Here is a 57,671-nt window from a genome sequence, read left to right as displayed (position 1 = left end):
CTCACATGTATAGTATGTGCATTCGGTTTTGGCTTAGTCGCATTATGGGTGAGTGACCATCAAGTTCGACATTTTGACCAGGAAATTATTTCGGCTATTGGACAACTGGAGTCGCCCGCCATGACTCGTCTAATGAAATTTTTTACCATGATCGGCAGCGGTATTCCAGTTGTGATCATCATTTTAATTGCCATGTTCGTGCTCTATAGAGTATTGGGACACCGCAGAGAGCTGCTTTTTTTGGCGGCTGGTATATTGGGATCGGTAATGCTGAATACGATACTAAAATTGCTTTTTCAGCGTGCGAGACCGGAGATTAACCGTATTATTGAAGAGAATGGATACAGCTTTCCGAGCGGACATTCCATGACAGCTTTCAGCATGTACGCGGCGCTGACATTTTTAGTGTGGAAGCATGTTCCTTCTAGGCTGGGGCGTATCCTTCTTATTGTACTCAGCAGCCTACTGATTGTAGCAATCGGGACGAGCCGCATTTATTTGGGTGTACATTATCCGAGCGACGTTGTGGGTGGTTATTTTATGAGTGGCTGCTGGATGGCGGCTTGTATTTGGTTTTATCAGCGGTACGAAGAACGACGAATGCTGCCACTTCGCTCCAAATCGACAGCATAACGGGTAGCATAAATAATAAAGCTTATAAAAAAGCAGACGCTTTAGCGTCTGCTTTTCATTTGGACAGAGGAAGTGTGTTCAGTCATCTTAGTTCTGGCCTGTTCACCAGGCTTGAGCCCCAGCTTCTGCTCCCATTTTTCATAAAATAAAATAGCCGCCTGCATGAAGATGCCAGGAAGCTTCCGGCTTCGAATGAATTGATGAACGCCGACGGCACAACCTGCACCAATAAGCGCACCTGCCAAAATATCCGAGGGATAATGCACTCCGGTCCACACGCGGGATACTGCGATGAGTACAGCCAAGATAACCCAGAGGACACGAAATTTTTGATGATGAAGCCATAAAATGGCAGCCAAAGCAAACGATCCAAGGGCATGGTTACTCGGAAATGAAGCATTAGGATCATGATGAATAAGCTGAATGACTGAATGTCCGACAAAAGGCCGATCTCTGTAAAACAAATGTCCAAGGCCCCAACTAATCACAAAGCCGATACAAACCGTTATGACGGCTTCTAAAACCATCATCCGATGCGGCATTTTAAAAGTGAACCAGTAAATCAGCAAAGCCACTCCGAATAAATACGGTGCATATTGCGCTAAGAAAAGCATGGTTCCATTCAAAAAGGCGAGGGAATTAGCCAGTTCATTGATCCAGTGAAATAAAGCATAGTCTACATTAATTAACATGAATAAATTACTCCTTAACATCAAAGAATTGAATATCAAAGTTATATTATAGAGCGACTACACGGATAAAAGCTTAAAATCAAATAAAAAATGAATGTCATTTCCATTACTCATTTGTTTTTTCTATAGAAAATAGGTGGAATTGCGATGGAAAAGTCGGTGCTGGTTATTGATGATGAAGAGAAGATATCCAGATTGCTTCAGTTGGAGTTATCCCATGAAGGATATGCAGTTGAAATCGCACAGACGGGCAGAGAAGGATTGGAAAAAGCTCTAGCTGGTAAATGGGATATCATCATTCTGGATGTAATGCTGCCGGAGATGAACGGGGTCGAGGTGCTAAAGCAGATTCGAAAAGTGGACAATCATACACCAGTAATTATGGTCACTGCACGTAACACGACTCCTGATAAGGTTTCAGGTCTGGATGAAGGTGCCAATGATTACATTACGAAGCCTTTTGAGATCGAGGAGTTATTAGCGCGGATGCGGGCCAGTATGAGGCATCAAATGGAGCCAACAGCTACCGCTTTACAGGAAGAGGATAAGCCGCCGCCTAGGCTCCAAGTGGACAGCTTGGTGTTGGAACGCAAGACACGGTTAGTGGTGCGGGAAGGCAATCGAATCGAACTGACGCCAAAAGAATATGATCTGCTTCTTTATCTGATGGAGCACAAAAATCAGGTATTGCAGCGGGATCAAATGATTCAGGACGTGTGGGGATTTGATTTTGTCGGTGATACGAATGTCGTAGATGTGTATATCCGGTATGTTCGCAAAAAAATTGATCATGGATACAAAAAGAAATTGATAAAAACCGTGCGCGGCGTTGGGTACTGCATCCGGGAGGAAGACTAGTGAAGCTTCGGACCAAAATAACCCTGCTCAGTTCTATTTTAGTGATGTCGATACTCCTGTTTGTGGATGTTACAGTTCACCTATTGTTCGTCAAAATCGCTACGCGAAATGAAAGAGAAGTGCTGCAAAATAAATGGACTGAAATCATTGCCGAAACAGGACCCACGATGATTCTAAAGAATGCATGGGGCCCCAAACTGAAAGATGAGCTTTCTGGAGACACCACTCTGAGAGTGTTTGATCAGCAATCCCGACTTCTGTATGAAGTAAGTCGCCAGTCCCGCTTTAAGCTGGGCGATATACGTTTTAACACTTCACAAAGTTCTCAACTGACAGATGTACAGGGTCATAAAATTCTGGTAATCCATCTCCCTGTGCTTTCTCCAGAGGGTAATCAGAAGGGGACCCTGGAGATTGTAGAAAAATGGGATGCACTCGAAACCAATCTCGATATTTTAAATACGATTCTCATCACATCCACTATAGGGGCTATGTTGCTAAGTTTGGTAGGGAGCACGATTTTGGCGAATGCGATATTGCTGCCGATTTCAAGTAGCATTCAAACGATGCAGGAAATTGAAAGAAGCTTGAAATTCAAAAAAATCCCCGTTGATGGTCACAATCAAGATGAATTGTCCCAAATGACCGCTACTTTTAACCGAATGATGGAGAGATTAGAAGAAAGCTTTCAGAGCCAGCAGCAGTTTGTTTCAGATGCCTCACATGAGCTGAACACCACACTTATGATTATTGAGGGCTACGCCAACATGCTGCGGCGGTGGGGTACGCGTGATGAGGAGATTCGTAAGGAATCCATTGAGTCGATCTATGAAGAAACTCAGCGAATGCGTACGATGACACAGCAGTTGCTGACTCTTGCCTCCTCACAGCAGAAAGACCCTGAGCCGCATGAGCGGATCGAAATGATCGGTTGTTGTCAACAGGTAGTAGCGCATCTCAAGCCTGTACATGATCGTCAAATTTCTGTTTTAACAGAAGAGAAAGAAATTTGGCTAGATGCCAACCTGACGAAAATGAAGCAGTTGCTAGTGATCCTGCTGGATAATGCATTAAAATACAGCTCGGATGAGATCGAAATAGGGTTATCTACAGATGAAAAGCATGTCTATATCCAGGTTAAGGATTATGGGATCGGAATACCTGAGGGCGAGATCAAGCGGGTCTTTGAACGATTTTATCGGGTAGATAGCTCCAGACATCGTAAAACCGGAGGAACCGGGCTGGGGTTGCCAATTGCCAAGGCAATTACAGATGCCCATCAGGGTACGATAAGCATGGAGAGCGTAGAAGGAGAAGGAACGGTAGTCATCGTCACGCTGCCCCAAAGACAACAGGAAAGGCTGTCCCTCCAGTAGAAATATCTACTCGCGGAACAGCCCTTTTTATTGTTACTTGTTAGTTAAGCATTCGGTGGATGGAAATCATCTAAAATTTATGCTAAAGGACACGACGTGCTGTTGTGTAATTGCGACTCCACCATCCCGAATTTAGATCTGTAACCGTTACGCCGCCTTTACCATACGTATGCAGAATTTTGCCGTTCCCCATGTAAATGGCTACATGATGAATTGGCGCATAGAAAAAGACCAAATCGCCTTTTTTCAGCTGACTACGCGGTACGAAAGTGCCGACAGTTGATTGCTGTCTGGAAGAACGCGGAAGCTTGATACCATTTTGTGCAAATACATATTGAGTGAATGAAGAGCAGTCAAAAGAGCTTGTACTGCCAGCTGGGGCTCCATGTTGATAACGCACGCCCATAAACTGGGAGCCTTTAGAAATAATCCGATCAGCTTTACTTGCCGAAGCGGCATGAGTGGTGGCGGGTCCAACGACGAAGCTCCCTGCGCTCAATGCCAAAGTCATAGTAAAGCAAATACCCATCCACAATTTTTTAGAAGTACGTTTCATATATAAATTCCTCCGTTATTCGTATTGTGTTGATGTCCTGAAATGACAATAACACAAATAAAATGTCCGGAATTTACCACTCATGGTTACAAACCTGTTACCCCAACGCTTTGTCCTCATTTATTAGAAAACGATGAGAATTTTCTCCTTAATTTTGGCTTGACAAATTGTATAGACTCCACTTATAGATAGGCTCGTATGACAATAAGCGACTTGCAGACGATTGGCACAAGCAATCACGCAAAATATACATACCTATATACTACAATTTATAACCTGTACGGGAGTATGCTCTGATTCCCGTTGACATCGTAAGGATCACACCGTATTTCCGGTCAGGAAGGGGAATTCGTATGGCTTCAAAGCAGAATAAAGCATTCAAAAAACCGCGTCTAACCATTGTTCAGGTCATTTCCAACTATCCCGATGCACAGCCGGTACCCTCCAACAAGGGCGGAACGGAAAAGGTCGTGTATGAATTAACTGAGGAATTGGTGAGACGAGGGCATCATGTATCTCTTTTTGCCGCCCGTGGGAGCAGGAGCAGTGCGCGGTTGATTCCCTATCCCAAGGGTTTGAAACAAAGTCAGATCCCCCAATATGTACTCCGGCATATGCCTTCCGACACACATATCATTCATGATCATACCTTTCGTTCTGCTGTGGGGCGTAGGAAGCTGCCTTGTCCATCAGTATGCACCGTTCATCTTCCAGTGAAGAGACACGGAAAAAACCCGGTGTATGTCAGTAAACGAGCACGTCAGCTGATGGGCAGGGGCAAAGGTTTTTATATCTATAACGGTATCAACACACATGAATACGAGTTCAGTAGTGAGAAGCGCGGCTATTTGCTATTCATGGGCAGAATCATACGGGATAAAGGTGTATTGCAGGCCATTCAGGTTGCAGAACGAACAGGAAAAAAACTGCTTATTGCAGGTCCTATCAAAGCTCCAGAATTTTTCCGGAAAGAGATTCAGAAACGAATTCAGCGCAATCCGAATATACGCTATCTGGGGGCAGTTGGAGGCGATCAGAAACAGAAGTTGCTGAAACATGCAGAGTGTCTGTTGTTTCCGACACTGTGGGAAGAGCCATTTGGACTCGTTATGGTTGAGGCCATGGCTTGTGGAACACCGGTGCTGGCATTAAAAAATGGCTCCGTCCCCGAGGTACTATCGGGTTTTCCGCAGTTGATTTGCAAATCGGTTAGCCAAATGGCACGAAAAGCACAGCAAAAGAACTACCCTTCACCAGCGAAGCTGCGTTTGTATGTGACTCAAAGATTTACCAACAAACAGATGACCAGTAACTACTTAAGACTATACCGTGAAATCATCCGTCGGCGAGAACAGAAGAGAGGACAACGGCAGCCTATACGGAGGTGAAGAGGATGCAGGTCAAACGATATATGCTCGGAAAGGGCTCTTGGGCAACTCCTTATTATATAGCTACAGGGGGACAAAAAGGTCCGTGTGTGATGGTGGTGGCGGGGATACATGGTAAAGAAATAGCAAGCATACGAGCTGCTGAGAAACTGGTAAAGCTTTTGAATCAGCAAAAACTGCGATTTAGCCATGGTAAGCTTATAATTGTACCGATTGTAAATCAAGAGGCTTACCGCAAACGGATTAGAGGAATACCTGATCTTAATCGAACCTTTCCGCGCAAAAAAAAGCAGCTGGCAACACAACCACTCTCCGCTGCTCTATTCAAATTAACACAAAAGCATCAACCTAAATGGTATCTCGACTTGCATGAGGCCAACGGATTGTCACAAAAGGATGCCAAGGTGCTTGGTCAAACGCTAATCTCCAATAAGGCCAATCCGGTGGTTCCTACGGTTCGTCGGATTATTAAGCGAATGAATCGCTCCATCCAGGTGAGCGACCGACATTTCAACATTCGGTTGCATGAGCTTCCAGGTTCCTCCCGCACTGCTGCAGCCCGTATTTTAGGTGCACGCGCGGTTACCGTGGAAACGGGTTGGAGCCTGCCCAAGAAAGTACGCATACACTATCAGTTGGAGATCGTAAAGCATTTTTTAAAAGAAGCCGGAATAGTCAAAGGTAACGAAGTATATTTATCTGCCAAGGTTAGAACTGTTACCTCAAGAAAATATGGCATCACAAAATAAAATCGCTTCTGGAGCAAGGATTTTTGCACCTTGCTCAGGAGCGATTTTTTATGTGCGACCTTCGTTTAGAATCCGTGGCGTGCTGATATTATATCTATGTGTTGTCAGGCTTCGGATTTATAGAAGGCGTTCACTAAGCTGTTCCCCAGACGTACCTCAATTAGTTCCAGTGATGTATCCAGATCGGCACGGATCGTGTGATACGTATCGACCGGAATGCTAAATACAGAACCGCTTGCCGCAGCAAAACGTTCTCCGTTCAGCATGACCTCTCCCCGGCCGGACACGATCGTCCATACTTTAAGTCCACTGCCGTGAATACGGCCATTCAAGCGGTGATCTGGCAGTACCGTCAGCCGTATGGCCAGTATATCGTTCAGACTCCGATGATCAAATTCGTCCAGTACCCGGTAACTACCCCAAGAGGTTTCGCCATGCTTGGGGTGAAGTTGAAGTTTGCCTAGCTGGTCCTTGATGGCGTGAGCATGGCTCTTGGAGGCGATGAGAATGCCGTCGGGGCTCGCAGCTGCAATAATATCTTCCACACCAATGACATGAAGTGGATAGGGCAACTCATTGACGATGTGCGTGCCAAGAGTTTGGCCACTGATCTGTCCACGCCCGATCACTTGGCTATTTAGCTGCTCTGTTAGAGCCTGCCAGTTGCCGATGTCGTGCCATTCGCCATCGTAGGGCAGGACGATGGCATGTTCGGCACGCTCTGCAATCTCCTCGTCGAAACTGCGAACCGGGAGGCCATCATACATTGCGCATAATGCTTTATCGTTCAGCGGCAAATAACTTCGCTCCATACAGGAGAGCATATACCGTAATGTAAAAGCGTAAATACCACAGTTCCACAGCGCACCCTGATGAATAAGCTGCTGTGCCCCGGAATGATCCGGCTTTTCTGTGAAGCGAGCAACTTGCGCATAAGAAGGTTTCCCTTCCCGTATCATTTGCAGACCCGGAACGACATAGCCGTATTGGTCGGAGGGATGAGTGGGCCTTGTCCCAAGCATAGCCAAATCGGCTCCGCTCTCAAGCAATAAGCCGGAGAGCGCTGCTATGCTATGGAAGAAATCCTCCCCTGCAAACATGTCCGCTGGAGCAATGCAGAGAACTTCATCCAGCCCCATGCCTCTGGTGTGAAAATATGCAGCCGCCAGTGCAGCAGCGGTGAAGGTTCCCCGTTTGGCAGGCTCGCCCAAAACGGGCAGACGACCTTCTGTATGGCGAAAGGCTAGATTTACCTGGCTTCGATGAGCCAGAAGCAGGGCAGAGGAATCCAGCCCGGCTAAGGTAAGCTGACGGTACACCCGGCCGAGCATAGATTCCTTTCGCCCGTCAGGGGCGGGCAACAACTGGAGAAACAGCTTCGACCGGATTTCGTTGGATAGTGGCCATAGCCGTTTTCCAGCACCACCGCATAACAATACGATGCGCACGGATGTTTCCTCCTTCAATGCAGATCCATTTGGATTGCATCATTTTGCAGGATTTTAAGAACTATTTTAGCGATGATTCAATCTTTGTTTTTGGAGCAAGCTGGTACACCTTGCGTTGATGAAAAGATAAGGAACGATAGCTCTTGGCCAAGACATCCAATTGTTTTTGCGACAGGGAAGAAGCCCGACTATGAAGCGCTTTATTCAATGACTTGCGCAAAATCATCTGAGAAGGCTTATTGCTGTATAAATAGTTGGCATACGTTTCATATTCGGAAAACCCAAACTGTTTTGTCCGGTTTATACTTTGGATAATCGCGTTGTACCAAGGTTTTCCATGTCGGGCCTCGATAACTTGCTTGAGCTGGCTGAGCCGCGCTTTTTCAAAAAGCATATAGTGAGTGACAAAGGATTTTGGTGAGGGTGCTTTAACGCCCATCAGCTTGTGGTAGGTGCGAAAATACTCAGGCTGGCTCCAGCTGCGGTAGTAAAAAATCGTTTTTCCGTCTTTACGGAACGTATGTGGACGAATCAAAATCGTGTCCGCGTCAATGACGAGAAAAAAAGAGGCTTTACTGATTTTGTCGCCATTCATTTTGAGTAATTGTTGATACAGCCAGCCTGAGCGGTCCCAGCGCGTTGTCCCGTAATGAATATGTTTTTTGGTGATGGGCAGCACCGTTTTTTCGTCAATAAATGTACATTTCTTGTTTGCGCACAGACGGCGAATCCCGGTGCTTTGCGGTGAGACGATATAAATAGTTCCAATTCGGTGCTGCACGTGACGGCGCAGACTGTCAATCACCAGCGGTAGTGTGGCAAGATCTTTATCAATTGCTGGAATCAGAACATCGATTGTAAGGGAACCCTTCCGTGGCCCATCCGATTGCGCTGACATGTTATTCACTCCCTATATGTGCAAATATACGCTCCCAGCGTCTCTCCATATCGTATGCTTGGACAGGCGCTTTCGACCGGGCAAGGTCAAACGTCCATTTCTATGCAGGACAGGGCTGATGAAGCTTCGAATGGGGAGTTAGCGCATACGATAGATTGATCTTTTTTAACAGGAGCGTTCTACCTGAGAGTAGAGAGGAGAGGGGCAAGTGAATTCTTCACAAGCGCAGGCGTTGCGCAGCAAATGGCATAAAACCCAATTGTTGCTCCAGCATGGCAGCATCAAGCCGTATGTACCTGAAACTCGCAAATATAATAAAGCAAATTTGAAATCAATGCTGGAGAAGTATGGTATGGTCTATGTAAAACCCGAGCGAGGTACCTTTGGTAAAGGTGTAATGAGAGTAGAGCAGGAGGCCGGCCAGCGTTTCGCCTATCAATATGAGGAAACGCGCCAAGAATTCAAACATTTGGATGCACTATATATCAGCCTATCGAAACATACGGGGAAGAAAAGTTATCTCATTCAAAAGGGAATCCATTTACTACGCCATCAAATGCGTTATTTTGATATTCGGGTCATGGTGCAGCGTAATGAAAAAGGGCTATGGGAGTCTACCGGAATTATTGGACGTCTTGGTCATCCCCGTAAAATCGTGACCAACTATCATAGTGGTGGTAAGCCGATGGCCTTGGAGCAGTTACTAAAATCCCATTTATCGCAAAGCAAGCAGGCGGAGCTGGTTAAGAAACTAAATGAATTGGGTCTTACTATCGCCAAACAACTGCAAAAAACATATCCGAAATTCCGGCAAATTGGTGTGGACATTGGACTGGATCATCGCTTTATCCCGTGGATTATTGAGGTGAATACGAAGCCGGACCCATATATTTTTAACCAATTAACAGATAAGTCCATGTACCGTAAAGTGTTAAGCTATTGGCGACTGGCTAATGAAAAAAGGAAGGTCACCGTCCCAAGCAAAGATACAAATAAAGATAAAAATAAAGACAAGAATAAAGGTAAAAATAAAGATAAGAATGTAATTAAAGATTCTAAAAAACAAAAAATATCTTGACCAGTAGATTGCTTCATTGCCAGCAGGTAATACAGAAAAAAGGATGAATTTTTCATAATTCATCCTTTTTATTTAGGATTACATTTTAAACTCGCCAAGTCCCCAATTGTTTGCGTATAAGTACGATTTGTCCGCTATGATATGCATCGTGCAGCGTCCACCGCGATAATTCAGCACCGAGAGTGTCGGAGCCGAGAGGCTTATCCAGATCAGCATCATTCAGAGCAGTAATGGCGACAAGCAGTTGGTTTACAAGAGCTTCCGCTTCTTTCAGCGTCTCCTGCCATCCTTCATGGTCTTCAGCATCCCCTGGCGGACCGAACGTCTCATCATTGCTTATTCCAGTTGAACTTATAGGGCGGTCAGTTAAACGTCTCAAAATACGCTCATTGTAATAATTAATGTGACGAACTGTTTGCCAAATCGTGTTTCCTCCACCTGGTGGTGTCCAAGTGGCTTCCTGTGTATTCACACCGTGAAGTGCGGCGGCAAGAGGAACAATCCATTCTTCCTTATCCCATGAATTTTCTCTTTGCAATACCAGCATATTTACTCGATCTCGGCTCACCTAACCCAACTCCTTTTGTAGGGATGTAACTAGCTAAACATAGGATAAATCGTTACAATTAACAATGTAGCATGACAAATTAAGATTTGCAACCAGTTAAAATGATTTTAGTGGTTACAGACGGTGGAGGAACTCTTTTGAATACACTTTGGACTGATTTTGTAAACAGCGAATGGCACGATTGGAGAGGGAGCGGACGTTCAGAAGATCGTTTGTTGAAGCCCGAATGGCAAAATGAATTTCTTATGCGGTGGCAATTTACCGCTTCGGTCCCAGCCAGTGCGGAAGATATCGAAGAAATGCAAATTCTCCGGAGGGAATTACGTAGCTTCGCTGAGCACCTGACTTCTGGCGGACAAATGACAACTGATCTGGTGGATATGATTAACCGAAAGATGATGGAAGGGGGGCCGGTCACTCGCTTATTAAAGCAACAGGATGAGCATTTCAGCATTGTGCTGGAACCCGTGGCAAATGGTTGGAAAAAAGTACTGGCAGAGGTTGTAGCCGATTTTGCCCAGGCACTTGTCAATAGCGGCGGCTCCAGAATTCGTATTTGCGATAATATCGATTGCCGATGGGTATTTTACGATGATACCCGAAATCGGTCAAAGCGGTTTTGCGACGATAAGATGTGTGGTAATTTGATGAAGGTACGCCGTTTTCGCGAGCGTAAGAAAAATTAAATGGAGCAAGAGAATTTACATGAGCAGTACATGTTGAGCCCACTCCTATATGAACAATGGAGTGGGTTATTTAAAATTGAACAACCTGTGACCCTGTGCTATGCTTACATAAAAGAGGAGCTAGCCGTACTAACGATGATCTTTACTATGCGTATAAACATCTGATGATACGACGAATAGAAAGGGTGTACAGCCATGAATTCTGTCATTGAACTTAACAATGTAAGCTGGAAGAGAGATAACCGTACCATACTGGACCAAATCAATTGGCAGGTAGCTGAGGGGGAGCACTGGGCTGTACTCGGCTTGAATGGATCAGGTAAAACAACGATGCTCAATATGATTAACGGTTACATATGGCCAACCACAGGTAGTGTCGGTGTATTGGGGCATACCTTTGGAGATGTGGATCTGAGGGAGCTGCGCAAATCTATTGGTTGGGTCAGCTCCTCTTTACAGGAAAGAATTAATGGGAGCCAGCGTACGCAGGATGTTGTCATTAGCGGCAAATTTGCCTCCATTGGACTTTATGACCAGACGACGGATACAGAGTATGAACAGGCCGTTCAGCTTATGACGCAACTGGGGTGTGCTCATCTCGTGGATCGGTTGTATCAGGGATGCTCACAGGGAGAAAAGCAAAAAGTGCTTATCGCCCGCGCATTAATGGCCTCGCCCAAGCTACTGATTTTGGACGAGGCGTGTAATGGTTTGGACTTTTTCTCCCGGGAAGCATTGCTGGATAGCATTCGCCAGTTATCGGAGTCGCAGGCTTCGCCGAATTTACTGTATGTTACACATCATATCGAAGAAATTCTACCGATGTACACGCATACGATTCTAATCCGCCGGGGCACGGTATTTGCCAAAGGTAAAACGACTGATATTCTGAGTAGTGACACACTTAGTGCTTTTTTTGAAACGCTTGTACAAGTAGAATGGAGACAGGATCGTGCATGGCTCTCTATGGTGTAGAGAGTCTTTTTTTCTCGCTAACCTGCTACCAACATAATCAGAATAGGCAATATCAGGAATGAGGCAAGCGTGCTCCACAGGATGCAGGTGGAAACCAGTTTTGGCGATGCATTAAATTTTTCTGCTAAAATGACAGCATTCACAGCAACCGGCATCGAGGCCAAAATGAAGAGAACGGAGAACAAAAGGCCTGAAATTCCCAGTATCAGCATAGCAAGACAAGCCGCAAGCGGAGAGAGCAAAAGGCGAATTGTTAGTCCGGCGTAGCTGGCTTTTTTAATAGACAACTCCAGCTTGAATATTTTCACATAAGCCATCTGGGTACCGAGGATCGCCAGCACGACTGGAGAATAGGCGGCAGCAATCATCGAGACGCCCGACTGAATGCCAGAGGGAAGATGCCAGTCCAGCAGCCGCAGTCCCATGGCGAGTAGAGCTGCATAGATCGCAGGAAGTGAAAATACCGACTTAACAGCACTTTGAACAGAAAATTCAGAGCGGGCTGCAAAGTAAACGCCAATGGTATTGACCATAATCATCTGGATGACGACATACACGGAGGCTTTATCCAGACCGAGCTGCCCAAAGGCAAGTAAAATAAGGGGCAGGCCATAATTTGCACTATTGGTCAGCGTGGAGATTAAGGTAAGTCCAGCCGTTTCCGGAGTGCTCAGTCTAAAGATTTTCCCCGCTAATTGTGCAATTCCCCACAACAGCAGCAGGTTCAGTATTGAAAAAGCGGCAGTCTGCGCTACATCATGCCAAGAAAGCTGTGCTTTGAGTAGCGTGTCCAGAATCATGGCGGGGCTTAAAAAATATAAATACAAAGTCGAGAGCGGTTTCGTTTCCAGCTTCATGAATTTTCCGAGTAAAAATCCGGCGATCACTGGAATGGACAGCGGAACGATAACGGATAATAGAGTTGATAGTACGATTTGTATCATGAATTCCACCCATCCTTTCTGTAATGACATTTTCCATTATAAGGCGCTACTTTCGAGCCCGTCCAAGATGAAAACACAATCAAGGTCATAGGTATATACTATGAAGCCTTCGACACTTATTGTGAAAACAATAAAAGGGATGCCCTATTAGCCGTTTATCATGGCTGTGGGCATCCCTTTTATTATAATGAACCAATGATACTGCCGATTTATGCAGTAGCGACCGTTTCCGCTTTGGTTCGGCAATCATCAGAGCAATAGTGCTGATGCTGTTCTTCGCAATCGGGACATACGATATGCTGGAGATTGCACACCGGGCAGTTGATATAATGATCGCTTGGCGTTTCACAATGGAAGCACTTACCGACAATGACGTCTTCATCCGTATGATTGATCGGAATGGAGATTCGTTCGTCAAATACGTAGCATTTACCGTCAAACAAACGTCCTTGTACTTCCGGGTCCTTGCTGTAAGTCACAATGCCGCCATCCAACTGGCCTACATCGTTAAACCCTTCTTTGATCAGAAGACCGGACAACTTTTCGCAACGGATACCTCCGGTGCAGTACGTCAGGATTTTTTTGTCTTTGAACTGAGTCATATTGTCGCGAATCCATTGTGGAAATTCACGGAACGATTCGACTTCAGGGCGAATAGCCCCGCGGAAATGACCGATGTCATATTCATAATCATTACGTCCGTCCAGAACAACTACATCTTCAGCTTGAAGCTGTTCATAAAACTCCTTTGGTGACAGCCGCTTACCGCTAATTACATTAGGGTCCAGTTCATCCTCATGACGCAGCGTAACTAGCTCCTGACGATGGCGTACAAATATTTTCTTGAACGCATGACCGTCAGACTCATCTATTTTAATAACAATATCGTGGAATTTCGGATTGGCGCGCAAATCACGCATATATTGCTCCGTTTGCTCTACTGTACCAGACAGTGTTCCGTTGATTCCTTCTGCAGCAATCAAGATTCTTCCCTTGACACCCAGCTCCTTGCAGTAAGCCAGATGCTCTGCCGTAAAGGTGGCAGGGTCTTCTATGTTGACATATTTGTAAAACAACAAAATTCGATAAGCATGTTCACACACGTAAAATCACCCTCTGATTCAAGTCAAAGTTTTTTAACAAGCAATTTTAAATGTACCACATTCTTTAAGTTAGTCAACTTAAATGTATAAAAAGTGGAAATGGAAAAGATGACGAGCGACAAAAGTAAGGGTTTACATTATAATAGTAACGTAGTAATGAGGGGATTTCTGGTAGCAGGATGAGTTTTACTAGGTGAAAGGATGAATGAAATGAAACATCATTTGACAGCGCATACACCACCTATGGGGTGGAATAGCTGGGATTGCTACGGTGCAGCAGTACGGGAAGAGGAAGTACGGGGAAATGCTCAATATATGGCGGAGCACCTGAAGGAATATGGTTGGGAATATGTCGTGGTGGATATTCAGTGGTATGAGTCAGGAGCAGTTTCTTCACAGTATCGCCCGTTCGTCCCATTGGAAATGGATTCATTTTCACGTCTTATTCCAGCGGTGAATCGTTTTCCTTCGGCAGCAGATGGACGAGGCTTCCAAGCTCTTGCGGAATATGTACACAGTCTGGGATTGAAATTTGGTATACATATTATGAGAGGCATCTCCCGTCAGGCGGTGCACCAGGATACCCCAATTTTGGGAACCACATCCACGGCGAGACAAATTGCGCATCCCAACTCTATTTGTCCCTGGAACACAGATATGTATGGGGTAGATGCATCCAAGGAAGGCGCACAGGAGTACTATAATTCGTTGTTTGACCTGTATGCGGAATGGGGTGTGGATTTTGTCAAAGTAGATGACATTGCTGCATCACGTCTCTATGGTATTCATTTGGCGGAAATTGAATTGATTAGGCGGGCTATCGCCCAATGCGGACGTCCGATGGTGCTGAGTCTATCACCTGGTCCTGCACCGCTGGAGCATGCATCTGATTTAATTGCAAACGCGAATATGTGGCGTATGACGGATGACTTCTGGGATGTATGGCCTTTACTGTATGGTATGTTTGAGCGCTGCGAGAAGTGGGCGGAACATGTAGGTCCGGGTCACTGGCCGGATTGCGACATGCTGCCACTAGGTCATCTGGGTATTCGTTCGGTAGATTCGGTGGATTCCGGCAGCCATGACCGATGGACACGCTTTACGAAGGATGAGCAGCTAACGATGATGACCTTGTGGAGCATTTTCCGATCTCCACTGATGTTCGGGGGAGAACTGCAGGATAATGATGCATGGACCCTTTCCTTGCTAACGAATGAAGAAGTGTTAAATGCTCATCGCAACGGTTTGAATGCGCGGCAGGTGTACAGAAAGGATGAACATATCGTTTGGACTTCACATAACGGGGAAGGTCATGTATACGCAGCTTTGTTTAATGCTGGAGATGAAGCTTCAAAGGTGCGTGTATCCTTAAAAGACCTTGGTATTGAAGGACAGGCAAATGCCAGAGATTTGTGGAACCATGTGAATTTAGGTGTTTTAACACAAGAACTGTCCGCAGATTTACCTCCTCACGGAGCAGCTCTATTTATTTTGAAATAATGTAAGGAAGAACTATGCGCAGTTCCAACCCAATCACCCTATCGTACAAGTGGAAGGTAAACTTTACAATAGGGTGATTTTTTTGCATGTGTAACTTTAGGATATTTTAACGAACTCGACATTATTCTTGGGAATATGACATTTGGAACGTGTTAATTTTATATAGTGCCTATTTCTGTACAAATTTAAATCATTCTAACGAATAGACTCGAGAAAGGAGTCAAATGATGAAATTAAAAAAAATCCACAAAAATGAACAGGACGAGCCTTGGCCCTCTAGCAAACCAATACTATGTATCGGGGGGGCCAATCTGGATCGTAAAATCATGATTAAAGGTACATTTCAGCTTCATACCTCCAATCCGAGCAGTACAAGGCTGCAATCTTGCGGTGGGGTAGCACGAAATGTAGCCGAAAATTTAGGGAGGTTGAGCCAACGGGTCAGCCTGCTAACTGCGGTTGGGGACGATGCGGAAGGTGAATTTATTATCGAGCAGTCCAGCCGTTACATGCACGTGGTTCCTCTGCAAGTCAAAGGTGAACCGTCAACTGGGGTTTATACTGCCTTGCTGAACGAGCGTGGTGAACTGATTGTAGCGACAGCAGAAATGGAGATTTATGATCAGATTCGTCCTTCAGTAATTTATGAAAATACTCCTTTAATCGCCTCGTCCCGACTCGTTCTGCTGGACACTAATTTCTCTATGAACGTAATTGCTGCCACCATACATGTCTGCCATGAACATCGGGTTCCGATTGTCGTTTCTTCGGTATCGGCCTCCAAGATGAGAAAGCTTCCCCGGAATTTGCATGGAGTGGAATGGCTGGTATGTAAACCGGTGGAGGCTGAAGCTTATTTGGGGCTAGAACTTACAGATGATCAGCATATGTTGGATGCCACCCGGATTTTTCACAAACTTGGGGTTCAAAATGTCATTTTTATCTGCGGTGCTGATCGAGTTTTGTACGCCTCTCAGGATGGAACTCATGGACAAATTCCTATGCATCCCGTTCAAGAGGTCATTGATGTCACAGGCGCAGATGATGCTTTTATTGCCGGGATGATTTATGGAATCACCCAAGGTTATCCTATGGAGCAAGTGTGCCAATTTGGAATTAGCTGTGTCGACTTGACCCTGCAAACGGATCGGACGGTTTCAGAGACCCTTTCTATGAATAAACTCCATTCTAGGTTTCAGGAGCTATATGGCACACATTCGCAAAATTTTGTGTTTTTCAAGGGTGTGTATTTTAAAAAGGAAGATACATAAGTAATTAAGAGAACTCTACCCTACAACAGCGCGTACTGGGAGCTTCACGTACGTAATGGCCTCAATCAATTAATTGGTAAAAGGAGCATGTTGTCTGATGGACAGCGTGAAATACGTAATTGTTTTTCTGCCACAGTGCCTCCTTTATTTGCTTTTAAAGGGAGGTTCTTTGGTAGTGTCCGCTTTGTTCTGGGTTTTCGCAGGTGTATCCGTTCTAAAGTCTGGCCACTCATTATGCAATAGGATAACCAACGGAATTTAATTATCTTGAAAATTAAATATCGTTCATGTCCCTGGCTGATCTCAGATAGACGATTATCTCCTTGACTAGAAATTACATTTCGTGTAAAGTGGTGAAAATTGTAATATATAGGAATAGTATAGACCAAGGATCAAAGGTTCAATACCCGCTGTACAGAGAAGAAACTCATGGGCTGAAAGGTTTCTCGCCGCGAATGAACGTTTCCCTGCCTTGCGAGCTGTAGCGGTTTGTAAGATAAACCGTTACCGGCTAGACGCCGTTATCTGATGAAGGACCGTTCCGTGTATGGCTACGGTCAAATTAAGGGTGGTACCACGACACATTCGTCCCTGACGGATGTGTCTTTTTGCGTACATTTTATCGTCCATACAAGGAGGTAGCTACACATGCGCCAAAGCCAATTATTACTGACAACCTTGCGTGAAGCACCCGCAGAGGCCGAAGTGATCAGTCATCAGCTTATGCTGCGAGGAGGATTTATCCGCCAACTGGCGGCTGGAATGTACACCTACATGCCATTGGGCAGACGGGTGCTCAGAAAAGTAGAGCAAATCATACGAGATGAAATGGATCGCGCCGGAGCTGGGGAGCTGCTGATGCCTGTATTGCAGCCAATGGAGCTATGGCAAGAATCAGGGAGATACGATGTTTACGGTCCTGAGCTGATGCGTCTGCAAGATCGACATGATCGAGAGTTTGCATTGGGGCCTACACATGAAGAGGTCATTACGTCTTTAATACGAAATGAAGTGAATTCTTATCGCAAATTGCCTGTAACCCTGTATCAAATTCAAACCAAATTTCGGGATGAACGACGTCCTCGATTTGGTCTGCTTCGCAGCAGAGAATTCTTGATGAAGGATGCCTATTCGTTTGATGCACATTGGGAAGGACTAGATCATACCTATTGGACTATGTTCCAGGCATATCAGCGTATTTTCACCCGCTGCGGTCTGTATTTTCGTGCAGTAGAAGCAGATGCGGGTGCCATTGGTGGCGAAGGTGAAACCCATGAATTTATGGCTCTAGCTGATATTGGAGAGGACACCATTGTAGCATGCACCTGCTGTGAATATGCAGCTAATCTTGAAAAAGCCGTGGCGCGGTCGACGGAGAAAATAGAAATAGCTCAAGTCGCAGATGAAAATGAACTTGTCAGCTATCCTTCTTTTGATACAGCTAAAATGGAAAAATTCCATACTCCAGGCCTACGTACAATAGATCAACTGGTTGAATCGCTTCACATAGAACCTGAAGAAATCATCAAAACACTGATTTATATGGCTGACGATCAACCTGTTGCTGTAGTTGTCAGGGGTGATCATGAGGTTAACGAAGTGAAAGTTAAACATATTTTAGGTAGTGAAAAATTCGAAATAGAAAGTACAGACACCGTGTCAAAGGCGACTGGAACCCCCTCGGGGTTCATAGGCCCATGCGGATTGACGATCCCTGTGTGGGTAGATTACGCCGTTGTCCAAATGTCCAGCGGTATCGCAGGCGCGAATGAGCTGGATTATCATTATCGACATGTGAATCCAAGGCGCGATATAGATCTTCGGCATGTGGCTGACTTGCGGAATGTAATAGAAGGGGATAGATGTCCTCGATGTGACGAAGGGGAATTGAAACTTTATCGTGGGATTGAGATCGGACACGTGTTTAAGCTGGGCACCAAATATAGTGAGAAGCTGGGTGCGACTTTTCTGGATGCATCTGGAACGGAGCAAGCGATGATTATGGGCTGCTACGGTATTGGGGTTTCCCGAATCCTTTCTGCCATTGTAGAGCAAAATCATGATCAGAACGGAATGATATGGCCTCATGCGCTGGCCCCGTTTCAAGTTCATATCATTCCGATTTCTGTGAAAGACAGGCTTCAGATGCAATTAGCCGAGAAATTATACAACCAACTGCAGGATCACGGTGTGGAGGTGCTGCTGGACGATCGGGAGGAACGGCCCGGGGTTAAATTCAAAGACTCTGATTTAGTAGGTATTCCCGTGCGCATCGTCGTTGGTAAAGATGCCGAGCACGGGAAAGTAGAGTTAGTGGAACGAAAAAGCTGCAACAAAGAGACGATTCATATCGAAGATGTAGAGAGACGGATATTGGAACTACGCTAAGCATCTGTATCCCCTAGAATATGGCCTTCTCCAAGTGTAATCTCATGAAAGTCCGCCATATGACGTGCCTGAAACCGGATTGGCTTGTCCCGACCTACCATAATGATATTTTGAATGTCGGCAGCGCCATCCGAGGGGAGCGAGAAAGTTGTGACATAGGCGAATTCTTCACGCAACGTTGTGTGAATGGCATTGATCAGATGGTCGTGTTCACTTTTGCCCATTAAATTCATGATCAGGGAGCCTTCGGAATCCAGCTTTTCTTTGGCCATCTTGAAAAATTCCCAGGATACTAAATGCAAGGGTGTACCCTGCTCTGTGAAGGCGTCCAGAATAATATAGTCATAAGCATCAGGCGCTTCCTTCTCCAGAATGCGTCGTCCATCGCCAACAGTTACATTATCTTGATCGTATCCAAAGAATGTTCGGCTGAACTCTACGACTTGTGCATCCAGTTCGGCAATCTTAAAGCGTTTATCTATAAAATGACCCGCTATTGTACCTATACCGTGCCCAATAACAAACACGTCTTCAAATGTCGGATCGTTCAGTTCCATGAGATGGATGATTGCTCTCGGATATTCGAACAGAATGCGTTGCGGATGATTCAAGTCCAGCGCGCCTTGGATGGCTGTATTTGAAAACTGCATCACCCGAAATAATCCCTTTTCACCGTACAGCTCGGTGGTTTCGTATACTGTGATTTCATGATTATGGCTCAACTTTTTGTACAAGACATCCAATTAAATGATCTCCTTCAAGTCAGACTTCCTCCTCATCTTAGACATGGATAGGGGGATTGTCCATAGATGAGGAGAATTGAAAGTTCATATTTCCAAGCATTCCTAATTAGGTAGAATTGTTTATTTTTCCATAACGGAGTTGTTTGAACTTGTTCGTATGTCCTTTAGGAGATATAATATACAAGGATATAATGAAGTTCGTTGTGTATATTCATACAGGAAGAGAGCGGGATATTATGGGACGTAAGTGGAATAACATTAAAGAAAAGAAGGCATCCAAGGATGCTAATACGAGTCGTATATATGCTAAATTTGGCGTGGAAATTTATGTGGCAGCCAAACAGGGCGAACCTGATCCTGAATCCAATCGGGTATTAAGAGTCGTTTTAGAACGTGCAAAAACGTACAATGTACCCAAAGCAATCATTGACCGTGCTATTGAAAAAGCAAAAGGTGCTGGCGATGAAAACTACGTAGAGCTTCGTTATGAAGGTTTCGGACCGAACGGTTCCATGGTCATTGTAGATGCACTGACCAATAACGTTAATCGTACAGCATCGGATGTGCGTTCTGCTTTTACTAAAAATGGCGGTAGCCTAGGCGTGAGCGGATCTGTAGCCTATATGTTTGATTCAACAGCAGTTATTGGTCTGGTGGGTAAAACCGCAGATGAAGTGCTGGAGCTGCTAATGGAGGCAGATGTAGAGGTGCGTGACATCATTGAAGAAGATGAAGCCGTCATCGTATATGCAGAGCCTGATCAATTCCATGCTGTGCAGGAAGCTTTCAAACAAGCAGGAGTGACTGAGTTTACCGTTGCGGAGCTCACCATGCTTGCTCAAAATGATATTTCTCTTCCAGAAGATGCACAAGTTCAATTCGATAAATTGATTGATGCATTAGAAGATTTGGAGGATGTTCAGCAGGTTTACCACAATGTAGACTCTGACGAATAGTCGGATTGCATCATTTACATCTGAGCGTTTGTATAAAATAAACATTCCTAAACCATCGTATTTCGGTACGATGTTTTTTTTGTAAATAAACTTATAAAAAATCAATTTTATTTTCTTGACTGATCAGTCTGTAAAAATTATAATCATAGGCAAGGAGGTGAACATAAGGTTTGGGAAGAGCAAAAGAATTTGATACTGAAAGTGTTCTACGAAAAGCTATGGCTGTATTTGGAGAGCATGGCTATGAGGGAACTTCTCTGACAATTTTACTGGATCAGCTGGGTATAGCGCGGCAGAGTCTTTATGATACCTACGGAACGAAATATGATTTGTTTTTTTCGGCTATTCAGCTTTATATACGTGACAAGACCGAAGCCGTAGTTCATCTGCTCAGTCAACCTGGGAGCATTAAGGATGCAATAGCGATGATTTTTAATGAATCTGTTAGAGTGTTGACGGATAAGAGGCTGTCCAAGGAATGCTTTATTATGAACAGTGCTATTGAACAGGCTCCGCATCATCATGAGATCAAAGCTTTTATTTCTGAAAACACTGAAAAGCTTGAACTTGCTTTTTACGACGCCCTAGTCCGCGCCCAAAAAGAGGGGGAGATTCATGCTACGGAATCTGAGCTATTGTCAATCGCCAGATTTCTAAATCATGCCCGACTATCGTTGACATTTACCGCCAAGACAGGCGCGAGCACTGAGGTGCTTAGAGATATTGTGCGTACAACGCTGTCGATTTTAGATTGATCTTTATGAACGCTTAATAGCGTTTATTTTTTGAACATTCCAGACTGATTGGTCAAATTTTTTTGAGTATTATAGACTGTTCAATCTAGAATGCTTATGTTTATTTTAGCGTCTTGAATTCGTTTTTTAAGCAGTAACTAAAAATATATTTGCGAGGTGTCTACCATGACAATCAATCCGAATACTGACGAAGTAAAACAGCAAGCGCAAGCAGTCATGCATAAATTTACGAGCAACCTGTTAGAAGAAAATATGGAGCAATGGATTTCATTATTTGATGATAACGCTGTTTTCGAGTTCCCTTATGCACCTAAGCATTTTGCACAAATGCTTCAGGGCAAAGCAGCAATTTACGAGTACATTAAGGAGTTTCCTAATATACTTCGGATTCAGCATTTCTCTTCACCAATTATCCATACGACAACGGACCCGGATTTATTCGTGGCCGAGTTCGCCTGTGAGGCGCAGGCTGTGAGCACAGGTAAACCGTATAATCAAACCTACATTTCTGTTATTAAGCTGAAGAACGGAAAAATTATTCACTACAAAGATTACTGGAACCCTTTAGTAGCTCTTGAAGCCCTGGAATCATGAATGAAAGAGTTCAAGCCTCATGGGGATAAGGATATCTAGGCGAAAACAAAAAATTTAAATAGGAGTTGAATTTCATGAAAGACAGAAATATAGCGTTGATTACAGGAGCAAACGGCAAAACAGGTAGCCGTGTAGCCGCCAGACTTACGCAACTTCAGCATCCTGTACGTTTGGCAGGACGTGCTCATCCTGCCGAATGGGAAGGGAAAGATTATGTATATTTTGATTGGTATGATGAATCAACACATGCACAGGCGCTGATGAATGTAGATAAAATTTATTTGGTAGTACCTGTGCTGGATGTCAATCCCGCCAAAGTGATGATTCCTTTTATTGAGAGGGCCTTGAGAGAAGGAGTGCAAAGGTTTGTGCTGTTAGGGAGCGCATCTGTGCCTGAGGACGGACCAGTATTTGGACCTGTACATCAAGCACTACGTAGATTAGCTCCAGAGTGGGCTGTATTGCAGCCATCCTACTTTATGGAGAATTTTACAGAAGGTCAGCATGTAAGTACCATCAAAAACACCAGCACGATTTATAGTGCGACAGGAGATGGGAGAGTAGGTTTTGTCAGTGCAGATGACATTGCAGAAGTGGGAGTACGAGCTCTGATTGACGATAAACCACATAACACAGCTCATGTCATCACTGGACCTCAGTCACTAACCTATGGCGAAGTCGGTAAGATTATTGGGAAGTTAACAGGCCAAGCGATCCAGCATATCTCGTTGCCTGATGAAGAGCTAAAAGAGGGCATGGTTCGAGCTGGAATGCCTGAAGAATATGCAGATATGCTGGCGGGATTGGATAGAAGGATACGTGAAAATGGAAGTGAAGATCAAGTTACTCATACCGTAGAGCGTGTCACTGGGCGCCGTCCGATATCATTCGAGCAGTTTGTGCAAACACACGTAGACATCTGGAAGTAATCATGAAAGGGGCAAATGAATAACCCATCATATTCAAGAAGAGGATTCATTGATCTAGTGGCGAGCGTGATACCGTTCCCGGTTACTTCTTTTTAGGGTCATAAGAATAACCAGGATATTTGACGACGGGCCATTTTACCTTTCGTAAATTAGAGATTACATCAACACCTACATGTAAATTACTCTGAATCAGTTCTGTGGGGGTAAGAGCCATCCATTGATTTAGTGAAACATCCGCAAAACGGTCACTCTTAAACATTTCAAGAAACCATAATGAGCTAGAGCCAGTATTTTGAATGTAATGACCGTAAGCAAAAGGCACATATCCGACATCTCCGGCTCTAAAATCAAATGTGCGGGCAGCGCCATTACCACCAAAGACAGTCATCCGTCCTTGCCCTGTAAGATAGTATTGCCATTCGTCGTTATTGGGATGCCAGTGCATTTCTCGCATGGCTCCGGGCTCAATCTCAACAAGGGCAGCAGCGATGGTTTTGGATATCGGAAAATTGGAGGAGTCAACGATTCGTACGCTTCCGCCCGGTGTTTTGATTGGGGGCTGGGCTAGTAATTCATGCTTGAAGGATTGGGGCAACGTCCCGTAAGGAGAGGGAACCGCTTGGCTTTGAATTGAACCGGGAATTGAATCCTGATAGATGTATACTTGGTCTTGAGGAATTGCTGCAAAATCAGCTTCTGGTACACCAAAATTTGCAGAAAGTACGTCTTTGGGAGTATGTGCGAACCAATCCGAGATGGATAGGGTGTTCAGATCGGAGAAACTGCCATCATCAAAAACCAGCAGAAATTCACAGCCATCCTCAAGCCCCTGTATAGAGTGCGGAATGCCAGGAGGAAAATACCAGAGATCCCCGGGACCCACATCAGCAATAAAATTACGTCCATTTTGGTCAACTGCCGTAATGCGAGCACTTCCCAACAGCATATATGACCATTCCGCCTGCTGATGCCAGTGAAGCTCACGTACACCACCCGGTGTCAAACTCATATTCACCCCGGCAAGGGTTGTAGCAATAGGTAATTCTCTTACCGTAACTTCTCTTGACCACCCACCATGATTAAGCTGCATATGGGCATCAGAAAAAGAAAATCTCATATTTGGAATGAGACCATTGTCCGTTACGGGGGGAACCAGCATATCGGGATTCTGTAGATCCCTCATCACATCACGTGGACCCTTGTCGATGCCCCCAGCACCATCACTTCTGATGGGTTGGGGGATTCTTACATTTTTCGGGCAATCATTATGCATCATTAGATCTTCCTCTCCAGGTTGAAGCTTGATGAAGTATGGGATAAGAGAAAATACGCATAAAGATTTTATGATCATGTGGTGAGTTTTATGCTGTATGCGTCAGATCTGTAAATTGAGCCTGAATGATTTGAGCTAAATCGTGTGGACTCAACTCCAGTTGGGTCCCAATTTTCCCACCGCTCACAACGATGGCTTCCAGTTCCGATGCAGGCTGGTCGATAAAAGTGGGGTAGAGCTTTTTCATTCCTATGGGGGAGCAGCCACCGCGAATATATCCCGTAAACTTTTGCAAATCCTTAACTGGAAGCATTTCAATTTTTTTCTCTCCCGCGGATTTGGCTGCTTTTTTGAGATCAAGCTCTTTATGTACAGGGATTACAAAAACAAACAGATTTTGTTTGCTGTGTGCAACCAAAGTTTTGAAAACCATTTCCGGGGCTCTCTCGATTTTCTCAGCCACATTCATCCCGTCTATTTTTCCATCTTGATGATCATAACTCAAAATATTGTATTGTATATGTTGCCTGTCCAATATGCGCATGGCGTTTGTTTTGCTGGCACTCATCTTATTTCTTCCTTTCTTTAGAGTTTTTCCAATTGATCGACATAATCCTTTGCATCCTTAAGGGAAAGATCCTTAGCGGTTCTCAGCTCTTTTATGGCTTGAATCTTTTTTCCTTCCCTAATTAGCAGGAGCAACCTTTCATTGATATCTTCTGAAGCTCCTGCATCTAGAACATGTGAAGGAGTGGCGGCAATAGTACCTGACAGCGATGTTCCTTGTATTCCTGAACGATTTTCAAGACGCTCCACGTCGGATTTCAGGTCATTAAGACGCGATTGAAGGCTATAGACCTTAATTAAAAGTATGACGGAGAGGAGCAACGCGATTATTGCTGTATACTCAATAGCTGACAACAGAATCCCCCCAATTTCACTTCGTTTTATCGCAAAGATGCCGCACTAAAAATTTGTTTCTTATTTCTAGTATAGCATGTTGATCAAATAGAAGAGGAAGACGCGTTCAAATTGACTTTTTGCAGGCAGAGCGGTATATTACAACTTATTATAAACCTTTTAATAAATACTGGAAAAGGAGTGTATTCAAATACAACCAGTCTCCAATAATACCATTCGGGTTAAACAAATTAATGTAGAGTTAGTTAAAAACACACTGAAATCCAAGGAATATGCAACCAAGTCATCCATAGCCAGTATCACAGGTCTTAGTGTGGCAACCTGCGGAAATATTCTGAATGAGCTTCTTCAAACCGGGGAAGTATTAGAGACGGAATTGGAAGAATCGAACGGCGGACGTCCGGCTAGACGGTACAAATATAACGCTGATTATTCATATATTATCTGTTTAAATGTGAAAACGGAAGGCGGTATACATTCTCTTACTTATGCTGTTGCCAATTTGCTTGGTGATATCATCATCGAGAATACTTCCATAGTGCCCCATATTGATTATGAGGTCATAGAAACCCAAATTGGAGAGCTGATTAATAACTATGGAAACGTCAAAGCTATTGGGATTGGCATCCCTGGGGTTGTTCATCAAGGGATTATCGATGTTTGTGATCTCGACCTGCTCATAGGAGTCCCTGTAGGTCCACGTCTTCAAGATAAATACGGATTAGAAGTTACCATTGAAAATGATATGCATTTGACAGTCTACGGATTTTATAACATGCAGAATTATGATGAGGATAAAACCTTTGCTATTGTTACGTTTCCCAAAGACAATTTCCCCGGAGCGGGTTTTATTGTCGACGGACATTTGTTAAAAGGAAATACCAAGTTTGCGGGGGAGGTTTCCTTCTTACCCTTTGATTTAACAAGAGAGGAACAGCTTAAACAGTTAAATAGCACAGAGGGATTTGTTCCTCTGGCGATCCAAACGATAACTTCCATTATTGCGATTATAGACCCTGTATCTATCGCTTTGACTGGAGAGTTATCCAAGCCGACTCTGTTGGACGATATTTATAACGGCTGTCTAAAAGATGTACCCAAAGAACATATGCCTGAGATTTTTGTGAAAAACGATACGCATGATGAATACATGTATGGCTTGATTTCGGTGACCCTTGAAAGTCTGACGTACAATTTGCAATTGGTGGAGAAAAGGAAATAGGACATCGTTCAATAAAGCATGAGAGGATGAGATTAATGACTCAAAAATCGATTGCATGGACTACAGGGACATGGACTAATCACCCTGTATCATCCATAGAAGAAGACCAGTTTCTTAAAGTTGAAACCAGAGAAGGAAGCGACTACTGGGAAAAAACTTTGTATGGATTTGAACGCAGTAGCGGACATTCCCTGCTTACAGACTGGGAAGAAGGCTCTGCCATCGAAGTCACGTTTCAATTAGGCTCATTTACGGAGCTTTACGACCAAGCCGGTATTATGTTGTATCAAGGACAGCAAAAGTGGATTAAAGCTGGGATTGAATTAAATGACGGAATTCCTCAATTAGCTGTCGTAGTCACAGATGGCTATTCCGATTGGTCATTAGCTCCTGTACCTGATTGGGTAGGGAAAAATGTGACGATTCGTGCTTCACAGTTACAGGATGCAGTTATCATTAGAGCTCGAACCGAAAATCAAAGCTGGCGCACCGTACGTGTAGCACGTTTTCCTTATGAAACGGGACAACAGGCGGGTCCTTTTGCCTGCGCGCCGACTCGAGCCGGCTTTCAGGTTATCTTTACACGTTGGGTAAGCACGGAACCAGATAGAGATATTCATGTAGATCCGCCAATTAAAGAATAGTCATTTTACTCAATAATAGAAGAGTTATAAATATGGGAGTACTTATTGGAGATAATACAGTTATAAGCTCTAGAAGTTTTTAAAATAATACTTGACATGAAACGCGTTACAAACCTTAAGATTCATTTAGAAGTACTTATAACACATTAGCATAGAGGTAACGTATTTCTATCTAGTTAATGAAAAACATCAGCAAAGGCGGAGAAAATATGAGTACACAGTTTCCAAAAGATTTCCTGTGGGGCGGAGCAGTTGCTGCTAATCAGCTCGAAGGCGCTTATCAAGAAGATGGAAAAGGCTGGTCCATTCAGGATGTAACTCCTCGTGGTGGCTGGGGGCCCGTTACGGATGTACCAACAGAAGATAACATGAAGTTGATCGGTATTGATTTTTATCATCATTATAAAGAAGATATCAAACTTTTTGCGGAAATGGGTTTCAAAGTATTCCGTACTTCTATTGCATGGTCACGTATCTTTCCTAAAGGTGACGAACTGGAGCCTAACGAAAAAGGCTTGCAATTTTATGATGATTTGTTTGATGAACTTCACAAATATGGAATTGAGCCACTCGTTACATTATCTCACTATGAAACACCTTTACATTTGTCCAGAGAATACGATGGTTGGGTAAACCGTAAGCTTGTTGATTTTTATGAGCGCTATGCTACAACTGTATTTAATCGCTACAAAGATAAAGTTAAATACTGGTTGACTTTCAATGAAATCAACTCCATTCTTGAAGCACCATTCATGAGTGGAGGAATTAGCACACCAAAAGATCAACTTAGTGAGCAAGATCTTTATCAAGCTATTCACCATGAGCTTGTAGCGAGTGCAAGAGCGGTAAAAATCGGTCATCAGATCAACCCTGATTTCAAAATTGGCTGTATGGTGCTGAGTATGCCTACTTATCCGCTGACACCTAATCCAGACGATGTGATTGCTGCGATGGAATTTGATCACAGAAACACGGCATTTGCCGATATTCACGCAAGAGGTCAATACCCAGGTTACATGAAACGATTCTTTAAAGAAAACGGAATTTCTATTCACTTTGAACCAGGTGATGCCGAAGATTTGAAGCATACCGTTGATTTTATCTCGTTCAGCTATTATATGAGTACTTGTGAGACAGCTGACGAAGCTAAAAAAGTCAAAGGTGAGGGTAACATCCTTGGTGGTGTCATCAATCCGCATCTCGAGGCAAGTGAGTGGGGCTGGCAAATTGATCCGCAAGGTCTGCGTTATGTCCTGAATACGTTCTATGATCGCTTCCAAAAACCATTGTTCATCGTTGAAAATGGCCTGGGCGCCGTTGATGAACTGATCACGAATGAAAAAGGCGAAAAAACGGTTGAGGATGACTACCGAATCAACTACCTGAATGATCATTTGGTTCAAGTTGGAGAAGCTATTGAGGACGGAGTAGAGGTTTTGGGCTATACGTCTTGGGGATGTATTGACCTTGTCAGCGCATCGACCGCTCAGCTTAAAAAACGTTATGGCTACATTTACGTAGACCGTCATGATGATGGCAGCGGTACACTTGAAAGATTTCCGAAGAAATCGTTCCATTGGTACAAAGAAGTTATTGCTACGAACGGTGAAAGCTTGAAACGTTAATTTATAAATAAACCAGTGATTAAGTATTAAAGGCTTATAGATAGCGACCGCTTCTTCTCTTTTACGAAGCGGTCGCTAATTTTTTAGGGGTATTAGCAACCGAATTACAAGCTGAAGACGAAAGAGCTTTCATGAATGATTCGTAAGCGTTATTTATTGATAATTGATGATAAATAGATTGGACAAAAATGAAGTACTGAGATATATTAATACTTATTAAAACATTAATAATAACTAAAATAAAAAATTGAGTCCAGTATAAATTAATGATTTTTTAATGATGAGGGCTGCAGAAGGAGGAAAATAATGAAGATTGAACATGTAGCGATCTGGGTGAGAGACTTAGAAAAGATGAAAAGCTTTTACGAGCAATATTTTGATGGAAAATCTAACGATAAATATTATAACGCTACAAAAGGATTTGAGTCCTATTTTATCACCTTTGAGGATGGAGCAAGGTTAGAGGTTATGCGTAAAACGGGAGTAGATCATTTACCACAGATAAATATTACGGGCTGGGCTCATGTGGCATTTTCCGTTGGAAGTAAAGAACTGGTGAATGAAAAGACAGAGCAGCTCATGCATGCAGGATATGAAGTAGTGGGCCAGCCAAGATTGACAGGTGACGGCTATTATGAAAGCGTAATTAAAGATCCAGAAGGTAATTTGGTGGAAATTTCAATGTGAGTAGCTTTCCAGTTCTGAAGAGTTGATTGAAGAACGTTTATACGCCAAAAGTCTCTGCCACGAATATAATCAGCTTCATCCTAGAAATATCGAAGAACGAGAAACACTCATCAAAACTTTACTTGGGAAGACAACTGATAGATTCTTGATTGAGCAACCTTTCGTGTGTGACTATGGCTATAACATTGAAATAGGTGAAAATTTCTATAGTAACCATAATACGATCATGCTTGATGGGGCAAAAGGTGTGATCGCTGCTGGAAACCCATGTAAGGTAATCCGTAAAATCACCGAAGATGATAAGACCAAGTACAAAAGGAACTAATAATAAACTACAGCTCACTCGGAGCTGTAGTTTATTGTCTTAAAAGAGTGTTACCAAACAAAAGAACAATTTTGCACAGATTTGTTCAGGGAATAATGCAATAATGTGCTTAAGTGGAATTTTTTTTAGCCTATTCAGAAAGGAAAGAAACAATCATGAAATTGATGTTTATATCAGATATTCACGGCTCACTACACTGGTTGCAATTGGCACTGGAAAAGTTCAGGGAGGAGAAAGCCGATCATCTTGTCTTGCTCGGAGATTATATGTACCACGGACCACGTAATCCGTTACCAGAAGGGTATAATCCGGCAGAAGTGGCAGCTCTGCTGAATAAGTACAAGTCCCATATTGCGGTTTCTGTGCGCGGAAATTGTGATGCAGAGGTGGACCAGATGCTACTGGAGTTTCCTATGATGGGTGATTATGCTTTGTTGCACCATGAAGGACGGAGAATCTATGTCACGCACGGACATGGCTTTAGTATCGGAAATTTACCACCACTGGAAGCGGGAGATGTGTTCATCCAGGGACATACTCATATTCCGGTAGCGGATGTGGAGAATGGGGTCTTTATACTGAACCCCGGTTCGATCTCGCTGCCAAAAGGAAACTATCCATCCTCTTACGGTGTGCTGGAGGGAGCACAATTCACTGTGAAGGATTTTGATGGGAATACGGTGAAAGCAATCACGTTTTCAAAGTAATTTATTCCAATGTGAATGTAAATTATTAAAACTTTTCCGCTTCGATTGAGACAAAGATCATATTATTGTATGATAGGAGCGGAGTCTACATTATGAAAAAGAAAGAGAGCTTCAATACATGCAAATTAAGGATTCACATTATAAGATGCCGCCTGAATGGGCGCCACATGAACGCACGTATATTTCTTGGCCTGTAAAATCTTCAATGGTTTACCCAGATATGCATGCTGATGTATGCAAGGGGTATGCCGGAATTGTACGCGCCATGGCGGAATTTGAACCAGTTACTGTGGTCGTAAATCCGGATGATCTGGAGAGCGTTAAGGCGCTTGAACTTGGGGAACGGGTAGAACTGCTGCCAATTGAGCACAGCGATGCGTGGCTGCGTGACAACGGCCCTACTTTTCTCACAGACGAGCATGGTCAGTTGGCAGGTGTAAACTGGAAGTTTAACGCCTGGGGCGGCAAATACGCTCCATGGGATCTAGATGACCAGGTTGCGCCGCAAATTTTGGACCAACTTGGAGTTCCACGGTTTGATGCACCGCTTGTGATGGAAGGCGGCTCATTGCACGTAGACGGCGAAGGCACACTGATTACAACCGAAGAGTGTTTGCTCAATTCTAACCGAAATCCGGAATTAAGCAGAGAAGAAATTGAACGGTATGTATGTGAGTATACAGGTGTAGAGAAAATAATTTGGCTAAAACGTGGTCTTAGTGGCGACGAAACAGATGGCCATGTGGACAATATTGCTTGCTTTGCAGCTCCTGGCAAGGTCATTATGCAAGTATGTGATGATCCTGAGGATGAAAATTACGAAATCACGCAGGAAAATCTGCGTATTTTGGAGCAAGCAACGGATGCTCAAGGCCGTAAGCTGGAAGTGATTCGGATCGGCCAGCCACCGCGCGTGGATTATGAAGATAGCCGATTGACACTGAGCTATATTAACTTCTACTTTGTGAATGGCGGCATTATTTTGCCGGTGTTTGGCGGCACTGCCGCTGAGAGCGATCTTGCAGCTGAGCAAGTGTTGGCAAATGTATTTCCAGATCGCACCATTCGTACTGTAGACGGTATGGCGGTCATCCGTGAAGGCGGTAACGTACACTGTACGACCCAGCAGATGCCTGCTGTAAATCGTTGAACGATACAACATCTAAAAGGAGGACTAACGTGAGAAAAGTAAAAGTGGCAGCAACTCAAATGAGCTGCTCTACCAATATCGAAGAAAATATTAGTAAAGCAGAGAAGTTAGTACGTGAAGCGGCTGCGCAGGGCGCACAAATTATTTTGCTGCAGGAGTTGTTCGAGACTCCATATTTCTGTCAGAAGGAAAAGTCTGATTATTATTCATATGCAACTGAGCTGGAGCACAACAAGGCGGTTAACCATTTTAAGAAGATCGCCAAAGAATTACAGGTTGTGCTGCCCATCAGTTTTTATGAAAAGAAAAACTACGCGCGCTACAACAGTCTTGCTGTCATTGACGCAGACGGTGAAGTGTTGGGTAAATACCGCAAAAGCCATATCCCTGACGGTCCTGGGTATGAGGAAAAATTTTATTTTAATCCGGGCGATACCGGTTTTAAAGTATGGAATACACGTTATGCCAAAATTGGGGTAGGTGTGTGCTGGGATCAATGGTACCCAGAGGCGGCCCGCTGTATGGCGCTCATGGGCGCAGAACTTTTGTTCTATCCGACAGCTATTGGCTCAGAACCACAGGATTCTGCCATTGATTCCAAAGATCACTGGCAGACCTGCATGCTGGGTCATGCGGCTTCCAATCTGATTCCAGTCATTGCTTCCAATCGGATTGGAACTGAAACGGACGAGGACTCCAGTATTACATTCTACGGTTCTTCCTTTATTGCCGGACATCAAGGTAACAAGATCGCAGAAGCGGGTCGTACCGATGAGGAAGTGCTTACTGCTGAATTTGATCTGGATGAGCTGGAAGTAGGACGGATTGAATGGGGCATTTTCCGTGACCGTCGTCCTGAACTGTACAATATGATTGCCACCTATGATGGTGATTTAAAAGTATAATCTGTATACGGATAGACAAGTCTCCCTTGACGTCAAGCTGGGGTGTTTCCTTTCATTGGATTCACCCGGCTTTTCGGGCAGGGGATTTTGGAGCGTGTACCCAACGGTTTCAAAAGAACGGATCGGTAGGTGGTCCGGAATATAAGCATGATTTTTTCACACAAAAGGGACATTCCTCACAGGTTTGTTCCTTTTTTATGTCTTAATCCAGTTAATCCATAGACTGAAACTATGATTCACTACATAAAATAGCATTAGAATTTATGAATTAGATGATATAAAATCAAACCATAAGGAATGATCGTACTCAATAACATCTCGATATTCCTAAAAGTGAAAAAAATCACATATAAAAATGCTTTAATGGAAGCTTGAACATGAAATTTGTAAACTCGCAAGGAGGAAGAACAATGAACCACTATCCTGCTATCTTTGAACCTCTAACCATACGACGCATGACCTTGAAAAATCGGATTGTTATGCCCCCGATGGGAACTAACTTTGCTGCCATGGACGGAAGCTTTGTTCAGGATCATATTGACTATTACGTGCAACGGGCCAAAGGTGGTACCGGCTTGATAACAGTAGAAAATGTTTGTCTGGATTTCCCAATGGGTACGAACGGAACAACCCAGTTGCGTATGGATAACGATCAGTTTATTCCCGGACTATTTAGATTAACAGAAGCCCTGCACTCTTATGGAGCTTGTGTTTCTGTACAAATTAACCATGCGGGTGCTTCGGCTTATGTGGGACGACTGAACGGAGTTCAGCCTGTATCTTCTTCGAATATTCCTTCCAAAAAGGGCGGAGTGATTCCAAGACCTCTGCAAAAAGAAGAAATTTACTCCATTGTGCGCAAATACGGAGAAGCAGCGGGAAGAGCGCAACGAGCAGGATTTGACTGTGTTGAAATTCATGCGGGACACTCCTACTTGCTGAGTCAGTTTCTTTCGCCGATGTATAATAAACGCACGGATGAATTTGGCGGAAGCGCAGAAAACCGTACCCGTTTTGCCAGATTAGTCATTGATGAAATTCGTTCAGTGGTGGGTCCATTTTTCCCTATTTGCTTACGGTTTAGCGCGGAAGAGTTCACAGAAGGTGGGAACACACTGGAAGATACACTCGAGTTATTGGAGTATCTTAATGATGAGGTAGATATTCTGAACGTTTCTGCTGCTCTGAATGATTCCATCCAGTTCCAGATTGACGGGATGAACTTGCCGGATGGTTGGCGCTCATATATGGCCAAAGCAGTAAAAGAAAAATTCGGGAAGGTCACGATGACCTCAGGTAATATTCGGAACCCACAGGTTGCGCAGAATATTTTGGAGAGAGGTGACGCTGATCTTCTGGCTATGGGTAGAGGCTTGATTGCAGAACCGAACTGGGTGCTTAAAGTGCAAAACGGCTACGAACATTTGCTTAGAAAATGTATCTCTTGCAACATTGGTTGTGCGGATCACCGTATCTCCAAAAGTAAACCGATTTGCTGTACGGTAAATCCGGATCTGTTCAAAGAAGCTGAATACAGGAAACAACGAGTTAAGAACAATGTTCAGGTTGTGGTTATTGGTGGTGGGACCGCTGGTATGGAAGCTGCATGTACGGCAGCCGAAGTAGGCTGCAAAGTAACCCTCTTTGAGGAGAAATCAGAGTTGGGCGGCTTGGCTCGTGATATTGCCCGCTTGCCAGACAAAACACGTATCAATGATTTCCCTGATTATCTGATTCAACGCACCAAACAGTTAACCAATCTGAACATTGTAACAGGGACCCGAGCCGATTTGGCGATGATTAGTGCCCTGAATCCTGATATTATTGTCAATGCGACGGGGGCCACACCACTTCTTCCGCCCATTGCAGGTTTGCATGAGCAACTGGGCAAACTAGGCACAAAAGTGTTCTCCATCTTTGATCTTTTGCACAACATGGAGAAATTCCAGGAGTTTGAAGGTAAACGCATTGCTGTAGTTGGTGGCGGAGCTGTGGGACTGGATGTTGTCGAATATTACGCAGAGCGCGGGGCACAAGAGGTTTCCATCATTGAGATGATGCCGCTACTGGGTAAAGATTTGGATATGATTACCCGGATTTCCATGATGAAAATGGTAGAGGAGCGGGAAGTGAACGTCCATACGGAAACAGCTTTGACAGAAGTGTGTAGCGACCGCTTCAAAGTAAAGCACGGAGAACAGGAGTTTGAGATTCCTTTTGACCTTGGATTCGTATGCTTGGGTATGCGTTCATACAGTCCGCTGATGGACAGCTTGCTCGAATATGGTAAAGAACATCAAGTAGAAGTTATTAATATCGGGGATAGTAAACAAGCTCGTCGTATTATTGATGGCACACGTGAAGGTCGCAATATTCTGAAAACCATTCAACGGGTAGACGAATTTAAACATGAGTTTTCTTATTCTTACTGATTTGAAAATACAAGTGATGGGTGTTCACGATGGCAACTCAGTGAATATTGAGGTTGAAGAGACGGCTTGTCTTTTCAGCCTTTTTTATTTGAGTTTTTCCGGGAAGAGGATTGATTCCTCTGTCATTACGAAGGTAAACTATGGAAAGCATATATAGTAAGTAAGGCTATCTTAACTTGGGGGGATGAGCGTGAATCAACTCTTTAGTGAAATACCGGGTGCCAGCAGGTGGAGACACGTGGAAGAAATTCATAGAGGCTGGTCCAGTGACAAGAAATATTATATTCAAACCACTGACGGTAGGGACTTGCTGCTAAGAATGGCGGATATGGTTCATTATGATAAAAAGAAGCGCGAGTTTGAAGCTGTAACAAAGCTGAACCACGTGGAGAATCTGTTCATGTCCCGGCCGCTTGAATTTGGGCTTTGTCATGATGGTCAATCTGTATATTCCCTGTTCACCTGGATCGAAGGGAAAGATGCTGAAGAGATTATCCCTACGTTGACCGCAGCTCAACAGTATCAACTCGGGGTTCAAGCAGGAGATGCATTGAAAAAAATGCATGAGATTCATGCGGAGCAAGATCGAGTCCCATGGGCTGAACATTATAATGGAAAAATAAACAGATATATTACAAACTATAAGTCATGCGGTATTCCCCTAAAGGGAGCAGATCAAGCCATAAGCTTTATTGAGCAAAATCGTCAGCTATTAGAAAATCGTCCCCAGACTTTTCAGCATGGGGATTATCATGTGGGCAATATGTTGGTTACCCCATCCGGTGAACTGGGTATCATCGATTTTAATAGAATGGATTATGGTGATCCTTGGGAGGAATTCAATAGAATTACCTGGTGTGCAGCATTAAGTCCTTTATTCGCTTCGGGCCGTATCCACGGTTATTTTAATAACCATGTACCTGATTTATTTTTTAGATTAATGGCTCTGTATATTGCAAGCAATCAGCTTTCATCGGTTCACTGGGCCATTCCATTTGGCAATAAAGAGGTGGACGATATGGTGCAACGAGCTGAAGAGGTTTTGGAAGCGTATGATTACTTTCAAACCTATATACCGAAATGGTATGTGCCCAGTTACCGCGACTTGTAAAAGCGAAGATCGCCCCTCCTGGGAGTGACGGTCTATTTTTTCTATTATTGTTTCTTAATCTTATACGTAAATTCCCAAACGGCTTGATGACCTGAGTAACGCCCACGGTTTTCAGTAACCGTCACTCTTAGCTTAACGGTAGAACCTTTGGCAGAAACAGAGGAGACCTTTACATTCTTGGTGGCTTCGCCTTCATCAGGAATTTTGTCTTGTTCCTCGGCATACGCATACAGCTTAATGCTGCCCCCTGATTTGACCTTTACCTTTTCGCTGTTGCCTTCACTAATGGATTGGCCCGCCACCTGGGCAGCAATGGCCCATTCGTTGCCTACGTGATCGTTGGATACCAAGGTTGCTTGTTGAAACGTAACGATATACGTTGATGTTGCTGAAGCTGCGAGCGCGTACGTTCCATTGAACAACAGGGATATTACTACCAATAGAATAGCCGATGCTTTCGTCCATACTCTATTCATTCGCCTGTCTCCTTCAGTTGGATATATTGAGGGAAATCCCTCTATTCTAATTATCGTTTGCATCAAACAAAATTGTTAATGGTTGGTAAAAAAAGAGTTTGACTTCTTATTGCATCACTTGTGATCTAATTTAACTATGACTTGAATTTATTTAGCAGAGAAAGGCAAGGGAAAATCTGATGAAAAAAATATACAGTGAACAAGAAATCATAGATATGACTATTAAGCTGCTTGAACAAACTTCAATATATGAAGAGCAGTATGAGCAATATGTAAGACGACCTTTCCGTACGGATTTTTATGATGATCTTAGTCCGTATGTTCAAGTAGGCAAGCGGGGTTATACGCTCCAGATGTATGAAAGAGGCATACAGATGCTGAACAAGCTTACGAAAGATGTAGAGGATGTGATTTATTGGATTATCGAAGATACGATTCACATCATTGCTCATCTAAATCTGCTTCGCAAATATAAAGTGGATAACATAAATACTCATTTAAAATATACCAAGGAGATCATGAAGGAGCTGACAACTGTAATGAACAAAGCCTTTTATGAAATTGGAGGAATCTATCAGGAATGGCATGAAGCAAATAGAAGAGGGGAGCTGGAGAACCCATTAAAGTAAAACATAAAACTTAAAGAAACAGTTGACAATCAGTGAGGTAAAATTTACAATTTGATATTAGTGATAATGATTATCAATATCACTAATTTTAAGTATGTTTTGCACTTACTATATTTCAAAGGAGATTTACAACATGCATCGTATGATGAATAAGAAGTTTCACATGATTTTATGTGCACTATTCGTAGTGATTTTCGTTATTTCAGGTTGCGGGAATGCTGGCAGTTCCTCTGATTCAGCTGCTAAACCCGCGTCGTCCGTGAAGGAAGAGGCAAGCAGTGATTCTGATACGCGTACAGTCTCTACGATAAAAGGAGACGTGAAGGTGCCCGCTAATCCTCAACGGGTAGTCGTGAACTGGTATGTTGGCGATGTATTTACACTAGGGATTAAGCCAGCCGCAGTCATGGGGTGGAAACAAGAAACGATGCCTTTTTACGATAAGTTTAACGACATCCCCAATATTGAAAAGTGGGAAACTGAGGAAATTATGAAGTATGATCCTGATCTCATCATTACATATGATACAAAGGATTATGATAAGCTGTCTAAAATTGCGCCTGTTCTTGTGATACCTGAGGATAAAATGACTTCTATAGAACGTCTGAAATTCCTTGGTCAGGCCACAGGACATGAAGCAGAAGCAGACAAAGTGATTTCACTGTTTGAAAGCAAGCTGAGTCAGGCCAAAGAAAAACTAAATTCCGACATATTCAAGGACAAAACGTTTAGCATTTTCGAGGATTGGGGCAGTGGTTCTTACGGAATATATTATGAAACAGGCTCACGTGGAGGAACGTTGCTTTACAATTATCTGGGACTTCACAAACCGGAAAAGCTCAACACATTGGTTAAAAATTCCGTAGAGAGTCGGGGTTCTTTATCCTACGAGGTAGCTGCTGAATACTTTGGAGATTATGTCCTTTGGTTTAAGCAGGAAGGCAAGGAATCTGAATATGCGAAGACAAAAATCTGGAGCAGTATTCCAGCCGTTAAAAACGGACATATCATCGAAATTCCAGCGAAATATGCAGGACTGTTCTATTATTCGGACGTTGCTAGTATGACGGGACAGCTAGATTATATTATTAGCAAATTGCTGGAACAGACTAAGTAACGATGCATAATTGACCAACTAAGGGTGTAATCGATGTCTACTCACAAAGAACCAAATAAAAAAGGAATATTTCATTTTGTAAGCTACATGATCGTGGGCGTGTTCCTGCTCCTGCTGGTTACCGCAGCATCTATTACCTTTGGTGCTGCGGAAATGAGCCTGAAGCTGGCATGGGGTGCTATATTTCAGTTTGATCCCAACATTACAGAACATCAGATTATTCACACCTTGCGTTTTCCACGAACCGTGGCAGATATCATTGTAGGGTGCAGCTTGGCTGTGTGTGGGGCAATTATGCAGGGAACCACTCGTAATCCACTAGCGGATTCGGGACTCATTGGCATAAGTTCTGGGTCGACATTTGCAATTGCGTTATGTATGGCCTTTTTGCCTGGTCGCACCTACGGAGAAACCATGCTGTATTCTTGTCTAGGTGCAGCAATCACTACAGGCATTACGTATTACATCGCATCTATAGGCAAGCGAGGAATGACGCCTCAGCGACTGGTGCTGGCAGGAATGTCCATCTCCATGCTTTTTGGTGCGTTTAGTACGTTTATCGCTATTAAGTATGAGATTGGCCAAGCCCTTGATTACTGGTCTGCTGGTGGTACAGCCAGTGCCAAGTGGGGTGAATTAGCTTTCATTGCGCCACTGTTTGTAGTGGGTTTGATCTGTGCCATCGTGCTTTCTCCCTCGATTACGATTTTGAGCTTCGGGGAGGATGTGGCATCAGGCTTGGGTATTCGTGCGAACAGGATTAAGCTATTTTCAACCTTAATTGTATTAATTCTAACGGGGTTATCGGTTATTGTGGTCGGCCCTGTTGGCTTCGTTGGTTTGATCGTGCCACACATTATGCGCCATCTGGTCGGAACGGATTATCGGTATATTATCCCGGCCTCAGCTTTGTATGGAGCAGTCTTTCTGTTGGCGGCGGATTTACTCGGACGTCTAATCAATCGTCCCCACGAAACACCCCTTGGCATTATTTTTGCCTTGGTGGGCGTACCCTATTTTCTCTACCTTGTGCGCAAGCAGAGGAGGGAGTTTAGTTGAAACCGTCCCGTAATACCAGGGGGATTAGCATTATTTTACTGTTAGTAGTGCTGACGCTGCTAGTGGCTGTACTTAGTATGAATGTTGGGAAAATGAACCTTTCTCCACTCGAAGTTTTCAAGGTTATCATTGGCGAAGGAACGAGCAAACAGAACCTGATCGTGTTTGACTTTCGACTGCCACGTATTGTGCTTTCTATATTGGTAGGTATTGGCATGGGGATATCAGGCTGTATTATGCAAAGCTTGCTCAAAAACGACATGGCCAGTCCGGGAACACTCGGCATCAGCTCAGGCTCAGGGTTATTTGTACTTATGTATATTACGTTGTTCGCTAGTGAAGGATTGCTATCGCCTATTCTTCTTCCTGGGCTGGCTTTTGCAGGCGGCCTTACGGCAGCATTTATGATTTTTATGTTTGCTTTCAGGCGGGGAAGAGACATCTCGCCTACAGGCTTAATTTTAACTGGTGTCGCTATGGGCAGTGGCTATAGCGCATTATCTCTGATGTTGACACTCCGGCTAGACAAGCAACAGTATGACTTTGCTCTGCGATGGCAGGCTGGAGATCTGTGGGGGGACGACTGGAGCTATATTATGGTGCTGCTCCCGTGGGTGCTTATCATTTGCTTTTACGTTTTTTACAGGTCGAACACACTCAATACGTTGAATTTGGGGAATCAGACAGCATCGGGGCTCGGCGTAGCAATTAAAAGGGAGTTTATCGGCTTGACGATTGCTGCCGTTGCGCTCGCTTCTGGTAGCGTGGCACTTGGCGGAAATTTCTTTTTTGTAGGCATGGTCAGTCCCCATCTAGCGCGCAAGCTAGTAGGGCCCAATCATAAGCTATTGCTACCTACGACGGCATTAGTTGGTGCACTCGTCATTTTGATTGCTGACACACTTACTCGGACGATTAGTTTTGGTGCAGATATTCCAACCGGAATTATTATCACCATACTGGTCACCCCTTATTTCCTTTACTTGCTGTCGAAAGCCAGTTAAATGCACGATAAATGAAGAGACGCTAACCCATGTCCATGCAAAATATGGCTGGGTTAGTATCTTTTTTTGTTACTACTTAGGTCTCCTTGTGGAAAAACAATTCTTTCTCACATTCTGTTAGGATTTCCGGCCTTCGTGTTGAAGGGTGGGGATTGTAAAAAATTGATTTGCTATAAAGCTGAACAATTATTGTAGGAAACACATTATCATTGTAGGAGTTTTGATACGTTGGGCCAATAAGTTGTCACGATTGTTCAAACTCAGCCTACTTAAAGCCTAATCCTTGGCATAATTCAAACCCAAGTGATAAGCTTGGTCCAGCAGCATTTCAAAATGACCGGAATTTGAACTCAGGGTCTCATATAAGAATTCAACCTTGGAATTGGAAACCCCGCAATAATCTGCAATTCCCACATTCAGCAAATGAGTAATCATTTCATCATACTTACGCTTTTTCATCTGTTCCTTCGAAACTCCGGCCAAGCCAATCCACAAGACATGCTGATGATGCAGGTAATTCGAACCGTACGCAAACCCATTGTTCCATACACGGTCAATATAACCCTTCAGCATAGCTGGCAAATTCCACCACCAAAGAGGAAAAATAAATGCCAATGCATCATGCTCCTTCATCCGCCTCATTTCCATTTCTACTTCAGGGGAAAAGGACTGTTCCGCAACTGTCAAATCCGGTTCATCTACTCCTTTTAAAATAGGATCAAAACCAATCTCATGCAAATCCAATATCTCATAATCGTGGCCTGCATCGGCAAGACCCTGTACGAAACGATCAGCAACCTTAAAGGTCAAGGAATCTTTTCTCGGGTGTGAAACAACGGTTAATACTTTCATGCTTCTTCACTACCTTTCTCAATAGTTTACTTCTGGGAATGCTCAATGCTTGATGCTATTATATACAGTAGGAAAATAATCTGGAAGTACGCACTTTCAAGTTCTATAGGATGATACAGGTGCCATAGGAACATGGAAGTGCCCTAGGTAGATTCCCTAGAAACTGATCTGAGTAATGAATTGAAGTGATGGTTGTTCTGAGCAAACGAAGCCTTCTAAAGGAGGATTAAGAAATGACTGAACAGATAAAAAATAGGGTTCAAAAGAAGTATCAAGTTGGAGTGGAAGCGGCTTTAGAGGTGATGGGAGGGAAATGGAAGCCTTTAATTATCTATCATCTGATGACAGGACGGAAACGAACGTCTGAGTTTCGTCGGTTAATACCCGGCATTACACAAAAAATGCTGACTACTCAGCTCAGAGGCCTAGAAAAGGATGAGATCGTTACACGAAAGGTTTATAATGAAATCCCTCCTAAAGTGGAGTATGAGTTAACGGACTACGGCTGGGGATTAAAACCCGCGCTAGACCATTTATGCTACTGGGGAGAGGATCACCTGGATAAGATCCATGGAGACAAATCCAAGGTCTTGGAAGAATTCTAAGGCTGCTGTATAGAGTAACTTCAAGCTAATATTAAGCCCTCACAATGCATTCAATCAGAATAGCTTTCGAGGGCTTAATTGTCGTATAACAATATTAAAGACTAACTGTTGGTCATTCCGTTATCATAACTTAATTGCCATTCAATTCCGAACTTATCTTTAAGGCTACCGTAACATTTGCTCCAGAATGTTTCTTGAAGTTCCATGCTTACGGTTCCTCCTTCTTTTAATTTATGAAAGTACGATCGAATTTTCTCTTCGTCCTTATTGACGATGGCGAGGCTGATGTTGTTTCCGGCTACGAAATGCATACCAGGAAAAACGTCTGAAAACATGACATTACTACCATCAATTTGAAGCCGCGTATGCATGACCAAATTTTTGGCTTCTTCTGGTAGAGGATAATTGGGATTGGGCGGTGCTTCACCGAACGTCATGATTTGTGGTTTCTCAGTCCCAAATGCCTCTGCGTAAAACTCCGCTGCTTCACGACAGTTTCCATTAAAGTTAAAATAAACATCAACAGACATGTGTTTTACTCCTTCAAGAATCATAATTTTTCCATACTATACGATCTTATTTCATTATTTACCTGCAAACAAACAAAAATACAATAAGATCCGTTTTGCGAAAGTATTTGCGGCTTAACATGTTCAATTTTTAAAACAAATGGGCATTATGATCAAAGTAATGGTATGATAGCTTAGTTAAATCTGAACGACTAGTAATGGAGTGATCATATGGGTGGAAAAAGCAAGGGCGGCGGAACCGGCAGAGGTACAGGTAGTAAGGGCTGGACACGCTGGAACAAAACTGCGAAGCCAGTAAGGACAAAAAGTGCTTCTACAAGCGCACCGGGAAGCAAAGCGGCAGGTGGCACAAAAGGCGGCACTGCCAAACCAACAAGGAATAAAAGCGGCGGTAACAGTAGCAAATAAGCCGGGAAAGTATACGTTGTCGTAAACGGCGAACATCTGATTAAGCAAGAACAATCAGGTGTTTTTTTAATTATTTTACTTAAACTCGCATATTATAATCAGAAGCAGGTGAATCGTGAGAATTAGCAAGTACATCAGTGAGACAGGATTCTGCTCACGTCGGGAAACCAACAGGCTGATTGCAGCAGGACGAATTACGATTAATGGAAATGTTTGTGAAGCGGGCGCAGAAGTAGAGCTACAGGATATCGTGCTAATTGATGGGGAAGTTATTCCGCTTAATTCCAGTGAACCTGTATATTTGGCTCTGAATAAGCCTATAGGCATTGTTTGTACCGCAGCAGAGCAAGTGGCTGGCAATATTATTAGTTATGTTAACTATCCTTCGCGGATTTTTGCCATCGGCAGGCTGGACAAAGCGTCAGAGGGACTCATTCTATTAACCAACGATGGAAGCATTGTCAATCAAATGATGCGTTCCGAGAATGGTCATGAGAAGGAATATATAGTGACTGTAGACAAACCTGTTACAAACGAGTTTATGCAAGCCATGTCTCGTGGCGTTGAAATATTGAACGTCATTACCAAACCGTGCAAAGTTGATCGTACAAGCGAATACGAGTTCCGCATTATTTTGACGCAAGGTCTGAACTTGCAAATTCGCAGGATGTGCAAGGCTTTGGGGTACAGGGTGCTAAAGTTGGAACGTGTTCGAATTATGAATATTACCTTGGATCATCTGGAACGGGGCCAATGGAGACATCTTGAGAGGGAGGAACTGGAGTTACTTCTTGCTAAATTGCAATAATGATTACAACAAGAGCAAGTCCCCTAGCCCAATAGGCGTCTTCCATGTCCTTTGGACGTGGTGGAGAGGCTGGAATTGGACAGTATGTTCATATAGCCAACGCAACTTTAGTGATACTATTTACTTAATTTCAACGATACCTTACCCACCAGCCATAGCACAATAGGAAACACGATACCGAAAATCATGGCGTAAAAAGGCCATACTGAAAAAAACTTGATTAAAAATTGCATATTTGGCCAAATAGAATGAACCATTGCCAATGCGATTAGGATCAGAGGAACTAAGAGAGAGTTAGCGCTTCGAAGACGAAAAGCATCTGCAAGCCCTTGCGCTGAAACATATAAAAGCAGTGCGAGTCTGAAAAAAATGGTGACAAACCAAAACACTGCAACGAAAATTTCAAACCGTTGAAGAAACTCTCCGTTACTGATTGTTCGGTTAATAAAAAAAGTAGGAAATGTCAAATTAGATACAACACCTTCACTCATCACGGCGATTATTTGTAAAACCATGAAAAAATACATGCCGCCGCTAATCAAAGCACAAGTTATCACTGTCTTTCTCCACTTTTTTGGATCGGGGATGTACTGTGCAAAAAAAAGATACAGAATTGCCTCAAGGTAGGGAAAGGCAAACAAATTGAACGATGCGAGAACGATAGGGTTCAAACCATACTCAAAAATAGGGAGCACATTATTTATGGTGGTATCAGAAAGAAGGGTAAACCTGACCAACAGATACAGAACCAGAAGGAAAAAAAATAGAATTTCCGCACAACGGCCAATTACAGCAGGGCCTGATCGAACGGCAAAATAAATGACTATAAGCATGATGAAATATATCGCGTCGGAGGGAGTTTCCGGCATAATAGCTATCGTGATAAAGTCGCCCAGATTTCGAAGTGTCATAATGAACACAAGAAAGGGAAAGAAAAAAATGAAAACGATGCTGATCGTCCCGCCCAAGGGACCGAAGAGGCAACGGAGATGCTCTACGAAAGATTTCCCCTGCATTTGCCTAGCGATGGAGGCATATAAAGGTATCAATAACAGATGGAAACCTAAGGAGACTGGGATGGAGAGCCAGGCATCTTGTTTAGCGACAGCGGTAATTACCGCTGGGAGCACCAGATATGCGCTTCCTATTTGATACAATGCAAACCACAAAATAGCTTGTCGAACTGTCAAATTGGAATTCATTCCAATGCCCCCTTAAGATAACATTTCTGTAAGTAACCTACTTATCGGTTGAAATAGGATTTGAACACCCGTCAGTGGAGTCGGCAGTTTAATGTTGGCGATCCGTAGGATAATCAATATAACGCCTATAATCAACAATATCGAACTGAATACAATTTCACGCAAATATTGTTTCTCCTTAAATTTTTTAAACTCATACAACGATGTTAAAATGGAAGTTACGAGAATCACATAAAGCATTGCACTCACTCCTGATTGTGTATTCCCATATCGATTGGACTGGTAATGTCTCCGAACCGGACTAAACGATAATTGAGCTGAATATCCACTTTAAGCGTTTGAAATTTTTGTGGCCAATCCTCTTTCCATTTATGCCATTCACGTGGGTACTTGCGGTGAAAAGCTTCTCCAAACCCGAATATATCGGAACCGATTTGTTGTGCGTACGAAATGCCTTCCTTCAAAGACTGTTCCAGATGCTCTTTAGCTGATTCTTGAAGATCTCTAAATGTCTCTTCATTCTTAAGGTTGGCATTGCACGAGACCGTTCCGATATTGGATTCTGTATCCACAATAAGAGAAATGTGCGGCTCATGGTCTATTATTTCTGGACGCATCTTTACTTTGGAACGGATTACTTCAACAACAAATTTTCCTTTGGAATTCGGACAATCGATGGAAGCTACGGTGCTGGAAACACGGTTGGATATATAGGTAAAGGCTTTACTTTGTGAATCATCCATCCAATCGATAAGTCGGTCGCCCTTGAAAACACCAATTCCAGTGAAATAATATTTAACATGTTGGGGCGACTTTGTCACATTATCAATAGTTAGACCTTTTTCTAGGTTTGTCAGTCGAATACCGGTAAGAACCGGTTCAATGCCATCATCTGTAAATTTTTGTAAAATATCTTTCACATTGACCGCGGAAGTTGGAGCCCATGCTTTTTCAGAAAGCCTTAATGCCTTATACATATCCATTGCAGGCAAGACCTCGGTTGGAGCTACAAAAGTAACGGCCTCCTTTGCCGAGTTTCCTCTGACAACGGCCAAATAGAAATCAGGCCGAACTTCATGATCACGGAACAGAAAGTCCAGCGGCTCCTTGATTCCTTTTTTTGCCGTTTTTTCATCAAAAATGACAAACTTTAAGTGAGACATATACATTTTTCGGGACGATTCCGTTGTTAATTTTCGAATAGCTTCAAATATGGTATCGGCGCGTTTGGAAAAAACGATCGTTGGCGTCCGTTCCATGGGGGAATTATGAGACATTTTCGATGGGTCAACCACTTGTAAACTGACTTCATATTGGTCATCAACTGCATCAATGCCCAGAGCCATCACGACGGAAATTGCGCTCAATTCCTTACTGTTCCAGCAACCCGTAAGAAACACCATTAGCCAGATGCACATAAACAGTAATAAAATGGTGGATCGATACGAGTTCATGATAGTCTACTCCTTTAGTTTTTGCGATGTTTTTTTTTAGTTCTATATGGAAAACGCAATATGGCGTCCCTCTGCTCCGACGATTTGTAATTGGCAAAGGGGCTCAAATATGGTACACCGAACGAATGAAGCCCATTCAGATGCACAAAGAGCATGAGGATACCAACGGTCAATCCGTACACACCAAACATAGCGGCTATGCCTATGAAAGCGAAACGTAATATCCGGATTGGAATAGCAAAGGTGTACGAGGGAATGACAAAGCTCGAAATGGCAGTTATTGCAACAACAATGACCATAACAGCCGAAACGATGTTTGCTTCTACAGCTGCCTGGCCGATCACTATTGACCCAACAATTGAAACGGCTTGACCGACCGTCCGTGGCATACGAAGACCTGCCTCCCTCAGAATTTCAAAAACCACTTCCATGATCATTGCCTCAATAAATGCTGGAAACGGTACTCCTTCACGTTGCGCGGATAAGCTTAATAACAAAACTGTTGGAATCATATCCTGATGGAATGTCGTTAATGCGACATAAATGGCCGGAGCCAACATACAGATTGCTAGACAGATGTACCTTAATATTCGAATGATACTGCTGTAAATAAAGGATTGATAATAATCTTCTGCGGATTGAAGGAAATCTGCAAACACCGCAGGTGCAAGGATGGCGAAGGGAGATCCATCCACAAATATCGCAATTTTCCCCTCCATAATTCCTGCTGCAATAGAGTCAGGCCGATCAGAATTATAAAAGAGCGGAAATATCGTGAGTTGCTTATCTTCATGGAGACATTCTTCCAAATATTCGCTTTCAAGTACACCTTCTACATGCATGTTCTTTAACTTGGATATCATGTCCTGCACCTTTTTTGGGTCAGCGACCCCATGTAAATACATGACAGATACATCGGTCTTGGTTTTTTCGCCAACTTTTACCGTAGTTAGACGTACTCTTGTATCCTTCACCCTTCGACGAACCATAGTCGTATTCGTACGTAAAGTTTCTGTAAACGCTTCTTGCGGACCTCTGACCACAGGCTGTGTCTTCGAGTCCGTAATGCTGCGTTCTTCCCATCCAGGCAAAGAAATGACCAATCCTTCATCCATATCGTCCAGAAGTAGGAGAAGACCACCTGAGAGGATCTGTTCCAAAGCATCTTCAAAGTTTTGAGTAAAGCTTGCTTCCCCAATGTCCAAAATTGCGTTTTTCAATAACGGTAAAGTGATCTCATCAGAGGAAACACGATCATGCAACGGACGGATCACATTGTCCTGTACCTTTTGCATGTCAGTCATTCCGTCCAAATAAAAAAGTGCGGCGTGTTTATGGCCAACTGTGATTTCACGAACAATAAAATCCGAACTGTTTCCCATGAAGTCACAAATGAGATCGATATTCCGGCATAATTGTCTTGAAAATTTGGTATGTAACTTCATTTTCACCCTCCTCAGATACGTAGTATTAACAATAATCCGTAATAATACCACAATAATCCATAATTGAGTTTGTGTCAGTAAGGTCAATGACATCTTAAAGGTGGAGGATTCGGGTTAAGTAATTTTTGAAGACAGCTGCGGACAACAAGAAACTCTTGGATAAGGGAAATTTTGATATAGCAAACAGCGTGAAAGAAACCAATTGTGTGCTTAAAACATCCGTTTGACTACGGAAAACACTAAAATCCATAGCTGGGCCTAGTCAGGACTAGCAGAAGGGTGACTACGAAGGGTACAATACCTATATCATTGAGGGGAGGAATTCTACATGAACGAACAACTCATAAAAAGCGATGGAATAGTAATTTGTACTGACAGTTTCGGAAAACAAGTTAACCCGGCAATATTACTGATTATGGGGGCTCAATCCTCACTGGTCTGGTGGGAGGAAGAATTCTGCCAGCGTTTAGCAGAGACAGGTCGCTTTGTCGTTCGCTATGATAACCGAGATGTTGGACGTTCTACAACCTATGAACCTGGGCAACCGGACTATACTTTCGAAGACATGGCAGATGATGCTATTCGAGTATTGGATGCGTATAAGATTGAGCAAGCGCATATTGTGGGCATGTCCATGGGCGGCATGCTGACTCAAATGATAGCTCTGCGACATCCAGGCAGAGTTCTAACCGTTACCCTCGTATCAACATCCAATTTTGCTCCCGATCTTCCACCGATGGAGGAAAAGGTTATGGACTATTTCTCGAATATGGGAGCAATAGATTGGACGAACGAACAATCGGTGGTCGATTTTGTGATAGGTAGATCAAGAATTCTAGTAGGTTCAAAACACGCTTTCGATGAGAAAAAAGTTTATAAATTAGCAAAAGAAGAATGGAAAAGAAGCAACAATATAGCCAGCATGAACAATCACGCAATGCTGTCAGGAGGAGAATCCTATCTGGCTAGGACAGAAGAAATAAACGTCCCTGCTCTGGTGATTCACGGTACTGAAGATCCGATTATCCCTTATGAACACGGAATAAATCTTGCTAACGAAATTCCAGGTGCAGTTTTACTGACATTGAAAGGTGCCGGGCATGAGCTTCACTTCGACGATTGGGATTTAATAATCGATTCTATCTCAAAACACACTTCGATACCCAATTAAGTCAATTGATGTGTAGGATAGTTGAATAAAACAGTGGCAGTCTAAGACTTTATTTTTCGCCCATGGCTGCCGCTGTTTCTATTACTTGGCTCAGTATAATGTAGTGTTGTGCTTAGGGAAATGGGCTATCTTGTAGCAAACATGACCTATCGCTTTTTTCTTCGCTTTTCCCCGTTCAACTAATGTTTTCCGTTAGGTAATTAGTAAAAGTACATAAGGGGTTATACAAAATAATGCTTGTTTTCATTAACCCATTGAGTAAATGTTCTGGCTGGCTTGCCTGTAACTTGTTCTTCTGTAATTTCAACAAGATCAATGTATTTATCTATAACTACAGAAATTTGTTTAACCATACTTCTTGTAGACAATGCTTCTGGTCCTGTGAGATGTGCTTTTATAGTTTCGGGAATATCAAGATCACCTAGAACTACTTGTGCTCCTTTAGGCAAGTTGCTTTCCTTCCTTGACAATGCCTTTACTTCTATAGAAGAAGAAACGAATTACCCAAGCAGCAACTGAGATCGTTACAACTGATATTATTATTGAGGAAAAAAAGGAGGAGTTTTTGGTAGTAACAGAGGCTGATCCTTACACAAATGATAAAAGCATTTACGATTCTATGATAAAACACGAAAAGTACTTGAACATTTATAGTATTGATGCTTCCCATACAGTAGGCTGGATGAGAGATACTAAAAGAGTCTTAACAAATGAAACATTCAATTATGATTATCTTTTTACTAGAGTTAGTAAAAAATCAAATTATTCAAATTTCAATCGAGAAAAAGGAACATATTTAATCGCGTACCATACAGAGGGATACTCAAGCGTATGTGACACTTATGATCGAATAATAAATTATGCTAAAGATAAGAGCATAGAATTACAGGGATTTTTTTATGAGGATGTTTTGTTAGATGATCTTTCAGTTAGAGGTTATGAAGAGTATTTAATTAAGATCCCTGTTCAAATTTTAACCATCCATGCATCCCAATAAAACATTTTCCTCGCTGTAGTGAATGCCTAATGTCTGTTGAGCCGTACTTACTACTATTAATTGGGGTGATCTACAGATCGCAAGAGATAATGAATGCAAACATTCAAAAAATACAGGTTGAAAATAGTACCATATCGAACTATAATATTAGTACGATATGGTACTTTTTTTGAGAAAATGGAGGTGCACATGGGAATTATAAAAGGAAGATCTGTTTTTTTATCAGCATCCATAGATGCATTGCTGGCTAGAATAGTTTCAAGAAAACACAGGGAATCTGAGGTTGATACTTTAACAGCAACTCAAGCAAGGATTTTGTTTTATCTTTGGACGAAAGACGAAATACCTATACATGAAATCTCAAGGGTTACCAATCTTCAAAAGTCAACTTTAACGAGTATATTAGCTAAGTTGGAAAAAGCAGGACATATCAGTTTTATGCCTTGCCAAACAGACAAACGGAAAACAATAGTTAAAGTAGTGAACAGAAATGAAAAATTAGTGGAATTGAACAAAAAGATTATTGATGAAGTCGGAGAGATTTTTTACAAGGGATTTAGCGAGGAAGAAATAGCATTGTATCAAAGTTTCTTAATAAGAACTTTAGATAACCTGATAGAATGCGAGAATGAAAAAAAGTGAGGAGAGAGAGTATGAATAAAAAACTAAGAATGGTATCCTTCGTACTTTTAGCAACATTGGCTTTTGCCACACAAAAGGAAAGTTTCGTAGCTGCTGAAAGTCCTCCTACAGATGTGATTAGTATGGCTCCTACCTATAAAGATGTGGTGTATGCAACCGTAACTAATGACGATGGAAAGAAAAAAGAGTTAAAAATGAACATCTTTAAGCCGGAGGGTGTAACCGAAGCAACTCCTGTCTTGGTATATATTCATGGTGGAGGATGGGCTATAGGGGACTATCAGGGCGATGATGCGCCTAAAGATGCAAAGAAGGAAACAGCCGCGCTACCAAATCGACCAGCACAAATGACAGGTAGAGCTACAGATCAAGTGGCTACAGATTCAGCATATCAAGTTTTCAAAAAAGTATTAGAAGATAAAATTGCTTTCGTTTCCATAGATTATCGGCTAAGTGGCGAAGCTATTTTTCCGGCTCCCATTTATGATGTTAAGGGCAGTATCAGATATCTCCGTGCACATGCCAAGGAATACGGTATTGATCCAGAAAAAATTGCAGTAGCAGGAAATTCTGCAGGTGGACATCTGGCTACCGAACTCGCTGTTACTAGTGATATAAAAGAGCTTGAAGGTGATGTTGGGGGCAATCTTGAGTATTCAAGCAAAGTAATGGCTGCAGTTGATTTTTACGGTCCAACAGATATGTTTACCATGGGCCCTGAGATGGACCCAACCCTGCAATCTCCTGAGGAGGCAGCCGAAACACATGACTCTCCACGGGCAGCTGAAGCCAAACTTCTTGGATTTGATAAAGAAGGACAAGGTGTGGTAGTCCTGAGAGATATTCGGGATAAAAAACAAACCAATTCTCCTTATTGGGAAAAAGTAAAGTTGGCAGAATTGGCAAGTCCTATAAATTATGTATCTTCAGATGATCCACCCATGTTTATTGCACATGGAGGAAGTGACAGTTTAGTATCTATTCAACAAAGTTTGAGACTTAGAGATACTCTTAACCATGCAGGAGTAGAAAATATTTTTATGTCTAACTCTAAAGCTCCCCACGGTGGCCAGGGTGAAGATGTCAATAATGCAGCTATAACCTGGGTAACAAAAAAATTGCTTAATAAGTGAGAAATTTTAAATATTTATGTTATTTTATTAAAAAAAGGGATCTCTATTTATGGAGGTTCCTTATTCTTTAAAGCCTACTTTAGATGAATTAGATTGGCTCTTTTAACCGTTTCATTGCAGATTAAGTCGTTAGGCTATGAGTTAGATTAATTAATGTACTACCCATTGGATATCAAGATGAAATGTTTCTTGAACGGAAGATGCCGATCGAACAATAGGATCAGACAATTTTGTAGCGGAAAATGCTCATATGTGAGATGGCTTGATGATTTTAGGAACTCTATCCTAAGGGGTAGGGCTTCTTTTGGTTTGTTCTATTTAATAAATAGTCTGTGCTTGTTTGGTGGAAATTTGCCAATAGTCCTTCAATTATTCCTAGTGAAATATTCGCTAAAATTCAATATTGATATTTCCAATAGGATATTCTTATTTTTGGGGAACAAAACGCATCTACGGATCCGAAATTTACGCAAAGTCTGTATCAAGAAGGAGAAGATGAAATGAGTATCTTGGAGGATTTATATTACGGCAAATGGAGTGAACGAATCAAACCGAAGAACCCTGAATTTGAACTAACCCATCAGAAAATATCCGCTTCTATGGAAACTCTAAAAGCAAGATTGCCAGAACAAGATTATAAGTTAATTGAAGAACTATCTGATTTAAATGATGTCCTAATTTCTATATTATCTGCCTCGGATTATATTTCTGGGTACAAAACGGGAGTTTTGATGATGTTAGAAATATTTGATGGGAAAAATTATCGAAACTAAGGTATACCTTTGTAAAGTAAAGGGAAAGAAAACTTATACAGAATAGAGTTAAAAGGCAAGGGCCGGACGCTATAGCGTACCGGCTTATTTAATATGAGATGGCTGTTAATCTTATGATCATATAACTGAAATAAGATATATTTTCACGATTATTCAGAAGAAGATGAGGCATTAAAAAGGTACTTATTTATAATGAAGGGGGAGCTGAATTTAATAAATATAAGTCAGAGGTCATAGGGATTAAGTCTTCTAATTCATATAACAATTAGTAATAAAGATGGTTTTCCATAAATTTGAATAATGTTATTATGTCTTAATGAACTCAACCGAGGTAAATTATGACAACAATTAAAGTGACACCTGAACAACTTATAACTGTCTCTAAGAAATTTGAGCTTGCGCAGCAAACGGCGATGCAAATGAATAGTCAGTTATCGCAGCAAATTTCGTTTATGGAACGATTTTGGGAGGGGATAACAAAGGAGCAATTCTATTATAGATTCCAAACATCTCAGAAGAATATGGCTGACTTTGTTACACTAACAGATTCGATTGCTAGAGAACTACGGCAGCATGCAAATAAGTTTAGATTAGCAGATATGATGGAGGATGGGAATCTAGACCCAGGTTGCTTGCCACCTCCACCGAATACTTGCGCAGTTCCTGTTGCAGATACACGAAATGCGCTTCAGAAATCGGCGGATAGCTTAACGGAGCTTGGGCAGGATTTTGTAGCAGCTAATTCAGAACGATATGAGAAAAAATTTGATTCAGTCTGGAGCTTCCTAGATTATATGTCGTACGGCATTCCGAAGGGAATGTATCAAGGGTACATGGAACGGGCAGCTAAACAAAACGATTCGTGGAATGACATGCTCAATTTCGGTACATTTGGAGTATCGGGCATGATTCAGGGAGCATTTAATCCCACAAATGCATGGTCAAAAGAACATATGGCAAATTTGATTGGTACAGCTGGTTTGATGATAGGTTCTACGACAACCAAAGCGCTGATTAAGCCCAAAAATATTTTGGAAGGGTCTGTAAAGTTTGAATCGACTCAGAGTAAAGCCAATATTTTAAAAGAAAGCGAACAGCGCTCTTCTAATATAAAATCAGACGATTTTAATTATGCTGAAACTGGTGCTCGTAATATTTCTCCAGAGCAATTTTTTAGAGAAGAAGCTATTGCAGAAGAGTTGTATGAAAAATTTAGGAATTTAGGAAATCAAGACGTGGAAGCCATTTCTAAAAATACTGGTTTTTCAGAAAATAGAATTCAAAGAATCAAAGACCATGTTTTTAACGATACCCACATTAAAGATCATGGAATCGGGAGATTTGACCCAGACTTTGAGTTATCACAAGCGTGGGAGAGATTAATGGATGGGAAGTACGTGGATTCTGATGTACAATTACTACATCATGAGCTTTTTGAATCGAGATTTGAAGGCATATTCCATACGAATTACAGAACAGCACATGATAAAACTATAGAATCTGGAAGACCATGGAATTGGGAAAAGATTTATGAGGAGTGAGAATAATGGCCGTATATATAATCATGTTAAAAGATTACGAAGATGAGGAAAGAGTTGTATATAGTTATGGACCGAGTGAAGATGTAATGGGGAAAATAGAATATGACAAAAAAAATGAGGTTATAAATCAAATTTCACCGATAGTTTCAGAGAATTATGCTGACGAATTTTTCTTTAAGAGAGCGGGACGAAGGTTGGCAAGGATGATTATTAAGGAGAATGGAAACTTCGTAGAAAAAACTACTATTGAATCGTAAGTGAAATATATAAACTATTTACAAGAATCGTAGAAACAAATGGCGATGCCATTTTAGTTTCTTAAAGTAGCTCTCACATTAGGAGTTACTTTTTTTATTACAATAGGTGCAGTACGAGGCTTGGGAAATACGTGTAGACAGAAGGCTTTCTTTATAGATGAGAAAGTTTGCTAGTGAAATCGAAGATATTGTAAATAAATTCTATTTAATGTAATTACATCCAATTCAGATTATGTTAACAATCAATAATATTAAGGGGAGTACGTAAAGGTGATTTTGAGAATGGAAGCATTTATTTTACTTTATAAAGAACAGTATGATGAGACTGTGGTTGTGTATAGATAAGGTCCAAAAAAGAATTCATGAGAGAAAATCCAATTGAATAAAGATGTTAGTTTAACTTTTGAGTCAAAAGATGAAGGTACAATTATAGTAGGAACAAACAAAGGATTAGATCATTTAACCTACCCAGAAATAAAAAAAATGATAGGTAATAAAATTCTTATTAAATATACAAATCAAAATGAAATGGTATTAAGCGTTAGCTCTGTTCAAATTTCAACTTCAATGGCTGAAAAGAAGAATATTGGAATATGCATTGGTAAGTTAGTATCTCCTGATCTTGTTCAACTGGGGGCAAGTATTTACAGTTTGGAACATTAATTAATATCTGTTTTAAGGAGGAATAAAATGAATATAGTAAAAAAATTGAAGAAGGAAAATGTTCAATAGATGAGTTAGAAAATTTGCTAGAAGAAAAGAACCCCATAGTTTTATATCATGCAATGACACATATCGGAAAAGAAGGCATTCGTACAGAGGAAATATTTAAAAAATTAAATGGATTATCTTTAAAAAGGGAACATCAAGATAAGATGATAGGTCATTATAAAGTAGGAGACTTAGCAATAGCTACTATGATAAAACTTGGAGAAAAAGAAGATGAGATAACTGGGTTTAAGCTATTAGATGAATTTGAAAAAAAGATGGTTTTCCGTTTATTTGAAGAAATCGAATGGTAATGCCTCCTGTTCGTTTGAATGAATGCACTTAATTCAAAACTTATTTCACCTCGAACCATGAGGAGAAATAAGTTTTTTTCATATCTAATGGAGGTGAACCAAATGAATAGAATACTTATTCAAGCTGTAGAGCGTTTGTATTCAATTCATTTTGAAAGTTTAGTCAAGTCCAAAATTCGCCGAAAACGTCGCTCTAGAAGAAACTACTTAGCTGCTGAGTGTGTAGAGTAAAAGCCTAACCAAAAATGGGTAACGGATATTACGCAATATTAAGTGGGCGAACGCTGGTGGTATCTTTCTGCGATAAGGACTTGCCAAAGCTTTTGCAAGGCAAAAGATGTGACCGGGCTGATCGTTCATAACGACTAGGGATTCCAGATACAAAATAACAATTGTTTATTTAATGTATTAAATTTCCAAATTATCATTGTCACCATGTTGACGATAATACAAAATGCTGTTATTGTAATTATAGTCAGTATACTGACAATAAAAAGAAAAGGATATATTTATGGAATATTCTAAAGCGCTTAGAGAGTTATATATAATGCAACAAACTTACGCTACTTTTTTTTCCGTCACTAATAAGTTGCAAATACAAGGCGACAACTATTTTGAGAAATTAACATCACGACAGTACATGATCATGCTGGCAATAGCTCATTTGCCAGAGGATGAAACGACACTTGTTAATATTGCAAGAAAGTTAGAAACAAGCAAACAAAGTGCACAAAAGCTTGTAGTCAATTTAGAGAATAAAGGATACTTGATTACGACACCAAGCAAACGGGACAAACGTGCCATTAACGTGGAAATCACGGAATTAGGGAAAAGAGTCATGCTGGAATGTGGTGAGAAAGCAATATGCCTAATGGCAGATATTTTTAATGAATTCACAACTGAAGAATTAGAAGTGTTATGGAGTTTATTGAAAAGAATATATGGTACTCACAACGAAGAGTACGTTGGTTTTGAGGAAGACGTAAATTATAAATTTGAAGACCTGGAAGGGTTTCAAGGAGCACAAATTCGAGCTTTAGATAGTTTTATTTTGCGGAGAAAACATTTTAAATGATGGAATTGAAAATAGGCAATATTTCCATTCAAGTTCTATATTTTCTTTGGAGGCTACGAGATGAAATTACAAGTACAACCAAGAGTTGCACTTATTGATGAAAAAATCGATTTTTGTGTCACAGGGTTACGACCAGAGGGCAAAATGAAAATAACTGCATCCATGCATTTTCCATGGGCAGTAAGTGAAAAGTATCAATCATTTGCTTGGTTTACTGCCGATTCAAATGGCAGTGTTGATTTATCAAAACACAAACCTGATTCTGGAACTTATGATTATATAGATAGTATGGGGCTTATTACTTCTTTACAAAAGATTAATAGTGAGGGAGGGAATATCGCTCTTAATATTTCAATAGATGATAGTGTATTTATTGATATAGTATGTGAAAATGGACAAGATCGAGAATGTATAAGACTAGAGCGTATGTTCAAGTTACCGGAAGTGAAAAGACAACAGATCACTGATGAATTTATGGGAGAGTTATTTTATTCTGAAAACTCAAATAATAAAACGATTGTAGTATTGGGTGGATCTGATGGTGAACGGAGTGGTCTTTCGCTTTTGTCGGGACCATTGGCATCTAGAGGTTTTAATGTTTTAACCGTTGGATATTTCAATGAAAAGGGATTGCCTAAAAAACTAGAGAAAATTCCCCTTGAATATTTTGAAAAAGTGTTCTCTTGGCTTAAAAAAAATCCATTAACACGTGCTAATGAAATATATGTACACGGTACATCTAAAGGCGGAGAATTGGCGTTACTTTTGGCATCGCGATATAATTTCATTTCTAAAGTTGTGGCTTCTGCACCCCATGCATATTGTTTTCAAGCGTTGGATGGTTTGATGAGTGGTAAAAATGTTTCATCATGGTCATATGAAGGGAGATCATTACCATTTATACCCGTTGATAATGATATTTTTTACGACCATCAGCGTCATTGCTTAGAAAAGAATATACCTTTTGGTTTTACTACTACATATAAAAAAAGTGTGGAAAGGGCAAGAAATAAAGAGGAGGCTCGAATAAAAATAGAGAATGCAAATGCAAATTTATTGCTAATTTCAGGTCATAAAGATAATATTTGGAATACTCACGAGGCATGTGTAGAAATAATGAGTATTTTGAAAAAAAACAATTATAAATACAAATACAATCTTTTAGACTATAAGGATTTAGGTCACTCATTACCATTACCGTTTATTATACCTTTAAGCGAAACATTGAACTTAAAAATGGGTGGAGGCGTTTTTACTTGTGGTGGTACTTTAAAAGGAAATTCTTTTGGTCAATCAGATTCTTGGCAGAAAACAATAGAATTTTTTATGAATTAGGGCGTGTCTTCAAACTCAGGTAAGCCAAACCATAATAGTTGCCAAG

At 42.1% G+C, this 57,671-nt stretch carries 62 protein-coding genes (1 of these 62 only partly in view); 43 read left to right on the top strand and 19 right to left on the bottom strand.

Annotation, left to right across the window (positions count from 1 at the left end; translation table 11 throughout):
- Window positions 1–633, top strand: the 3' portion of a protein-coding gene (locus MHB46_RS02970; RefSeq protein WP_341161562.1) for a phosphatase PAP2 family protein. It extends 42 nt beyond the left edge of the window; the window shows 633 of its 675 coding nt (coding positions 43–675); its start codon lies beyond the left edge, outside the window; it ends in the stop codon at window positions 631–633.
- Window positions 634–674: 41 nt separating this feature from the next.
- Here the strand turns inward: MHB46_RS02970 and MHB46_RS02965 are convergent, their stop codons facing one another.
- Entirely contained in the window at window positions 675–1,325 is a 651-nt protein-coding gene (locus MHB46_RS02965; protein WP_341161561.1) for an undecaprenyl-diphosphatase, read from the bottom strand.
- Window positions 1,326–1,472: 147 nt separating this feature from the next.
- Between MHB46_RS02965 and MHB46_RS02960 the strand changes: the two genes are divergently transcribed.
- Both MHB46_RS02960 and MHB46_RS02955 read left to right on the top strand, forming a co-directional pair.
- Complete coding sequence (locus tag MHB46_RS02960; RefSeq protein ID WP_341161560.1) at window positions 1,473–2,183, top strand: response regulator transcription factor; 711 nt, start codon at window positions 1,473–1,475, stop codon at window positions 2,181–2,183.
- Window positions 2,183–3,559, top strand: a complete 1,377-nt coding sequence (locus tag MHB46_RS02955; protein ID WP_341161559.1) for a sensor histidine kinase — start codon at window positions 2,183–2,185, stop codon at window positions 3,557–3,559. Before MHB46_RS02960 ends, MHB46_RS02955 begins: the two co-directional genes overlap by 1 nt.
- A gap of 82 nt (window positions 3,560–3,641) precedes the next feature.
- Here the strand turns inward: MHB46_RS02955 and MHB46_RS02950 are convergent, their stop codons facing one another.
- Complete coding sequence (locus tag MHB46_RS02950) at window positions 3,642–4,115, bottom strand: C40 family peptidase (protein ID WP_190299219.1); 474 nt, start codon at window positions 4,113–4,115, stop codon at window positions 3,642–3,644.
- Between the two features lie 353 nt (window positions 4,116–4,468).
- Between MHB46_RS02950 and MHB46_RS02945 the strand changes: the two genes are divergently transcribed.
- Both MHB46_RS02945 and MHB46_RS02940 read left to right on the top strand, forming a co-directional pair.
- On the top strand, window positions 4,469–5,503 hold the full coding sequence (locus MHB46_RS02945) for a glycosyltransferase family 4 protein (protein ID WP_341161558.1): 1,035 nt from the start codon (window positions 4,469–4,471) through the stop codon (window positions 5,501–5,503).
- 5 nt (window positions 5,504–5,508) lie between these two features.
- Window positions 5,509–6,252 carry a succinylglutamate desuccinylase/aspartoacylase family protein gene (locus MHB46_RS02940; RefSeq protein WP_341161557.1) on the top strand — a complete coding sequence of 248 codons (744 nt, stop codon included), beginning with the start codon at window positions 5,509–5,511 and terminating at the stop codon, window positions 6,250–6,252.
- Between the two features lie 104 nt (window positions 6,253–6,356).
- Here the strand turns inward: MHB46_RS02940 and MHB46_RS02935 are convergent, their stop codons facing one another.
- Together MHB46_RS02935 and MHB46_RS02930 are read right to left on the bottom strand one after the other, a co-directional pair.
- Window positions 6,357–7,700: a sugar phosphate nucleotidyltransferase gene (locus MHB46_RS02935; protein WP_341161556.1), complete on the bottom strand. Its 1,344-nt coding sequence runs from the start codon at window positions 7,698–7,700 to the stop codon at window positions 6,357–6,359.
- Window positions 7,701–7,761: 61 nt separating this feature from the next.
- Window positions 7,762–8,598: a DUF6492 family protein gene (locus tag MHB46_RS02930; RefSeq protein WP_341161555.1), complete on the bottom strand. Its 837-nt coding sequence runs from the start codon at window positions 8,596–8,598 to the stop codon at window positions 7,762–7,764.
- Between the two features lie 208 nt (window positions 8,599–8,806).
- Here MHB46_RS02930 and MHB46_RS02925 point away from each other — a divergent pair, with 208 nt between their 5' ends.
- Complete coding sequence (locus MHB46_RS02925) at window positions 8,807–9,676, top strand: YheC/YheD family protein (protein WP_250268223.1); 870 nt, start codon at window positions 8,807–8,809, stop codon at window positions 9,674–9,676.
- An 85-nt stretch (window positions 9,677–9,761) separates the two neighbouring features.
- Here MHB46_RS02925 and MHB46_RS02920 read toward each other — a convergent pair whose 3' ends face one another.
- Window positions 9,762–10,244, bottom strand: coding sequence for a DinB family protein (locus MHB46_RS02920; RefSeq protein WP_061830146.1), 483 nt, complete (start codon window positions 10,242–10,244; stop codon window positions 9,762–9,764).
- A 137-nt stretch (window positions 10,245–10,381) separates the two neighbouring features.
- Between MHB46_RS02920 and MHB46_RS02915 the strand changes: the two genes are divergently transcribed.
- Window positions 10,382–10,930 (top strand): CGNR zinc finger domain-containing protein, encoded by a 549-nt coding sequence (locus tag MHB46_RS02915; RefSeq protein ID WP_341161554.1) that lies wholly within the window; start codon window positions 10,382–10,384, stop codon window positions 10,928–10,930.
- A gap of 195 nt (window positions 10,931–11,125) precedes the next feature.
- A complete protein-coding gene (locus MHB46_RS02910; RefSeq protein WP_341161553.1) occupies window positions 11,126–11,905 on the top strand; it encodes an ABC transporter ATP-binding protein in 780 nt (259 codons plus the stop codon).
- Between the two features lie 17 nt (window positions 11,906–11,922).
- On the opposite strand, the gene MHB46_RS02905 is transcribed toward MHB46_RS02910, so the two are convergent.
- A complete protein-coding gene (locus MHB46_RS02905) occupies window positions 11,923–12,849 on the bottom strand; it encodes an AEC family transporter (RefSeq protein ID WP_341161552.1) in 927 nt (308 codons plus the stop codon).
- A 209-nt stretch (window positions 12,850–13,058) separates the two neighbouring features.
- On the bottom strand, window positions 13,059–13,952 hold the full coding sequence (gene trhO, locus MHB46_RS02900; protein WP_341161551.1) for an oxygen-dependent tRNA uridine(34) hydroxylase TrhO: 894 nt from the start codon (window positions 13,950–13,952) through the stop codon (window positions 13,059–13,061).
- A gap of 210 nt (window positions 13,953–14,162) precedes the next feature.
- Here trhO and MHB46_RS02895 point away from each other — a divergent pair, with 210 nt between their 5' ends.
- From MHB46_RS02895 to MHB46_RS02885, 3 genes are all read left to right on the top strand, one after another.
- Window positions 14,163–15,452: a glycoside hydrolase family 27 protein gene (locus tag MHB46_RS02895; RefSeq protein WP_341161550.1), complete on the top strand. Its 1,290-nt coding sequence runs from the start codon at window positions 14,163–14,165 to the stop codon at window positions 15,450–15,452.
- 227 nt (window positions 15,453–15,679) lie between these two features.
- The gene (locus MHB46_RS02890) at window positions 15,680–16,723 is read left to right on the top strand and encodes a carbohydrate kinase family protein (RefSeq protein ID WP_061830151.1); all 1,044 of its coding nucleotides are present in this window, start codon (window positions 15,680–15,682) and stop codon (window positions 16,721–16,723) included.
- 648 nt (window positions 16,724–17,371) lie between these two features.
- A complete protein-coding gene (locus tag MHB46_RS02885; protein ID WP_341161549.1) occupies window positions 17,372–19,111 on the top strand; it encodes a proline--tRNA ligase in 1,740 nt (579 codons plus the stop codon).
- On the opposite strand, the gene MHB46_RS02880 is transcribed toward MHB46_RS02885, so the two are convergent.
- Window positions 19,108–19,854, bottom strand: a complete 747-nt coding sequence (locus MHB46_RS02880; RefSeq protein ID WP_341161548.1) for a spermidine synthase — start codon at window positions 19,852–19,854, stop codon at window positions 19,108–19,110. The genes MHB46_RS02885 and MHB46_RS02880 overlap by 4 nt on opposite strands.
- 236 nt (window positions 19,855–20,090) lie before the next feature.
- Here MHB46_RS02880 and MHB46_RS02875 point away from each other — a divergent pair, with 236 nt between their 5' ends.
- From MHB46_RS02875 to MHB46_RS02860, 4 genes are all read left to right on the top strand, one after another.
- Window positions 20,091–20,810, top strand: coding sequence for a YebC/PmpR family DNA-binding transcriptional regulator (locus tag MHB46_RS02875; RefSeq protein WP_250245220.1), 720 nt, complete (start codon window positions 20,091–20,093; stop codon window positions 20,808–20,810).
- Between the two features lie 170 nt (window positions 20,811–20,980).
- Entirely contained in the window at window positions 20,981–21,565 is a 585-nt protein-coding gene (locus MHB46_RS02870; RefSeq protein ID WP_061830154.1) for a TetR/AcrR family transcriptional regulator, read from the top strand.
- 165 nt (window positions 21,566–21,730) lie between these two features.
- The gene (locus MHB46_RS02865; protein WP_250261447.1) at window positions 21,731–22,159 is read left to right on the top strand and encodes a nuclear transport factor 2 family protein; all 429 of its coding nucleotides are present in this window, start codon (window positions 21,731–21,733) and stop codon (window positions 22,157–22,159) included.
- Between the two features lie 74 nt (window positions 22,160–22,233).
- Window positions 22,234–23,088, top strand: a complete 855-nt coding sequence (locus MHB46_RS02860) for an NmrA family NAD(P)-binding protein (RefSeq protein ID WP_341161547.1) — start codon at window positions 22,234–22,236, stop codon at window positions 23,086–23,088.
- An 82-nt stretch (window positions 23,089–23,170) separates the two neighbouring features.
- Here the strand turns inward: MHB46_RS02860 and MHB46_RS02855 are convergent, their stop codons facing one another.
- The 3 genes from MHB46_RS02855 to MHB46_RS02845 form a co-directional block, all read right to left on the bottom strand.
- Window positions 23,171–24,361, bottom strand: a complete 1,191-nt coding sequence (locus MHB46_RS02855) for an oxalate decarboxylase family bicupin (RefSeq protein ID WP_328802814.1) — start codon at window positions 24,359–24,361, stop codon at window positions 23,171–23,173.
- Between the two features lie 88 nt (window positions 24,362–24,449).
- On the bottom strand, window positions 24,450–24,929 hold the full coding sequence (ybaK, locus tag MHB46_RS02850; protein WP_250244980.1) for a Cys-tRNA(Pro) deacylase: 480 nt from the start codon (window positions 24,927–24,929) through the stop codon (window positions 24,450–24,452).
- Window positions 24,930–24,946: 17 nt separating this feature from the next.
- The gene (locus tag MHB46_RS02845; protein WP_328802604.1) at window positions 24,947–25,282 is read right to left on the bottom strand and encodes a ribosomal protein L7/L12; all 336 of its coding nucleotides are present in this window, start codon (window positions 25,280–25,282) and stop codon (window positions 24,947–24,949) included.
- Window positions 25,283–25,595: 313 nt separating this feature from the next.
- Here MHB46_RS02845 and MHB46_RS02840 point away from each other — a divergent pair, with 313 nt between their 5' ends.
- The 10 genes from MHB46_RS02840 (at window position 25,596) to MHB46_RS02795 (ending at window position 36,090) form a co-directional block, all read left to right on the top strand.
- Window positions 25,596–26,504, top strand: coding sequence for an ROK family protein (locus MHB46_RS02840; protein WP_103047530.1), 909 nt, complete (start codon window positions 25,596–25,598; stop codon window positions 26,502–26,504).
- A gap of 35 nt (window positions 26,505–26,539) precedes the next feature.
- Window positions 26,540–27,148 (top strand): DUF1349 domain-containing protein, encoded by a 609-nt coding sequence (locus MHB46_RS02835; RefSeq protein ID WP_341161546.1) that lies wholly within the window; start codon window positions 26,540–26,542, stop codon window positions 27,146–27,148.
- Between the two features lie 209 nt (window positions 27,149–27,357).
- Complete coding sequence (locus MHB46_RS02830) at window positions 27,358–28,773, top strand: glycoside hydrolase family 1 protein (RefSeq protein ID WP_341161545.1); 1,416 nt, start codon at window positions 27,358–27,360, stop codon at window positions 28,771–28,773.
- Window positions 28,774–29,079: 306 nt separating this feature from the next.
- Complete coding sequence (locus MHB46_RS02825) at window positions 29,080–29,460, top strand: VOC family protein (protein WP_341161544.1); 381 nt, start codon at window positions 29,080–29,082, stop codon at window positions 29,458–29,460.
- A 22-nt stretch (window positions 29,461–29,482) separates the two neighbouring features.
- Window positions 29,483–29,785, top strand: coding sequence for a maltose acetyltransferase domain-containing protein (locus MHB46_RS02820; RefSeq protein WP_341161543.1), 303 nt, complete (start codon window positions 29,483–29,485; stop codon window positions 29,783–29,785).
- Between the two features lie 155 nt (window positions 29,786–29,940).
- A complete protein-coding gene (gene yfcE / locus MHB46_RS02815; RefSeq protein ID WP_341161542.1) occupies window positions 29,941–30,492 on the top strand; it encodes a phosphodiesterase in 552 nt (183 codons plus the stop codon).
- Window positions 30,493–30,610: 118 nt separating this feature from the next.
- On the top strand, window positions 30,611–31,642 hold the full coding sequence (locus MHB46_RS02810) for an agmatine deiminase family protein (RefSeq protein ID WP_341161541.1): 1,032 nt from the start codon (window positions 30,611–30,613) through the stop codon (window positions 31,640–31,642).
- Window positions 31,643–31,671: 29 nt separating this feature from the next.
- Window positions 31,672–32,547: an N-carbamoylputrescine amidase gene (gene aguB, locus MHB46_RS02805; protein WP_025721082.1), complete on the top strand. Its 876-nt coding sequence runs from the start codon at window positions 31,672–31,674 to the stop codon at window positions 32,545–32,547.
- 410 nt (window positions 32,548–32,957) lie between these two features.
- Window positions 32,958–34,979, top strand: coding sequence for an NAD(P)/FAD-dependent oxidoreductase (locus MHB46_RS02800; protein WP_341161540.1), 2,022 nt, complete (start codon window positions 32,958–32,960; stop codon window positions 34,977–34,979).
- 190 nt (window positions 34,980–35,169) lie between these two features.
- Window positions 35,170–36,090, top strand: coding sequence for an aminoglycoside phosphotransferase family protein (locus MHB46_RS02795; protein ID WP_341161539.1), 921 nt, complete (start codon window positions 35,170–35,172; stop codon window positions 36,088–36,090).
- 44 nt (window positions 36,091–36,134) lie between these two features.
- Here the strand turns inward: MHB46_RS02795 and MHB46_RS02790 are convergent, their stop codons facing one another.
- Window positions 36,135–36,566, bottom strand: coding sequence for a hypothetical protein (locus MHB46_RS02790; protein ID WP_165179703.1), 432 nt, complete (start codon window positions 36,564–36,566; stop codon window positions 36,135–36,137).
- A gap of 179 nt (window positions 36,567–36,745) precedes the next feature.
- On the opposite strand from MHB46_RS02790, the gene MHB46_RS02785 reads away from it, so the two are divergent.
- The 4 genes from MHB46_RS02785 to MHB46_RS02770 all read left to right on the top strand — a co-directional run bounded on the left by MHB46_RS02785 (window position 36,746) and on the right by MHB46_RS02770 (window position 40,375).
- Window positions 36,746–37,195 (top strand): Imm63 family immunity protein, encoded by a 450-nt coding sequence (locus MHB46_RS02785; protein WP_061830167.1) that lies wholly within the window; start codon window positions 36,746–36,748, stop codon window positions 37,193–37,195.
- A 133-nt stretch (window positions 37,196–37,328) separates the two neighbouring features.
- Entirely contained in the window at window positions 37,329–38,312 is a 984-nt protein-coding gene (locus tag MHB46_RS02780; RefSeq protein ID WP_341161538.1) for an ABC transporter substrate-binding protein, read from the top strand.
- Window positions 38,313–38,345: 33 nt separating this feature from the next.
- Window positions 38,346–39,371, top strand: coding sequence for a FecCD family ABC transporter permease (locus MHB46_RS02775; RefSeq protein ID WP_235306290.1), 1,026 nt, complete (start codon window positions 38,346–38,348; stop codon window positions 39,369–39,371).
- Window positions 39,368–40,375 carry a FecCD family ABC transporter permease gene (locus tag MHB46_RS02770; RefSeq protein WP_341161537.1) on the top strand — a complete coding sequence of 336 codons (1,008 nt, stop codon included), beginning with the start codon at window positions 39,368–39,370 and terminating at the stop codon, window positions 40,373–40,375. The genes MHB46_RS02775 and MHB46_RS02770 overlap by 4 nt, the downstream gene beginning before the upstream one ends.
- A 276-nt stretch (window positions 40,376–40,651) precedes the next feature.
- Here the strand turns inward: MHB46_RS02770 and MHB46_RS02765 are convergent, their stop codons facing one another.
- Entirely contained in the window at window positions 40,652–41,227 is a 576-nt protein-coding gene (locus MHB46_RS02765; protein ID WP_322176160.1) for an NAD(P)H oxidoreductase, read from the bottom strand.
- 233 nt (window positions 41,228–41,460) lie between these two features.
- Between MHB46_RS02765 and MHB46_RS02760 the strand changes: the two genes are divergently transcribed.
- Window positions 41,461–41,832 (top strand): winged helix-turn-helix transcriptional regulator, encoded by a 372-nt coding sequence (locus MHB46_RS02760; RefSeq protein ID WP_160790722.1) that lies wholly within the window; start codon window positions 41,461–41,463, stop codon window positions 41,830–41,832.
- Window positions 41,833–41,933: 101 nt separating this feature from the next.
- Here the strand turns inward: MHB46_RS02760 and MHB46_RS02755 are convergent, their stop codons facing one another.
- Entirely contained in the window at window positions 41,934–42,362 is a 429-nt protein-coding gene (locus tag MHB46_RS02755; RefSeq protein ID WP_341161536.1) for a VOC family protein, read from the bottom strand.
- A 210-nt stretch (window positions 42,363–42,572) separates the two neighbouring features.
- Between MHB46_RS02755 and MHB46_RS02750 the strand changes: the two genes are divergently transcribed.
- A complete protein-coding gene (locus MHB46_RS02750) occupies window positions 42,573–42,770 on the top strand; it encodes a DUF3934 family protein (RefSeq protein ID WP_013310240.1) in 198 nt (65 codons plus the stop codon).
- A 115-nt stretch (window positions 42,771–42,885) separates the two neighbouring features.
- A complete protein-coding gene (locus tag MHB46_RS02745) occupies window positions 42,886–43,578 on the top strand; it encodes a pseudouridine synthase (RefSeq protein WP_341161535.1) in 693 nt (230 codons plus the stop codon).
- Between the two features lie 116 nt (window positions 43,579–43,694).
- Here MHB46_RS02745 and MHB46_RS02740 read toward each other — a convergent pair whose 3' ends face one another.
- Genes MHB46_RS02740 through MHB46_RS02725 form a run of 4 tightly spaced genes read right to left on the bottom strand, consistent with a single transcriptional unit; the run spans window position 43,695 to window position 47,679 of the window.
- Window positions 43,695–44,780 (bottom strand): GerAB/ArcD/ProY family transporter, encoded by a 1,086-nt coding sequence (locus MHB46_RS02740; RefSeq protein WP_341161534.1) that lies wholly within the window; start codon window positions 44,778–44,780, stop codon window positions 43,695–43,697.
- Between the two features lie 12 nt (window positions 44,781–44,792).
- Window positions 44,793–45,020, bottom strand: coding sequence for a hypothetical protein (locus tag MHB46_RS02735; protein WP_165179693.1), 228 nt, complete (start codon window positions 45,018–45,020; stop codon window positions 44,793–44,795).
- 5 nt (window positions 45,021–45,025) lie between these two features.
- Window positions 45,026–46,234, bottom strand: coding sequence for a Ger(x)C family spore germination protein (locus tag MHB46_RS02730; RefSeq protein WP_341161533.1), 1,209 nt, complete (start codon window positions 46,232–46,234; stop codon window positions 45,026–45,028).
- Window positions 46,235–46,248: 14 nt separating this feature from the next.
- On the bottom strand, window positions 46,249–47,679 hold the full coding sequence (locus MHB46_RS02725; RefSeq protein WP_341161532.1) for a spore germination protein: 1,431 nt from the start codon (window positions 47,677–47,679) through the stop codon (window positions 46,249–46,251).
- Window positions 47,680–48,007: 328 nt separating this feature from the next.
- Here MHB46_RS02725 and MHB46_RS02720 point away from each other — a divergent pair, with 328 nt between their 5' ends.
- Window positions 48,008–48,850, top strand: coding sequence for an alpha/beta fold hydrolase (locus tag MHB46_RS02720; RefSeq protein WP_341161531.1), 843 nt, complete (start codon window positions 48,008–48,010; stop codon window positions 48,848–48,850).
- A gap of 221 nt (window positions 48,851–49,071) precedes the next feature.
- Here MHB46_RS02720 and MHB46_RS02715 read toward each other — a convergent pair whose 3' ends face one another.
- Window positions 49,072–49,299, bottom strand: coding sequence for a hypothetical protein (locus MHB46_RS02715; RefSeq protein ID WP_341161530.1), 228 nt, complete (start codon window positions 49,297–49,299; stop codon window positions 49,072–49,074).
- 116 nt (window positions 49,300–49,415) lie between these two features.
- Between MHB46_RS02715 and MHB46_RS02710 the strand changes: the two genes are divergently transcribed.
- From MHB46_RS02710 to MHB46_RS02665, 10 genes are all read left to right on the top strand, one after another.
- Window positions 49,416–49,847: a MerR family transcriptional regulator gene (locus MHB46_RS02710; RefSeq protein ID WP_341161529.1), complete on the top strand. Its 432-nt coding sequence runs from the start codon at window positions 49,416–49,418 to the stop codon at window positions 49,845–49,847.
- Window positions 49,848–50,036: 189 nt separating this feature from the next.
- Window positions 50,037–50,489, top strand: a complete 453-nt coding sequence (locus tag MHB46_RS02705; protein ID WP_028541357.1) for a MarR family winged helix-turn-helix transcriptional regulator — start codon at window positions 50,037–50,039, stop codon at window positions 50,487–50,489.
- An 11-nt stretch (window positions 50,490–50,500) separates the two neighbouring features.
- A complete protein-coding gene (locus MHB46_RS02700) occupies window positions 50,501–51,622 on the top strand; it encodes an alpha/beta hydrolase (RefSeq protein ID WP_341161528.1) in 1,122 nt (373 codons plus the stop codon).
- A gap of 500 nt (window positions 51,623–52,122) precedes the next feature.
- A complete protein-coding gene (locus MHB46_RS02695; RefSeq protein ID WP_341161527.1) occupies window positions 52,123–52,395 on the top strand; it encodes a DUF6809 family protein in 273 nt (90 codons plus the stop codon).
- 338 nt (window positions 52,396–52,733) lie between these two features.
- Window positions 52,734–53,936: a WXG100 family type VII secretion target gene (locus tag MHB46_RS02690; RefSeq protein WP_076160939.1), complete on the top strand. Its 1,203-nt coding sequence runs from the start codon at window positions 52,734–52,736 to the stop codon at window positions 53,934–53,936.
- Between the two features lie 5 nt (window positions 53,937–53,941).
- Entirely contained in the window at window positions 53,942–54,193 is a 252-nt protein-coding gene (locus tag MHB46_RS02685) for a hypothetical protein (RefSeq protein WP_250261422.1), read from the top strand.
- Between the two features lie 378 nt (window positions 54,194–54,571).
- Window positions 54,572–54,856 (top strand): hypothetical protein, encoded by a 285-nt coding sequence (locus tag MHB46_RS02680; protein WP_341161526.1) that lies wholly within the window; start codon window positions 54,572–54,574, stop codon window positions 54,854–54,856.
- Between the two features lie 83 nt (window positions 54,857–54,939).
- Complete coding sequence (locus MHB46_RS02675) at window positions 54,940–55,215, top strand: hypothetical protein (RefSeq protein WP_341161525.1); 276 nt, start codon at window positions 54,940–54,942, stop codon at window positions 55,213–55,215.
- A gap of 511 nt (window positions 55,216–55,726) precedes the next feature.
- Window positions 55,727–56,290 (top strand): MarR family winged helix-turn-helix transcriptional regulator, encoded by a 564-nt coding sequence (locus MHB46_RS02670; RefSeq protein ID WP_061830185.1) that lies wholly within the window; start codon window positions 55,727–55,729, stop codon window positions 56,288–56,290.
- A gap of 60 nt (window positions 56,291–56,350) precedes the next feature.
- Window positions 56,351–57,625, top strand: coding sequence for an acyl-CoA thioesterase/bile acid-CoA:amino acid N-acyltransferase family protein (locus MHB46_RS02665; protein ID WP_341161524.1), 1,275 nt, complete (start codon window positions 56,351–56,353; stop codon window positions 57,623–57,625).
- The last annotated feature ends 46 nt before the right edge of the window (window positions 57,626–57,671 follow it).

Origin of the sequence: Paenibacillus sp. FSL H7-0703 (genome assembly GCF_038003485.1) — a bacterium.
In the GTDB taxonomy this organism is placed as follows: Bacteria; Bacillota; Bacilli; order Paenibacillales; family Paenibacillaceae; genus Paenibacillus; species Paenibacillus polymyxa_B.
Note: the sequence above shows the minus strand (reverse complement) of the source record. Positions and strands in the feature narration are given on the sequence as shown.

What these genes read in the sequence shown, in the direction of transcription:
- MHB46_RS02890 (WP_061830151.1), top strand. Translation starts at nt 15,680, where the DNA reads ATGAAATTAAAAAAAATCCACAAAAATGAACAGGACGAGCCTTGGCCC.
- MHB46_RS02810 (WP_341161541.1), top strand. Translation starts at nt 30,611, where the DNA reads ATGCAAATTAAGGATTCACATTATAAGATGCCGCCTGAATGGGCGCCA.
- MHB46_RS02695 (WP_341161527.1), top strand. Translation starts at nt 52,123, where the DNA reads ATGAGTATCTTGGAGGATTTATATTACGGCAAATGGAGTGAACGAATC.
- MHB46_RS02700 (WP_341161528.1), top strand. Translation starts at nt 50,501, where the DNA reads ATGAATAAAAAACTAAGAATGGTATCCTTCGTACTTTTAGCAACATTG.
- MHB46_RS02855 (WP_328802814.1), bottom strand. Translation starts at nt 24,361, where the DNA reads ATGCATAATGATTGCCCGAAAAATGTAAGAATCCCCCAACCCATCAGA.
- MHB46_RS02720 (WP_341161531.1), top strand. Translation starts at nt 48,008, where the DNA reads ATGAACGAACAACTCATAAAAAGCGATGGAATAGTAATTTGTACTGAC.
- MHB46_RS02940 (WP_341161557.1), top strand. Translation starts at nt 5,509, where the DNA reads ATGCAGGTCAAACGATATATGCTCGGAAAGGGCTCTTGGGCAACTCCT.
- MHB46_RS02730 (WP_341161533.1), bottom strand. Translation starts at nt 46,234, where the DNA reads ATGAACTCGTATCGATCCACCATTTTATTACTGTTTATGTGCATCTGG.
- MHB46_RS02705 (WP_028541357.1), top strand. Translation starts at nt 50,037, where the DNA reads ATGGGAATTATAAAAGGAAGATCTGTTTTTTTATCAGCATCCATAGAT.
- MHB46_RS02765 (WP_322176160.1), bottom strand. Translation starts at nt 41,227, where the DNA reads ATGAAAGTATTAACCGTTGTTTCACACCCGAGAAAAGATTCCTTGACC.
- MHB46_RS02945 (WP_341161558.1), top strand. Translation starts at nt 4,469, where the DNA reads ATGGCTTCAAAGCAGAATAAAGCATTCAAAAAACCGCGTCTAACCATT.
- MHB46_RS02670 (WP_061830185.1), top strand. Translation starts at nt 55,727, where the DNA reads ATGGAATATTCTAAAGCGCTTAGAGAGTTATATATAATGCAACAAACT.
- MHB46_RS02725 (WP_341161532.1), bottom strand. Translation starts at nt 47,679, where the DNA reads ATGAAGTTACATACCAAATTTTCAAGACAATTATGCCGGAATATCGAT.
- MHB46_RS02885 (WP_341161549.1), top strand. Translation starts at nt 17,372, where the DNA reads ATGCGCCAAAGCCAATTATTACTGACAACCTTGCGTGAAGCACCCGCA.
- MHB46_RS02690 (WP_076160939.1), top strand. Translation starts at nt 52,734, where the DNA reads ATGACAACAATTAAAGTGACACCTGAACAACTTATAACTGTCTCTAAG.
- MHB46_RS02895 (WP_341161550.1), top strand. Translation starts at nt 14,163, where the DNA reads ATGAAACATCATTTGACAGCGCATACACCACCTATGGGGTGGAATAGC.
- MHB46_RS02790 (WP_165179703.1), bottom strand. Translation starts at nt 36,566, where the DNA reads ATGAATAGAGTATGGACGAAAGCATCGGCTATTCTATTGGTAGTAATA.
- MHB46_RS02775 (WP_235306290.1), top strand. Translation starts at nt 38,346, where the DNA reads ATGTCTACTCACAAAGAACCAAATAAAAAAGGAATATTTCATTTTGTA.
- MHB46_RS02735 (WP_165179693.1), bottom strand. Translation starts at nt 45,020, where the DNA reads ATGCTTTATGTGATTCTCGTAACTTCCATTTTAACATCGTTGTATGAG.
- MHB46_RS02825 (WP_341161544.1), top strand. Translation starts at nt 29,080, where the DNA reads ATGAAGATTGAACATGTAGCGATCTGGGTGAGAGACTTAGAAAAGATG.
- MHB46_RS02740 (WP_341161534.1), bottom strand. Translation starts at nt 44,780, where the DNA reads ATGAATTCCAATTTGACAGTTCGACAAGCTATTTTGTGGTTTGCATTG.
- MHB46_RS02665 (WP_341161524.1), top strand. Translation starts at nt 56,351, where the DNA reads ATGAAATTACAAGTACAACCAAGAGTTGCACTTATTGATGAAAAAATC.
- MHB46_RS02830 (WP_341161545.1), top strand. Translation starts at nt 27,358, where the DNA reads ATGAGTACACAGTTTCCAAAAGATTTCCTGTGGGGCGGAGCAGTTGCT.
- yfcE (WP_341161542.1), top strand. Translation starts at nt 29,941, where the DNA reads ATGAAATTGATGTTTATATCAGATATTCACGGCTCACTACACTGGTTG.
- MHB46_RS02950 (WP_190299219.1), bottom strand. Translation starts at nt 4,115, where the DNA reads ATGAAACGTACTTCTAAAAAATTGTGGATGGGTATTTGCTTTACTATG.
- MHB46_RS02875 (WP_250245220.1), top strand. Translation starts at nt 20,091, where the DNA reads ATGGGACGTAAGTGGAATAACATTAAAGAAAAGAAGGCATCCAAGGAT.
- MHB46_RS02685 (WP_250261422.1), top strand. Translation starts at nt 53,942, where the DNA reads ATGGCCGTATATATAATCATGTTAAAAGATTACGAAGATGAGGAAAGA.
- MHB46_RS02780 (WP_341161538.1), top strand. Translation starts at nt 37,329, where the DNA reads ATGCATCGTATGATGAATAAGAAGTTTCACATGATTTTATGTGCACTA.
- MHB46_RS02910 (WP_341161553.1), top strand. Translation starts at nt 11,126, where the DNA reads ATGAATTCTGTCATTGAACTTAACAATGTAAGCTGGAAGAGAGATAAC.
- MHB46_RS02785 (WP_061830167.1), top strand. Translation starts at nt 36,746, where the DNA reads ATGAAAAAAATATACAGTGAACAAGAAATCATAGATATGACTATTAAG.
- MHB46_RS02760 (WP_160790722.1), top strand. Translation starts at nt 41,461, where the DNA reads ATGACTGAACAGATAAAAAATAGGGTTCAAAAGAAGTATCAAGTTGGA.
- MHB46_RS02965 (WP_341161561.1), bottom strand. Translation starts at nt 1,325, where the DNA reads ATGTTAATTAATGTAGACTATGCTTTATTTCACTGGATCAATGAACTG.
- MHB46_RS02930 (WP_341161555.1), bottom strand. Translation starts at nt 8,598, where the DNA reads ATGTCAGCGCAATCGGATGGGCCACGGAAGGGTTCCCTTACAATCGAT.
- MHB46_RS02960 (WP_341161560.1), top strand. Translation starts at nt 1,473, where the DNA reads ATGGAAAAGTCGGTGCTGGTTATTGATGATGAAGAGAAGATATCCAGA.
- MHB46_RS02865 (WP_250261447.1), top strand. Translation starts at nt 21,731, where the DNA reads ATGACAATCAATCCGAATACTGACGAAGTAAAACAGCAAGCGCAAGCA.
- MHB46_RS02905 (WP_341161552.1), bottom strand. Translation starts at nt 12,849, where the DNA reads ATGATACAAATCGTACTATCAACTCTATTATCCGTTATCGTTCCGCTG.
- MHB46_RS02860 (WP_341161547.1), top strand. Translation starts at nt 22,234, where the DNA reads ATGAAAGACAGAAATATAGCGTTGATTACAGGAGCAAACGGCAAAACA.
- MHB46_RS02835 (WP_341161546.1), top strand. Translation starts at nt 26,540, where the DNA reads ATGACTCAAAAATCGATTGCATGGACTACAGGGACATGGACTAATCAC.
- ybaK (WP_250244980.1), bottom strand. Translation starts at nt 24,929, where the DNA reads ATGAGTGCCAGCAAAACAAACGCCATGCGCATATTGGACAGGCAACAT.
- MHB46_RS02750 (WP_013310240.1), top strand. Translation starts at nt 42,573, where the DNA reads ATGGGTGGAAAAAGCAAGGGCGGCGGAACCGGCAGAGGTACAGGTAGT.
- MHB46_RS02755 (WP_341161536.1), bottom strand. Translation starts at nt 42,362, where the DNA reads ATGTCTGTTGATGTTTATTTTAACTTTAATGGAAACTGTCGTGAAGCA.
- MHB46_RS02800 (WP_341161540.1), top strand. Translation starts at nt 32,958, where the DNA reads ATGAACCACTATCCTGCTATCTTTGAACCTCTAACCATACGACGCATG.